This window comes from Sorangium sp. So ce327 (genome assembly GCF_051530205.1).
In the GTDB taxonomy this organism is placed as follows: Bacteria; Myxococcota_A; Polyangia; order Polyangiales; family Polyangiaceae; genus Sorangium; species Sorangium cellulosum_B.
In genome coordinates this window covers 1,556,689-1,614,359 of record NZ_CP150330.1, presented here as the reverse complement: position 1 = coordinate 1,614,359, position 57,671 = coordinate 1,556,689, and the positions used below count along the sequence as shown (strand labels likewise).

At 70.9% G+C, this 57,671-nt stretch carries 38 protein-coding genes and 1 pseudogene (1 of these 39 running past the window's edge); 14 read left to right on the top strand and 25 right to left on the bottom strand.

The features are described 5' to 3' along the window. The 4 genes from WME95_RS05960 to WME95_RS05945 form a co-directional block, all read right to left on the bottom strand. Positions 1-998, bottom strand: partial view of an MMPL family transporter gene (locus WME95_RS05960; RefSeq protein ID WP_437907464.1) — the start only. It extends 1,624 nt beyond the left edge of the window; 998 of the gene's 2,622 nt are visible here — the first part of the coding sequence; its start codon is at positions 996-998; the stop codon falls past the left edge of the window. Positions 999-1,088: 90 nt separating this feature from the next. Then, the gene (locus tag WME95_RS05955; RefSeq protein ID WP_437907463.1) at positions 1,089-2,672 is read right to left on the bottom strand and encodes a glycosyltransferase family 4 protein; all 1,584 of its coding nucleotides are present in this window, start codon (positions 2,670-2,672) and stop codon (positions 1,089-1,091) included. A 265-nt stretch (positions 2,673-2,937) separates the two neighbouring features. Further along, entirely contained in the window at positions 2,938-3,933 is a 996-nt protein-coding gene (locus WME95_RS05950) for a glycosyltransferase family protein (protein ID WP_437907462.1), read from the bottom strand. Between the two features lie 6 nt (positions 3,934-3,939). Next, positions 3,940-4,089, bottom strand: coding sequence for a hypothetical protein (locus WME95_RS05945; protein WP_437907461.1), 150 nt, complete (start codon positions 4,087-4,089; stop codon positions 3,940-3,942). Positions 4,090-4,488: 399 nt separating this feature from the next. Between WME95_RS05945 and WME95_RS05940 the strand changes: the two genes are divergently transcribed. Next, positions 4,489-5,997 (top strand): serine/threonine-protein kinase, encoded by a 1,509-nt coding sequence (locus WME95_RS05940; protein WP_437744516.1) that lies wholly within the window; start codon positions 4,489-4,491, stop codon positions 5,995-5,997. 24 nt (positions 5,998-6,021) lie between these two features. On the opposite strand, the gene WME95_RS05935 is transcribed toward WME95_RS05940, so the two are convergent. The 3 genes from WME95_RS05935 to WME95_RS05925 all read right to left on the bottom strand — a co-directional run bounded on the left by WME95_RS05935 (position 6,022) and on the right by WME95_RS05925 (position 10,573). Further along, on the bottom strand, positions 6,022-7,344 hold the full coding sequence (locus tag WME95_RS05935) for a glycosyltransferase family 4 protein (protein ID WP_437907460.1): 1,323 nt from the start codon (positions 7,342-7,344) through the stop codon (positions 6,022-6,024). Between the two features lie 285 nt (positions 7,345-7,629). Next, positions 7,630-9,621, bottom strand: a complete 1,992-nt coding sequence (locus WME95_RS05930; RefSeq protein ID WP_437907459.1) for an SBBP repeat-containing protein — start codon at positions 9,619-9,621, stop codon at positions 7,630-7,632. Between the two features lie 28 nt (positions 9,622-9,649). Further along, positions 9,650-10,573: a hypothetical protein gene (locus WME95_RS05925; RefSeq protein ID WP_437907458.1), complete on the bottom strand. Its 924-nt coding sequence runs from the start codon at positions 10,571-10,573 to the stop codon at positions 9,650-9,652. Positions 10,574-10,851: 278 nt separating this feature from the next. Here WME95_RS05925 and WME95_RS05920 point away from each other — a divergent pair, with 278 nt between their 5' ends. Both WME95_RS05920 and WME95_RS05915 read left to right on the top strand, forming a co-directional pair. Beyond that, positions 10,852-12,576: a DUF1592 domain-containing protein gene (locus WME95_RS05920; RefSeq protein ID WP_437907457.1), complete on the top strand. Its 1,725-nt coding sequence runs from the start codon at positions 10,852-10,854 to the stop codon at positions 12,574-12,576. After that, positions 12,576-13,958, top strand: coding sequence for a DUF1552 domain-containing protein (locus tag WME95_RS05915; protein ID WP_437907456.1), 1,383 nt, complete (start codon positions 12,576-12,578; stop codon positions 13,956-13,958). The genes WME95_RS05920 and WME95_RS05915 overlap by 1 nt, the downstream gene beginning before the upstream one ends. Before the next feature lie 78 nt (positions 13,959-14,036). Here the strand turns inward: WME95_RS05915 and WME95_RS05910 are convergent, their stop codons facing one another. Continuing rightward, positions 14,037-15,101 (bottom strand): PEGA domain-containing protein, encoded by a 1,065-nt coding sequence (locus WME95_RS05910; protein WP_437907455.1) that lies wholly within the window; start codon positions 15,099-15,101, stop codon positions 14,037-14,039. Between the two features lie 65 nt (positions 15,102-15,166). After that, positions 15,167-16,621, bottom strand: a complete 1,455-nt coding sequence (locus WME95_RS05905) for a protein kinase domain-containing protein (protein WP_437907454.1) — start codon at positions 16,619-16,621, stop codon at positions 15,167-15,169. Positions 16,622-16,797: 176 nt separating this feature from the next. Between WME95_RS05905 and WME95_RS05900 the strand changes: the two genes are divergently transcribed. Both WME95_RS05900 and WME95_RS05895 read left to right on the top strand, forming a co-directional pair. Next, entirely contained in the window at positions 16,798-17,415 is a 618-nt protein-coding gene (locus WME95_RS05900; protein WP_437907453.1) for a hypothetical protein, read from the top strand. A 354-nt stretch (positions 17,416-17,769) separates the two neighbouring features. Further along, positions 17,770-21,678 carry an MYXO-CTERM sorting domain-containing protein gene (locus WME95_RS05895; RefSeq protein ID WP_437907452.1) on the top strand — a complete coding sequence of 1,303 codons (3,909 nt, stop codon included), beginning with the start codon at positions 17,770-17,772 and terminating at the stop codon, positions 21,676-21,678. Between the two features lie 239 nt (positions 21,679-21,917). On the opposite strand, the gene WME95_RS05890 is transcribed toward WME95_RS05895, so the two are convergent. Then, a complete protein-coding gene (locus WME95_RS05890; protein ID WP_437907451.1) occupies positions 21,918-22,451 on the bottom strand; it encodes a hypothetical protein in 534 nt (177 codons plus the stop codon). Between the two features lie 244 nt (positions 22,452-22,695). Between WME95_RS05890 and WME95_RS05885 the strand changes: the two genes are divergently transcribed. Further along, positions 22,696-24,459, top strand: coding sequence for a hypothetical protein (locus tag WME95_RS05885; protein ID WP_437907450.1), 1,764 nt, complete (start codon positions 22,696-22,698; stop codon positions 24,457-24,459). A gap of 11 nt (positions 24,460-24,470) precedes the next feature. Continuing rightward, a complete protein-coding gene (locus WME95_RS05880) occupies positions 24,471-26,042 on the top strand; it encodes a hypothetical protein (RefSeq protein ID WP_437907449.1) in 1,572 nt (523 codons plus the stop codon). A gap of 54 nt (positions 26,043-26,096) precedes the next feature. Here the strand turns inward: WME95_RS05880 and WME95_RS05875 are convergent, their stop codons facing one another. After that, positions 26,097-26,855, bottom strand: coding sequence for a type IV pili methyl-accepting chemotaxis transducer N-terminal domain-containing protein (locus tag WME95_RS05875; RefSeq protein WP_437907448.1), 759 nt, complete (start codon positions 26,853-26,855; stop codon positions 26,097-26,099). A 240-nt stretch (positions 26,856-27,095) separates the two neighbouring features. Between WME95_RS05875 and WME95_RS05870 the strand changes: the two genes are divergently transcribed. Next, complete coding sequence (locus WME95_RS05870) at positions 27,096-28,895, top strand: serine/threonine protein kinase (protein ID WP_437907447.1); 1,800 nt, start codon at positions 27,096-27,098, stop codon at positions 28,893-28,895. Positions 28,896-28,920: 25 nt separating this feature from the next. Here the strand turns inward: WME95_RS05870 and WME95_RS05865 are convergent, their stop codons facing one another. Continuing rightward, positions 28,921-29,715 (bottom strand): alpha/beta fold hydrolase, encoded by a 795-nt coding sequence (locus WME95_RS05865; RefSeq protein ID WP_437907446.1) that lies wholly within the window; start codon positions 29,713-29,715, stop codon positions 28,921-28,923. 227 nt (positions 29,716-29,942) lie between these two features. Continuing rightward, the gene (locus WME95_RS05860) at positions 29,943-30,629 is read right to left on the bottom strand and encodes a YqiA/YcfP family alpha/beta fold hydrolase (protein WP_437907445.1); all 687 of its coding nucleotides are present in this window, start codon (positions 30,627-30,629) and stop codon (positions 29,943-29,945) included. A gap of 66 nt (positions 30,630-30,695) precedes the next feature. On the opposite strand from WME95_RS05860, the gene WME95_RS05855 reads away from it, so the two are divergent. Together WME95_RS05855 and WME95_RS05850 are read left to right on the top strand one after the other, a co-directional pair. Then, complete coding sequence (locus tag WME95_RS05855) at positions 30,696-31,166, top strand: N-acetyltransferase family protein (protein ID WP_437907444.1); 471 nt, start codon at positions 30,696-30,698, stop codon at positions 31,164-31,166. 316 nt (positions 31,167-31,482) lie between these two features. Beyond that, entirely contained in the window at positions 31,483-32,769 is a 1,287-nt protein-coding gene (locus WME95_RS05850) for an MFS transporter (protein ID WP_437907443.1), read from the top strand. 173 nt (positions 32,770-32,942) lie between these two features. On the opposite strand, the gene WME95_RS05845 is transcribed toward WME95_RS05850, so the two are convergent. Both WME95_RS05845 and WME95_RS05840 read right to left on the bottom strand, forming a co-directional pair. Continuing rightward, on the bottom strand, positions 32,943-34,562 hold the full coding sequence (locus WME95_RS05845) for an aspartate:alanine exchanger family transporter (RefSeq protein WP_437907442.1): 1,620 nt from the start codon (positions 34,560-34,562) through the stop codon (positions 32,943-32,945). A gap of 87 nt (positions 34,563-34,649) precedes the next feature. Continuing rightward, a complete protein-coding gene (locus WME95_RS05840) occupies positions 34,650-36,482 on the bottom strand; it encodes a phosphoenolpyruvate carboxykinase (GTP) (RefSeq protein WP_437907441.1) in 1,833 nt (610 codons plus the stop codon). A 401-nt stretch (positions 36,483-36,883) separates the two neighbouring features. Here WME95_RS05840 and WME95_RS05835 point away from each other — a divergent pair, with 401 nt between their 5' ends. Together WME95_RS05835 and WME95_RS05830 are read left to right on the top strand one after the other, a co-directional pair. Next, positions 36,884-37,282, top strand: a complete 399-nt coding sequence (locus tag WME95_RS05835) for a PAS domain-containing protein (RefSeq protein ID WP_437907440.1) — start codon at positions 36,884-36,886, stop codon at positions 37,280-37,282. Positions 37,283-38,141: 859 nt separating this feature from the next. Continuing rightward, complete coding sequence (locus WME95_RS05830) at positions 38,142-39,704, top strand: RICIN domain-containing protein (protein WP_437907439.1); 1,563 nt, start codon at positions 38,142-38,144, stop codon at positions 39,702-39,704. Positions 39,705-39,740: 36 nt separating this feature from the next. Here WME95_RS05830 and WME95_RS05825 read toward each other — a convergent pair whose 3' ends face one another. The 6 genes from WME95_RS05825 to WME95_RS05800 all read right to left on the bottom strand — a co-directional run bounded on the left by WME95_RS05825 (position 39,741) and on the right by WME95_RS05800 (position 47,837). After that, a complete protein-coding gene (locus WME95_RS05825) occupies positions 39,741-40,988 on the bottom strand; it encodes an ABC transporter permease (RefSeq protein WP_437907438.1) in 1,248 nt (415 codons plus the stop codon). Continuing rightward, on the bottom strand, positions 40,985-42,211 hold the full coding sequence (locus WME95_RS05820; RefSeq protein WP_437907437.1) for an ABC transporter permease: 1,227 nt from the start codon (positions 42,209-42,211) through the stop codon (positions 40,985-40,987). The genes WME95_RS05825 and WME95_RS05820 overlap by 4 nt, the downstream gene beginning before the upstream one ends. Continuing rightward, positions 42,208-43,329: an efflux RND transporter periplasmic adaptor subunit gene (locus tag WME95_RS05815; protein WP_437907436.1), complete on the bottom strand. Its 1,122-nt coding sequence runs from the start codon at positions 43,327-43,329 to the stop codon at positions 42,208-42,210. The genes WME95_RS05820 and WME95_RS05815 overlap by 4 nt, the downstream gene beginning before the upstream one ends. Continuing rightward, positions 43,326-44,120, bottom strand: a complete 795-nt coding sequence (locus tag WME95_RS05810) for an ABC transporter ATP-binding protein (RefSeq protein WP_437907435.1) — start codon at positions 44,118-44,120, stop codon at positions 43,326-43,328. The genes WME95_RS05815 and WME95_RS05810 overlap by 4 nt, the downstream gene beginning before the upstream one ends. A 236-nt stretch (positions 44,121-44,356) precedes the next feature. Beyond that, positions 44,357-45,583: a glycoside hydrolase family 88/105 protein gene (locus WME95_RS05805; RefSeq protein ID WP_437907434.1), complete on the bottom strand. Its 1,227-nt coding sequence runs from the start codon at positions 45,581-45,583 to the stop codon at positions 44,357-44,359. A 1-nt stretch (position 45,584) separates the two neighbouring features. Then, positions 45,585-47,837, bottom strand: coding sequence for a heparinase II/III domain-containing protein (locus tag WME95_RS05800; protein WP_437907433.1), 2,253 nt, complete (start codon positions 47,835-47,837; stop codon positions 45,585-45,587). A 535-nt stretch (positions 47,838-48,372) separates the two neighbouring features. On the opposite strand from WME95_RS05800, the gene WME95_RS05795 reads away from it, so the two are divergent. Beyond that, complete coding sequence (locus WME95_RS05795; RefSeq protein ID WP_437907432.1) at positions 48,373-48,690, top strand: hypothetical protein; 318 nt, start codon at positions 48,373-48,375, stop codon at positions 48,688-48,690. 33 nt (positions 48,691-48,723) lie between these two features. Here the strand turns inward: WME95_RS05795 and WME95_RS05790 are convergent, their stop codons facing one another. The 4 genes and pseudogenes from WME95_RS05790 to WME95_RS05775 form a co-directional block, all read right to left on the bottom strand. Then, a complete protein-coding gene (locus WME95_RS05790) occupies positions 48,724-51,381 on the bottom strand; it encodes a hypothetical protein (RefSeq protein WP_437907431.1) in 2,658 nt (885 codons plus the stop codon). An 82-nt stretch (positions 51,382-51,463) separates the two neighbouring features. Further along, positions 51,464-52,522 carry a glucuronyl esterase domain-containing protein gene (locus tag WME95_RS05785; RefSeq protein WP_437910956.1) on the bottom strand — a complete coding sequence of 353 codons (1,059 nt, stop codon included), beginning with the start codon at positions 52,520-52,522 and terminating at the stop codon, positions 51,464-51,466. Between the two features lie 399 nt (positions 52,523-52,921). Next, a pseudogene (locus WME95_RS05780) lies at positions 52,922-53,146 on the bottom strand (cellulose binding domain-containing protein); the annotation flags it as partial. A 391-nt stretch (positions 53,147-53,537) separates the two neighbouring features. Further along, positions 53,538-54,503, bottom strand: coding sequence for a class I SAM-dependent methyltransferase (locus WME95_RS05775; protein ID WP_437907430.1), 966 nt, complete (start codon positions 54,501-54,503; stop codon positions 53,538-53,540). Positions 54,504-54,982: 479 nt separating this feature from the next. Between WME95_RS05775 and WME95_RS05770 the strand changes: the two genes are divergently transcribed. Beyond that, complete coding sequence (locus tag WME95_RS05770; protein ID WP_437907429.1) at positions 54,983-57,427, top strand: alpha-glucuronidase family glycosyl hydrolase; 2,445 nt, start codon at positions 54,983-54,985, stop codon at positions 57,425-57,427. Positions 57,428-57,671 lie beyond the last annotated feature (244 nt).

Here is a 57,671-nt window from a genome sequence, read left to right as displayed (position 1 = left end):
CCGTAGGTCAGGGTCGCGAACGCGTACCCCGCGCTGGCGCCGAAGGCCGTGGGGAGCAGGATCACCAGGAGCGACCAGGGCGAGCGGTAGTAGATCATCACGCCGCCGACGATCAGCACGAGCGCGATGACCGTGGCCCACACCGCCTCGCTCACGAGCGACTTCTGCTCGGCGATGGCGTTCGGGATGTCGCCCGCGTACCCGACCTGCATGGCCGGGTGGAACGCCGCAGGGTCGAGGCGCGAGACGAGCGCGGTCACCTGGTCGAGGAGCTCCGCCGCGCGGCGATCGCCCATCCCGGCGCTGCGTGAGACGATGCGGAGCGCGACCATGCGCCCGTCGGGCGTGGCGAAGTAGCCGCTCGGGAACTCGTCGATCTTCTTCAGGCGCCGCTGGAGCTCCTGCCAGGTCTCGTCGAGCGACAGCCCCTTCTGGGCCGGCGCCGGCGCCGGCGTCGCCGCCGCGCCCGCGTCACCTCCGGGCGCCCCGGGAGCCTCCAGATCCTCGATAAGGCCGCTCCGCAGCGCGAGCTCCAGCTCGATCGCCTCGTCCGCCGCCTCGAGCTCGCGGACGCTCGCGTAGAGCCACTTGTTCGCGTCGAAGAAGCTGCGGACCTCCTTCGTGCCGGACTCCAGGTAGCGGATGAGCGCCGGCGGCCCGCACGCCGCTCGGCAGGCGTCGTCGCCGCACGCCGCGGCGCAGGCCGCGCGCTTCCGGAGCGGCTCGTTCAGCTGCTCCGCGAGCGCGTCGATGAACCGCTCGTTCGCGCCCCGATCCGGCGACTCGGCGATGACGATGAGCTGCGCTCCGCCGTCCACGCGCTGGGCCTGACGCTCGTAGGCCTGGAACGCCGGGCTGTCGCGCGGCAAGAGCTCCCGGAGCTCCGTGCGCAGCTCGAGCCGCGACGCGTACCCCCATAGCCCTGCCATGGAGAGGAGCGCGAGCGCGATGACGAGCCAGGGACGGCGCCCGCTGAAATCAGCGAGCGCACCGATCATCCTGAGGAGCATTCGAAGGACACCTCGAAACCGGGAACACCTCGAAGCGGCCGCGTGCGGGCCGGCTTCGGGCCGGTCTTACCATGCGCCCTAGGCGCAGAACGACGGCTGGATACCCTTGGGCCGCGGCGCCGCCGCGGGGCGCAGGTGGCCGAACGCGAAGAGGCCGCCGGTGAAGCCCATCCAGGTGCGGAAGTGCCGGAAAGTCTCCAGCCACTGGAGCGCCTTCGGCCCGTCGACGAGCGGGCGCAGGTTGGATTGCCTCGCGTGCTCGCGCGCGTGCGCGAACGCGTTCGCGAGCATGCGCTGCACGACGAGGGGCGAGGACCGCTCGCGCGCCCGCTGCGCGGCCGCGCTGCCGAGCCGCGCGGCGGCGAGCGGGTCGCGCGTGAGCGCGAGCACGGCCTTGCCGAACGCGGCGTTCGCGCTCTCCTCGGCGATCGACCCGCGGCCCGGGTCGATCAGCAGGCCGTTGTGGCCGCTCTGGATCTGCGAGCTCACGCCCATGCCGTCGGCGAACGCGACCGTCGGGGAGCCGCACCAGAGCGCCTCGCTGAGTACGTTTCCGAACGTCTCGCTCAGCGAGGCGTGCAGGAAGAGGTTCGCGTGCCGGTAGTAGTCCGAGATCTGGCTGTACGGCACCTCGCCCGTGAAGATGACCCGGCGCGCGACGCCCAGCTCGCGCGCGAGCGCCGCGTACGCCGCGCTGTCCGGCCCGTCTCCGACGAGCGTGAGCGTCGCCTGCGGCTCGTGCGGGACGATGTGCTCGGCGAAGATGCGGATCAGCCGGTGCTGCGACTTCTCCCGGGTGTGGCGGCCCGCGCAGACGAGGCGGGGGCCGCGCGGGTCGAGCCCGCGCTCCTCGAGCAGCTGCACGTAGGGGTCGGGGCCGAGCGGGCGCTCGAACACGTCCTCGGGGACCATCCGCGGGATGACGTGGATGGGCACCGTCACGCCCCGTTCGCGCCAGTAATCGCGCAGGCCCTCGCTCAGCACGACGAGGCCGTCTCCCTGGTTGTACAGGTCCACGAAGAGCCGCTCCATCGGCGCGCGGAGCGTCTTGTGGAGCACCGTGTGGACCGCGCCGATCCGGGAGACCCGCTCCGGCAGGAGCACGTCGTACGCGGCCGCGAGGTGCGTCGTGTTCACGCAGAGCAGCGGGACGCCGCGCATCTTGCGCAGCCAGATGCCGAACTCGACGAGCAGGGTCGTGGTCTGCGCAAAGCAGATGTCAAAATCCCACCGCATCGGATCGAGCACCGAGGATCCCACGGGGATCGGCAGGTGCACCCCCGGGTAGGTGCGCAGCGGCAGGCTGGGCAAGGCGACGGTGCCGGGAGGGATCTCGTCGGCCGAGGCATCCGGATCCCGAGGTCCGATCAGTGTTGCCTGGTGACCACAGGTGTTGAGCGCGCGATACAGGGCCCGCGTCTGGAAGACGGCGCCATTCGCGTAAGGAATGCGCGTGAAATCGCTGAGGATGGCGACCTTGAGCGGCCGCCCGTTGGCGCCGGAGAGGGCAGCGAAGGGATTCTCTGGAATGGCCGCTTGCGCCCTGACGGAGGAGAGCCCTCCCCGCGCGGGTCCCGTCGACGGCGTGTGGCGCGCCGGCGCGATCGCCTCGTGCGGCGCGCGATCGCTGCGGTGGTCGCTGAGCGGCAGAATTGCATCCATCGTCATCTTCGTTGCTCCTGGAGAAGCGGCGCGAACCGTGGTCGATGACCGACCGAGGCGCGCAGCGTGACGGGCGGTAGGGCGTCGGTGTCGCGCCCGCGACAGCCGTGTCGCGCTGCGGCCGCGAGCGCTGCCTGCTGCTCGGCACAGCAGCCATTCCTCGTCGGCCGATCGGCCTGTCGGCAGTGGGCGTAATTAGCAAAGCTCATGCCGCTTGTGTCGACTTCGGCCACGGTGCGAGGTGCGAACGTCGCGATGCACCTCGTCACGAGGCGCCCGCGCACGCCTCCTCCAGCAGGGTGAGCATGGCGGAAGGCGCGCTCGGCAGCGCGCGCTCCAGGTCGATGCGAGCGAAGTCGGCGGCGCGGCAGCGATCGAAGAAGCGCGCCACGACGACCGGCGAGAGCGCCGCGAGCGAGCTCGCGACCGCGACGCCGGCCCGCTCGGCGAGGAGCGCGTTGAGCGTCTGCTCGTTGTGGCGGTCGTCGTAGAGCGCGAGCACGGGCTTGCCGGCGAGCACGCACTCGGCGAGGACGTTGCTGCCGGCGGTGGTCACGACCGCCGACGCGCCCTCGAGGTGACCGAGGAACGCGCCCGGATCGAAGGGGCGCGCCTCGACGCCGGGCACGTCGAGGCCCGGGTCGCCGAACGCGATGACGCGCCGGCCGTCGCGCGCGACGAGATCGAGCACGCGGCGCGCGTCGCACTCGCTGAAGTAACAGACGATGGCCCCGGGCTCGCCGGCGCGCGCGGGGGCGAGCCGGCGCTCGGGCCGCGCGACGAGGGTGCCCGGCGTCTCCGGCTCGATCGGCAGGAAGTGGACGGCGACCGCGCGGCGCGCCCGGCTGGAGGCCCAGGTCGTGCGCCGGCACGCGAGCACCCGCAGCCTCGGCAGCCCCTCGGGCAGGCGGCAGCGCGAGAAGACGAGATCGTGGCCGAGCGCGACGGCGGGGATCCCGAGCGCGCGCGCGGCGAGCAGCGACGGGACGTCGCCGTCGCTCACGATGGCGTCGGGCCGGAAGCCCGCCTGCTCGACGATCTCCTTCGCCAGGCGGCGCGGGAGCTCGATCACGCCCGCGAGCCCGCGGCGGATCGGCCGCACGAGGCGGTGCTCCGGGAGCGCGCCGAGCAGGTCCGCCGCCTGGCCGCCGCCGTAGATCCGGAGCTCGTGGCCGCGCTCGCGGAGGGCTCCCAGGATCGGGAGCGCGCGGCTCGCGTGCCCGCGCCCGCGCCCGTGGACGTAGTAGCCGATCTTCGCCACGGGCCGTCAGCGCACCGGCGCGCCGCAGCCGCCGCGCGCGCGAGAGAGGGCCCGTCCCAGGATCACGCGCGGGCCCATGGCCGCCCGCGCGGGGGCCGCGCCGGCGAGCTCGCCATTGCGGACCGCGATGATCACGAGCGCACGTCTCTGCTTCATCCCATTTCCCCGCGGATCGCCGCCGAGATCGCCGCCATGGCGGGGGTCTCGGCGCGAGCGCGGAGCGCCTCTACAACGGACGCCTCGCCGGCGGAACCCCGGAGGCGCGCTCGCCGCGCCGCGCCCGGGCGGCGCTCGCGTGGCGCGTACGACGTGGGCGACGCCTGCGACGTGTGTGACGCGTGCGATGCGCGCCACACGTACGTTGCGTGCGACACGTGCGATGCGTCATTTCTCGCTCCTCCAGACGGGCGACGTGCGCTTTGACTCCGCGCCAGCGCAGGGCTCCAATGACGCCCGCGACACGGCCCGCGCCGCACCATGACCGCCTCGAGCAGCCTTCATTCGACGGGATCCCAGGGACCTCGAAGCATCAGCTCGGCGGACGAGCGCCGCGCGATGGCGCGGGGCCTCCCCACGGCGCTCGTGACCTGGCCCACGTTCGCGGCGCTCGACGTGTTCGTGGTGCTCGCGGTGTTTCCGAGCGCCTCGGTCACCCGGCTGCTGCTCTACCGGCTGCTCGGCGAGGTCATCCTGCTCTGGCTGTACCTCCTCGCCCGGCGCGAGCAGACCTCGGCCGAGCTCCTCGATGCGGCGCACGTCTTCGCGGTCTGGAGCACGGGGGGGCTCATCTCCGTGATGGCGCTGGAGTTCGGGGATCTGACCTGGAACTACATGCACGGGCTGTCGATCGTGATGCTCGTCGACGCGACGATCCTGCCAACGCACTTCTCGCGATCGCTCCGGATGACGATCCCGGTGGCGCTCAGCTTCCCCATCATCATGGGCGCGGGGGCGTCCCTCGACCCGGCGCTCGCGGCGCAGTGGACGTCGCCGCGGTCGCTCGTGATCTTCGCCTGCAACTACATCTTCGTGCTCGCCACCGCGATCCTGGTGTCGGCGGCGAGCCACGGCCTCTGGTCGGCGCGCCAGCAGGTCTACGAGGCCCGCAAGCTCGGCCGCTACCGGCTCGTGGCGCCGGTCGGCCGGGGCGGGCAGAACGAGGTGTGGCTCGCCTGGGACGAGTCGCTGCGCCGCGACGTGGCGCTGAAGCTGCTCCGCAGCGAGAGCAAGTCCGAGGGCGACGTGCGCAGCTTCGAGCGCGAGGCGCGCGCGACGAGCCGGCTCACGTCGCCGCACACGATCCGGATCTTCGATTTCGGCGCGAGCAGCGACGGCATCTTCTACATCGCGATGGAGCACCTGGCCGGCGCCGACCTGGCCACCCTGGTGCGCGATCACGGCCCGATGCCGCCCTCCCGGGTCGTCCACTTCGCGCGGCAGGCCTGCCTCTCGCTGGCGGAGGCGCACGACGCGGGCGTCATCCACCGCGACATCAAGCCCCACAACCTCTACATCACGCGCGTGGGCGACGAGCAGGACGTGCTCAAGGTGCTCGACTTCGGGATCGCGAAGCAGGTGAGCCTGGAGGGAGACGCGAGCATGACGGACGTCGGCGTGATCAAGGGAACGCCGACGTACATGTCCCCGGAGATGATCTCGGCCGGCGCCGTGGACGCCCGGAGCGACATCTACTCGCTCGGGGTCACGCTCTATTACCTGCTGACGGGCGTGGCCCCCTTCGACGGCCGGAGCTTCGGCAAGCTCGTCTACTCGCACCTGACGATGCCGCCGATCCCGCCGTCGCTGCGCGCGCCCTGGCCGCTGTCGTCGGAGCTGGAAGAGGTGGTGATGCGGTGCCTCGCCAAGCGGCCGGGCGACCGTTACCAGAGCGCGCGCGAGCTGCTCGCCGCGCTCGACGCATGCGAGCCGGCGCCAGCGTGGACGCCGGACGACGCAAGGAGCTTCTGGACGGCGCGCGCCGCGATGCCGCGCGCCGAGCCGCCGCCCCCGGATCCCGGCCCCACCGTGCGCCTGCGGCCCGAAAAAGCCGTGCCCGTGGCCTGAGGCGGCCAGGGCGAGCGGGGGCCTTCAGGCCTGGCCCGCCCCGAGCTGCGCGCCGTCGGGGAACCGCCTCGAGGGGGGCGGCGCTCGTCGAACGGACGCAGGAGGCTGCGCGTCCGCCTGGAGCGCAGGGCCCTTGTCGACCATGGGCATACGCAGCGGCGCGGGCGCGGGCGCTGGCGAGCGCCGCTCGCTCTGCGCCAGGACGAGCGTGTCGTGGAGCGCGCGAGCGCTCTCGTCCCACCCCTTGCACCCTGCGAGCGCCGAGATCCGCTCGGGATCGTAGGGCGCGTGCGCCGCGCGCGCCATGGCGCCGGCCAGGGCGGGGAGATCGCCGGGCGCGACGAGCTCGCCGAGCTCGGGGCGGCTGATCACGTCGGGGATGCCCCCGACCCGCGTCGCGACGACGCGTCGGCCCGACGCGAGCGACTCGATCACGACGTTGGGCGTGCCCTCGTGGTGGCTCGGCAGGACGAGCGCATCACAGGCGGCGACCCAGCGCGCCACCTCGTGGTGCGGCAGGCGTCCGGTCATCAGGACGCGCTCGCCGAGCCGCGCCGCCGCCGACCTGCAGGCCTGCTCGTCCGCGCCGCTCCCGACCAGCGCGAGGTCGACGTCGGGGTGCGCGGCGGCGACGCGCTCGAACGCGGCGATCGCGTCGAGCGCGCCCTTGTCGCGGAGCAGGTGGCCGACGTAGAGCAGCAGCCGGCGCTCCGCAGGGCGGCCCAGGGCGGCGCGGGCCTCGCGCCGGTCGCGCGGGTAGAACATGCCGCGATCGACGCCGTTCATGACGACATCGATGCGGTCGCGCGGGACGCCGAGCGCGTGCACCCCCTCGGCCAGCTGCTTGCTCACGGCGACGACGCGGGTCGCGCGCTGGAGACCCCACTCGAGCGAGGGCCTGACCGCCGGTTGCTGCGAGAGCACGTCGACGTCCGAGCCATGCACCTTGACGACCGCCGGGACGCCGAGCAGCTCCGCGAGGCACACAGCGGCGAATCCATCCGGATAAGCGAACGAGCCGACGATGACGTCCGGCGCCGGACGGCGGCGCGCCAGCTCGAAGAGCATGGACGCCGCATAGAGCGGCCCATTGAGATAGGGCGCCACCTTGGGCACATAGAGGAATCGCGGGTGGCGCACCGGCAATCCATCGATCACGTCCTCGCGAGGCGCGTCGCTCGACATGGACCATCGGGAGAACCTGGATGCCCCCGGAAACCAGGGGATCGTCGCGAAGACGTCGATGTCGCAATACCTCGAGAGCGCGGCGAACTGCCGCCGGTTGAACGGCGCCTGTCCCGGGTTCGTCGCGTTCGGGAAGATCTTGGTGATAAGCAGGATGCGCATACCTCTGCTCCTTCGGACTCTCCCGCTCGGCTCGACGAAAACCCTGCGTTCAGGGGAGCATCTCGCCGCGCGGTCGAGCGGTGTCGAGCAGAGAACATGCCACTCCGAGAAAGCTGGAAACGAGGCAACGAATGGGAGGAGCGTGCCCAGACGACCGATGAACGAACATCCATGCCGCCCCAGCGAGGCAAATTGCCACGCGCCGCAGATGGCCTTGGCAGATGAGGTGGGCAAACAGCGCGCAGCGATAGCGAGCGAGCGCGACAATTGCAATGAGAACGGTATTTATAAAGAGAGCTTCGCGACGAACGCGTCGCCCTGGCCTGCGCTCGCGAGCGCCCCTTGACCGAAGTTGATGGCGCCGTAGAAGCGGCCGGCGATCAGCACGCTCGCGCCTGAGCCCGCCGCCACGTCGAGGCCGACCTGCGTCTGGACGTCGCCGAACAGCTTGCTGAAGACGTGATCGCCGGAGGCGCCGAGCTTGACCAGGTAGACATCGGTCTTTCCTCGGCTCGTCAGCGGCCCTCCGCCGAAGTCCGCCGAGCCGAACAGCGGACCCGCGAGCAGGAGATTGCCGGCGGTGTCCACCGCGACGCTCGCGCGCGCCCCGGTCTCGAAATCGGTGAGCAGCTGGTCCTCGGCGTCGCCGAAGCGCCGGCTCACGAGGTGCGCTCCGGCGCCGGAGAGCCTGGCGACGAACAGATCCCGCCCGCCGGCGCTCACCAGCGGATCGCCGCCGAGGTCGATGGTCGACGCGAACGTGCCCGTGAGCGCCACGTCGCCCGTCGCCGGGTGGACCGCGACGTCGTGGGCCTCGTCCGCCTCGGCGCCGCCGAACCGGGCGCTCCAGACGTGGTCGCCGGAAGGACGGAGCTTGGCGAGGAAGATGTCGGAGAGGCCGGCGCTCTCGAGCGGCCCGCCGCCGAGATCGATGGATCCCTCGAAATACCCCGCGACGAGCAGGTTGCCGTCGGCGTCGACCGCGATCCCGTGGGCATAGTCGTCGCCTTCGCCGCCGGCGCGCGCGGCGAGGAGCGTCCGGCCGTCGTCCGAGGCGAGGCGCAGCACGAAGGCGTCGCGCATGCCCGCGCTCGTGAGCTCGCCGGCGCCGAAGTCGACGGCGCCGTGGTAGCCGCCCGCCACGAGGACGTTGCCCGCCGCGTCGACGGCGATGCGGTCGCAGCGATCCGCGCCGGATCCGCCGAAGATCCTGCTCCAGATGTGCTCGCCGCCGCCGCCCAGCTTGACGACGAAGACATCGTCGCTCCCGTGCGACGCGAGCTCGCCGCCGCCGAGATCGACGCGGCCGAAGGCGCGGCCCGCCACGAGGACGCTGCCCGCCGCGTCGACCGCGAGCGCCATCGCGAACTGGTTGCCGTCGCCCGGGAACAGCTTGCTCCAGACGTGCGCGCCGAACCTGTCGAACTTCGCCACGAAGGCGTCCGTGCCGGTGGCCGTGAGCGGGCCGCCGCCGAGATCGACGGTCCCCTCCAGCTGGCCGACCACGATCACGTTGCCGTCCGCGTCGAACGCGACGGAGCGGGCGTACTGGCCGTTCGCGTCGCCGAAGCCGCGGCTCCACACGTCCTCGCAGGCGGGCGTCGCGCCGTCGCAGTCCTCGTCGTCGGGCGTGTCGCACGCGTCGAACGCGGGCAGGACCTCGCCCATGCACGGGCCCCACGACGTGCCCTCCGCGTTGCAGACGCGCGTGCCGGCCGCGCAGCGCCCGACGCCGTCCGTCCCCCCCGGGCCCGTGTAACACGCCTCCTGCGCGCCGGGCGTACACACGCAGCCGGGACAGCCGCAGTCGAGGCCGCTGCACGCGGCCGGCGCGAGCTCCGCGATCCAGGCGGCGACACACGCGATCTCCTCGGACGAGTACGGGGCCCCGCCGAGCGGCATGCGCGCGCCGCACGAGGGCGCGTCGGTGAGCCGCACGTAGAGCGCGCTCTCCTCCGGCCGATCGGGGTCGGCGAGCACGCTGGCGCAGTTCGTGGCCGGGCGGCCGGCGACACGATCGCCGACGCCGAGCGTGACGAGGTCGAGGCCGGCCGCGGGCTCGCCAGGCCCGTGGCAGCCCCCGCCGCCGCACCGCTCGGCGAACACCGCGGGCACGTCGGCGCACGCGGCCTGCGGGTCGCGATCCCGCCGGTCGAACCGCTCCTGGTCGTCGATCGTCCCAGGACACCCCGCGAGCAGCGGCAAGGCCGGCGCGACGAGCGCCGCCGCCGTCGCCGCCGTCGCCGCCGTGAAGCGCCCGCCGCGACGGGCAGACACGGCGCGCGCCGCGCGCGCTGAGCGCACCTCACTGCCCATGATAAGCCACCCCCAGGTGAACGCTGAAGAGCTGGTCGAGCGCCCCGCCAGCGATGTACGTGTCCTCTGGCTCGGAGTCGAAGTCGTAGAAGAACCGCGCGTACGACGCGCCGGCGCGCGCCTCGAGCCCCGGCGCGAACGGGGCGGCGACCGCGACGCGGAGATCGACGCCTCCGGCGCTCGGCGCGCGGAAATGAGAGGCGAGGGCTCCCATCGAGAGGGGCGCCTGAACCCCTCCCCCGGCCTCCAGCGCGACCGGGCCGACCGGCAATCGCCCGTCCACCCCCACGCGCAAGGCGACGTAAGACACCGACGCGGCGTCGCGCGACGGGTCGCCCGTCGACTCGATATCGAAGTCGGTCCAGCGGAGTCCGCCGCCCGCGAACAGGACCGGCCCGTCCTGCCCGGCGAGGCGGTAACGGCCCCGGAGGCCCGCGTGGAGCCGGCTCCACGAGGTCGATACGCTCGCTCCGCCGGCGCCCTCCGAGTCGAGGCCGAGCGCGCGAGCGTACGAGAGCTCGACGCCGAGGTCGCGGAGCACCGGGACAGCGCTTCGCGCGAACGGGTACAGCTCGCCCCGGAGGGACGGCATGGGCACGCCCAGCACCTCGTAGGTGCGGAGGTTGTCGGAGAGCAGATCGCTATAGGACAGCGTACGACCCGCGATCTCGAGATCGACACCCGCGCTGAAGAGCGCCGTCCCCGCGGCGGGGGGGCGGGCGCCTTCATCGCGCTCGGCGCGATCGGCGCCGGGATCGGCGAGCGCCGAGCCTGGCGCCAGGAGCGCCAGGAGCATCGACAGCGCCGAGAGCGCCGCGCCGAGCAGCGCGGCCGCAGAAGAGCGGCGCGCGCTGCGCCGCGGCGCCCGAGGAGAGAGAGGAGCGACAGGACAGGCGAGCGTTCGCCTTTGCATTGGGCGCGAGCATAGTCGCTCCGTACACCGCAGGTCGAGCCGCCTTCGAAGGCCGGAGTCCGCGGCAACGCCGTAAGACACGCGCGCACGGGATGATCACATCGGCCCCGTGCTCCCACTTGATTCGGCGGCTCCGAGCGCAGCTCCTATCCGGGAGCGACGGTTTGCCATACGCTCCTTGAAGATGGCGAGATGGCGCGCCACGCACACGGCCGCGCCCCGCACGCTGCACGGAGGGGAACGCGCCGTGCCCTGCTCGCGCTCGCCGACGAGGCACCATGGCTGAACCAAGAGCTCTCCGCTGGCCCATCGGCCTGCTCCTCCTCGCCTCCTGCTCAGGGCAGTTCGGCGATCTCCCCGCGAGCGACGACGGCGAGGCGACGGCGCCGCTCTGCGACTCCATCGAGCCAGGCGAGTCGCCGCTCCGCCGCATGACACGGGTGGAGTACGACAATACGATACTCGATCTCCTCGGCGACGACAGCCGCCCTGCGAGGGGCTTCGTGCCCGAGGAGGAGTCGCTCGGCTTCAACAACCAGGCGGCGGCGCTCGTCGTGAGCCCGCTGCTCGCGGAGCAGTACATGACCGCCGCCGAGGGCATCGCGGCGCGCGCGGCGGGCAAGCTGCTCGGCGAGGCGCCCTCGTGCCGCGGGGCCGCGGCGGGCGCCGCGTGCCGCGGCGAGATCGCGGCGCTCATCGCGTCGCTCGGCAAGCGGGCGTTCCGCCGGCCCCTCGCCGAGGACGAGGTCGCCGAGCTCGCGGCGCTCTTCGACCGCGGGCTCGGCCTCGGGGAGACGCCCGACGACGCGTCGACCGGCCTCTCGCTCGTCGTCCAGGCGATGCTCCAGTCGCCGCACTTCCTCTACCGCGTCGAGCTCGGCATGCCGGATCCGGTGGAGGGCGACGTCGTGCCGCTCACCTCGTACGAGCTCGCCTCGCGGCTCTCGTACCTGCTCTGGGGCACGATGCCCGACGACGCGCTCTTCGCGGCCGCCGAGGCGGGGGCGCTCGGCACCGCCGCGGAGATCGCGGCGCAGGCGCGGCGCATGCTGGACGATCCGCGGGCGCGCGAGGCCGTGAAGAACTTCCACCGCCAGTGGCTCGGGCTCTCGAAGATCGACGAGATCGCCGCGGGCGGGAGGGACCCGGAGCTCTACCCCGAGTACCGGGACGAGCTCCTGCCGCTGTTCCAGGCCGAGACCGAGGCGTTCCTGGATCACGCGATCTTCGAGGAGGACGCGAGCGTGAGCGCGCTGTTCACGGCGTCCTATTCGATGATGAACCGGGAGCTCGCCGAGCTCTACGGCGTCGAGGGAGGCCCGAAGGGCGAGGCGTTCGAGCGGGTGGAGCTCGATCCGTCGCAGCGCGCCGGCTTCCTGACGCACGCCGGGCTGCTCTCGCTCTACGCGAAGCCGAACCGGTCCTCGCCGGTGCACCGCGGCCGGTTCGTGCGCCAGAGCCTGCTCTGCCAGATCCCGCCGCCGCCGCCGGACGTGGTCCCGGAGCCGCCGATGGTCGACCGGACGAAGACGACGCGCGAGCAGTTCTCGCAGCACGTGTCCGACCCGGGCTGCAGGAGCTGCCACACGCTGCTCGACCCGATCGGGTTCGGCTTCGAGCACTACGACGCGCTCGGCCGCTGGCGGGACGCCGAGAACGGCATCCCTGTCGACGCCAGCGGCGAGCTCACGCAGACCGACATCGACGGGCCGTTCGACGGGGCGGTCGAGCTCGCGCACCGGCTCGCGGAGAGCGAGCAGGTGCGCGCGTGCGTCGTGAAGCAGTGGTTCCGCTTCGGCTACGGCCGCGCCGAGCAGCGCGAGGACGCCTGCAGCCTCTCGCAGGCGACGGAGGCGTTCGAGGCGTCCCGGTACAACGTCAGGGCGCTGCTCGTGGCGCTCACCCAGACCGACGCGTTCCGCTACCGGCGCGAGATCAACGTGGGCGACGTGGGAGACGACGCAGGGGGCGCCTCGGAGAGCGCCCCGGGAGGAGAGCCGTGATGAAGCCTTTCCGACTCAGCCGCCGCGCCGTGCTCAAAGGCCTCGGCGGCGCGGCGCTCGCGCTGCCGTTCCTCGAGGCGATGGGCTGCTCGAAGCGGCTCGCGCCGGCGTCGGAGCAGACGGGGCGGGCCGCGTTCGGGCTCGAGTTCCCGAAGCGGTTCATCGTGCTCTACACGCCGAACGGGACCGTCCCGCCGGACTTCTGGCCGTCGTCCTCGACGTTCCGGGACGGCGAGGAGCTGTCGCCCATCCTGGCGCCGCTCAAGGACCACAACAGGGATCTGCTGGTCCTCGGCAACGTGAGCGCGCTGTCGGCGCTGACGGGGCCGGGCGACGCGCACCAGAAGGGCACGGGGCAGTGCCTGACCGCGCGCGCGATGCAGGAGGGCGACTTCCCCGGCGACGCCGGGCTGTCGTGCGGCTGGGCCGACGGCATCTCGCTCGACCAGGAGATCGCGAACCACATCGGCACGAAGACCAAGTTCCTCTCGCTCGAGCTCGGCGTGCTCGTGTACGGGGCGACCGTGGGCGCGCGCCTCGCGTACCGCGGGCCGGCGCAGCCGCTGCCGCCCGAGAACAGCCCGTACGCCGCGTTCGACAGGCTCTTCTCCGACCTGTCGGTCGCGCCCGCCGACGCGACGCGGAAGACCGAGCAGCGCAGGGCGGTGCTCGGCAAGGTGGCCTCGGACTACGACCGGCTGCGCAAGCGGCTGGGCGCCGCGGATCGGCAGAAGCTCGACGGGCACCTCGCGTCGGTGGAGGACATCGCGTCGCGCCTCGATCGCAGCTCGGCGCCGACCTCGCCGGCGTGCGCCGCGCCGGCGCTGACGCCGGATCTCGACGTCGACAAGGTCGCCAGCATGCCGGAGCTCTGCCGGCTCCAGCTGGATCTCATCGCGATGTCCCTCGCCTGCGATCTGACGCGGGTCGCGAGCCTGCACTTCACGAACTCCGCGACGACCAAGGTGCTGAGCTTCCTCGGGCCGGACATCACCGAGGGCCACCACCCGATGGCGCACAACGGCTACGCCGATCAGGTGAACCGCGAGCGGCTCACCAGGATCAGCCGCTTCTACGCCGAGCAGCTCGCGTACCTGATCGCCAAGCTGAAGAGCATGCCGGAGGGCGACGGCACGGTCTTCGACAACACGGTGATCTTCTGGACCAACGAGCACGCGGACGGCAACCACCTGCGCAAGAACATCCCTTATGTCGTCGCCGGGAGCGCAGGAGGTTATTTCAAGACGGGCCGATACCTCGTCCAGCAGAAGGAGGTCGCGCACAACAACCTGCTCCTGTCGCTGCTCCACGCGATGGGCATCGAGGCCGACACGTTCGGCGACCCGGACTTCTGCACAGGACCGCTGACAGGGATGATCTGACGGCGGCCTGCCGGCCGCGCTCGCCGGCGCGAGGCGCAGGTTCGTGTGCGAGCGCCGCCGTGGACCGCGGCGGCCCCCTCAAAACCGGCCACCGAATCCGGTCGGGCGGCCCTCGCCGGCGTCTCCCTGGCCCGCCCCCACCTGCGCGGGATTGGGGTCGTGCAAGAGGAGGAGGCCGGCCGACAAGGCCGCCGCGACGACCGCCCCGGCGCCGGCGATCCATACCCACGACGGCGTCCCGCCGCGCTTCTCGGCCGGCACCAGGCCGACGCGGACGCTGCTCAGCGCCTCGTCCTGAATCCGTATCTGGGCCTGGTAGGGCACCTTTCCCGGCGCCGTCACCCTCACCACGTGACGGCCGCTCGGCACGATGCCCTCCCACTGCCCTTCGCCAAGGAACTCGCCGTCGAGCGCAAGGCGATCGCCGGGAGAGGCAACGATGGAGAGCCTGCCGCCGTTCATCGGCCGCGCCAGCCGGACGTCGAGCGCCAGCTGCGCGCCAGGGGCCACGCTCTCCACGCGGAGGTGCTCCTTGAACCCCGGCTTGAAGACACGGATTCGCCTCGTGCCGGCGTCGACGATCACCTTGCCCGGGAGCGGCGTCTTCCCGATCGGCTCGCCGTCGATCGTCACCTCCGCGTCCCGCTCGCTCGCGGCGATGTCCAGGTGACCGACGAGGGCGCTGGCGTCCCGCTCGACCTCGGCGATCGTCGCCCAGTCCTCCGGGAGCAGGACGCCGCGGTCCTCCTGCTTCAACCTCTCCACCAGCGCAAGGAGCTGGCTGTACCGGTGCATCTTGGAGGTGCAGGCGATCATGTTCCAGAGGAGGCGCGCGTCCTTCGAGCTCTCGTAGGCGCTCTGGAACTTGAGGAAGGCGCTGGCAAAGTCGCCGTTGCGAAAGAGCGCCTTGCCGGACTCGTAATCGGCCCTGGCCTCACCGCTCAGCCGCTCGCGGGCGGGCGCAGAAGGAGCCTCGCCCGGCGCGGGCGCGGCCGGCGCAGGAGCCGCTGGCGCGGGCGCGGCCGGCGCGGGAGCCGCCGCAGGGGCGGGCTGGGGTCGCTGCGCGGCCGCGCCGCCGGCCGTGGTCAACACCACGATGGCGACCGCTGGCGCGAGCCCCGCCGCCGGGCGGCGCGAACGCACCGGCGCCTCGCGTGCATCCGGATGGAATGCGGGGTGCAACGGGTCGGAGGCCGGTGGTTCCTGTCTCATCTGAGCGGTGGTTCCAAGGGATTCTTCCCTCCGGGCGCCGACGGCGCCTTCGGCGTCGCCGACGCGCTCGTGGCCGGGGGCGCGCGCCGGCCCTCGAGCGCCGCCCCGGAGGGCGCCGCGTCGTTGGCCGGCGCGACGACCGGGGAGACCGGCGGCTGCTGCGGCGGCAAGGCGTCACGGACCGCGGGCGGCGGCTCGGGCGCGATCAGCGGGTCCGCGCCGCGCGCCGCGGTGTCCTGCCGTGCGCGCCGCGGCGCCGTGTCGTCCCGCGAGGCCGCCGCGGCCTGCAGCGCCGCCGCCTCCGGCGCTCTGCCGGGCAACGCGACCGCGCCCCACAGGGCGAGCGCGAGCACGGCGATCACGACCGCCCCGAGCGCCGCCCCGAGGATCCTGCGCGACCCGGGCCGCGCGAACGTTCGCGTGAGCCCCTGCGTCGTGGGAAGGAGGCTCGCCATCGCGCCGGACGGGGCGCTCGGAGGGCCGCTGGCCGTCACGAGCCGCGGCGGCGGCACCGAACCGGTCGGCGGCGCGGTCGCCTGCGCCGCCGCCCCGAGGATCCGCGCGGCGCGCTCCGCCCGCTCCTGCCCGCCCGCCGCCGCGAAGGGCACCAGCGCGCGCGCCAGGTCGGCGACGGTCTGCGGCCGCCGGGCCGGATCCTTCTGGAGGCAATGGAGGATCGCGGCCTCGAGCCCCGGTGGGATGTCGCTCCTGAGCGCGGAAGGCGGGATCGGCTCGGCGCTCGCGACCTGCAGCACGAGCTCGGCGAGCGCCGGGGCATCGAACGGCGGCTGCCCTACCAGGAGGCGGTAGAGCAGCGCGCCGAGCGCCCACACGTCGGAGCGGGCGTCGACCGAGCGCGACGACCGCATCTGCTCCGGGGACATGTAATTGGGCGAGCCGAGCATCTCCCGCGTCTGCGTCAACGACACGCCGACGCCCTCGGTGCTGCCCGGCACCTCCTTCGAGATCCCGAAGTCGAGGACCTTGATCAGCGTCGCCCCGCCGGGCGTCGTCGAGAGGAAGAGGTTCGCCGGCTTTAGATCGCGGTGCACGATGCCCGCGGCGTGCGCCTCGGCCATCGCCAGGCAGGCCTGCAGGACGTAGTCGGCCGCGTCAACGACGCTGAGCGTGCCGCGGGCGCGGAGCACATCGGAGAGATCTTCGCCCTCCAGGTACTCCATCACGATGTACGGGATGCCCGAGCCGAGCTCGCCGACGTCGAACACCCGCACGACGTGCTCGCCCTTGAGGCGGACCACCGCGCGCGCCTCGCGAAGAAACCGCTGCACGAGCGCCGGGCTCTCCGTGCTGAGAAGGAGCTTGATCGCGACGCGCTGCGGGAGGAACAGGTGGCTCGCCGCGACAACGATGCCCATGCCGCCTCGGCCCACGACGCGATCGACCCGGTACTTGCCGGCGATGACGTCTCCTTCGACGACAGGTGGCTTCATGGGAGCTCCGTGCTTCACGCCCGGCCACGGGGCGCGCCGCCATCCGAGCCTGCTGTGGTCGACGGTAGCACAGGTGCCCCCCGACCGGTCCATCGACGGAGGCGTGCCCTCGTCTGCGATCGCCGGTCGGAGGGCGATACGATGCGACGATGAAGCGCTCACCTCGATGTATCTCAATGGCGGTAGGCTCGCTCGCGCTGCTCGTCCAGAGCGCGTGCGGCGGCGCGGTGATCATGGACGGCGGAGGAGACGGGGCCGGCGGCGCGGGCAGCACGACCGGCCAGGGCAGCACGAGCGGCCAGGGCAGCACGAGCGGCCAGGGCAGCCCGGATGGCCCGGATGGCCCGATCTCGACGACGAGCTCGGTCGCGCCGTCGCCGACGACCTCGGGCGGCGCGGGCCGCCAGGTGAGCGCGATCGTCTTCGGCGACTCGTCGAGCGTGACGTTCCGTATTGCCACCCTGGCCCTGTCCTGCAGCGATCCCGACGCAAACCCCACGTACTCGCCCTGCAGCGACTGGTGGGACCTGGAGCTCAGCATGCCCGAGTCGATGCTCGCCGTGGGCGAGGTGGACACGGCGAGCGGAGATCTCACGATCTTCGGGACGTCCTCTCGCGCGGACTGCAGCAGCACAGGGGCCGTCAGCGGCGGCGGCAACGCGGGATTCGGCAGGCTCACCATCACGGCGATCGACCCGAGATCGGTCGCCTTCGAGCTCTCCGACGTGGGCAGCGTGTTCGTCGACGAGGACCCGAACGGCCGCTACGTCGCGCCCCGGTGCGCCCCGCGGTAGCGCCGCGCTGCCCAACGACGGCTCGGCTGGCGAGACACCGATGGATCCCCCGAGGTCCCGCCGCCGGCCAGTCGCACCGGATCACCGGCCGCACAGGCTCGATGATGGGGGCGCGGCTCCTGCGCAACGCCGGTCCACGCGTAGCACGGTTCGACCGCCATCGTCTCTTGCGCGCCAGACAGCATCACTCGTACGGTTCGCAGGTCGCACCACGCCCGCGCCCCTCTCTCTGGACATCGCATCTGTTCCTCGTTCCCCGAGGGGCCTGACATCCCCTGTCGATCCGCCGCGAGGCGCTCGCCCGGGAGGCCGCGCGTTGCGCGCCGGACCGACCGCGTTTCGCTGGAGATGCCCATGCCGCTCGCCCGAACGCTCGACGACGCCCCCCTCCGCCCCTCGGCGCGGCGCACGGCCGCCGCCCCCCTCCTCGTCGCGCTCGCCTTCGCCGCCTGTGCCGGGCACGATCCCGCCGGGACCGAGGCGGGCCGAGCGCCGTCGGAGGGCGCGCCGGGCGCCTCCTCCGCGCCTGCCGCGGCGCCGGTGCCGGCGCCGCACGCGCCGCCGTCGTTCGATCTCGGTCAGGTCATCGAGCGGATCCACTTCGCGTTCCGGCCCGACACGGAGCGCGCCGCGACATGGACCGGCGGCCACGCGACGTACGCCGTGCGCGCCGACGCCGACGGGTTCCGCGTCGCCCCGGTGGCGCGCGACGCGGACGCGCCCCGCATGGGCGCCGCGGCGGTGTTCTCGACCGTCGCGATCGGCCGCGCTCTCGCCGCCGGCCCCGGCACGCGCGCGCCGCACGGCGGGCCCCGCGCGGCGCGCGAGCCGGGCGAGCCGGCGCGCGCCACACGCGTCGCGCGCGTCGCTGACGACGGCCACCTCGTCGTCGCCCGCGCCGGGGTCGCCGAGCACCTGCGCAACGGGCCCGCCGGCGTCGAGCAGAGCTTCGAGTTTTCCGCCGCGCCGGCAGGGGACGGGGATCTCGTGGTGCGCGTGCGGGTCGACGGCCTCCGCCACGCCGGAGCCACCGAGGGCGGCCATCACTTCATCGATCCGGCGAGCGGCCTCGGGCTGCGCTACGGCGTCGCCACCTGGATCGACGCGCGCGGGACCGCGACGCGGGTGCCGGTGGCGTGGGATGCGGCGGGGGAGCTCGCGCTCCGGGTGCCGGAGGCGCTCGTCGAGACATCGGCGTATCCGGCGGTGCTCGACCCGATCGTCTCGCCGGAGCTCGCCATGGATGAGCCGATCGCGGGGCCGTCGCTGGGCGCCCAGAGCGACGCCGCGGTGGCGTCCGACGGGACGAACTTCCTCGTGGTGTGGTCCGACTGGCGGGGCGATCTCACGACCTCCTCCGACGGCGCCGACCTCTACGCGGCGCGGATCGCCCCCGACGGCACGGTGCTCGATCCGCGCGGCATCCCCATCAGCACCGGGCCCGGCGCGCAAGAACAGCCGGCGATCTCGTGGGACGGGGCGAACTACCTCGTCGCCTGGAGCGACCACCAGACCGGGACCAATTCGCAGGTCTACGCCACGCGGGTGAGCCCCCTCGGGTCGGTCCTCAACCCCGGGGGCATGCTGCTGAACCCGGGCTACAGAGGCGGCGGCTCGCCGAGCATCGCCTTCGACGGCACGCGCCACCTCGTGGTGTGGATCGGAGTGCCGCCGGACAGCGCGACGAGCTCGCTCGTCGGCACCTTCGTCACCCCCGAGGGGGTCGCCACGATCGCGCCCGCGTTCACCGGCATCAGCGGCAGCAGCCCGGTCGTCGCGTCGGCGAGGGGCTCGTTCGTCGTGGCGTGGTCCAGGTACAACAGCGGCACGCTGGACTACGAGGTGCGGATGTCGCGCGTCTCCGCCGCCGGCGGGATCCTCGACCCGGCGGGGATCCTGGTGGGCACGGGAACCTGCCCTCGCCTGGCGACCGATGGATCCCAGTACGCCCTCGCATGGGTGAGCAAGTGGGGCTCCGTCGGGCTGACGCGCCTCGACGCCGAGGCGACCCGCCTCGACACGACCTTCGTCGACTCCGAGACGCTGGCGGACTTCACCTGTGCCGCCGTCGCCTTCGACGGATCGAACTACCTCGTCGGCTGGCCGACGGACTCGCAGCAGATGACGATCCAGCGCTTCCCCACCGCCGGGCCGCCGCTCCCGGGGACGATCGTCGCCGGGCAGGCGAGCCAGCAGACGAGCCCCGCGATCGCGTCGGGCGGCGGACGATCGCTGGTCGTCTGGCGGCGCCCGAGCCCGTTCGGCCGCCCCCAGCCGCGGGAGCTCACCCTGTCGCGGATCGCCGCGGACGGGGCGCTGCTCGCGCCGAGCGACGTGCCGCTGACGCCGGGGTCGAACCGCCAGCTCGCGCCGGACGCCGCGTTTGACGGGGCGAACTACCTCGTCGTCTGGGACGACACGGGCGCCGACGGCGATCGCGATATCTACGGCACGCGCGTCTCGCCGGCGGGGGAGATCCTCGATCCGAGCGGCATCGCCATCGCCGACGCGCCCGGGGAGCAGGCCGCGCCCCGCGTCGCGTTCGACGGGGAGAACCACCTCGTCGTCTGGCAGGACGACCGCAACGCCGCGGCCTCGCTGACCGACATCTACGCCGCGCGCGTGACCCCGCGCGGGGAGGTGCTCGCCGCGAGCCCGCTGAGCGCCGCCTCCGCAGCGCAGACCTCGCCCGACGTGGCGGCGGGGGGCGGCGCCGCCCTGGTCGCGTGGACCGACGGGCGCAACGGCGGAACGAGCATCTACGCGACCCGCGTGGAGGGCGGCCGCTCGATGGACGGGAGCGGCTTCGGCGTCACGGCGCGGGGGGGCTCCAAGCCGGCGGTCGGCTTCGGCGGGGGCCAGTTCCTCGTCGCCTGGCGGAGCGGCGGCGTGATCGTCGCGAGCCGCGTCGGCGTCGATGGTCTCGTGCTGGACCCCACGGTCATGCAGCTCTCGGACAGCGCCGCGTCGGCCCCGGACGACACCAGCCCCGGGCTCGCGTTCGACGGGGTGAACCACCTGGTCGTGTGGCTCCATCCGAACTCGTACAGGGTCCAGGGCCGCACCGTCCCGACGTCCGGTCGACCCGGGGAAAGCTTCCAGATCCACTACGCGCAGAGCCAGCAGTTCAGGAGCGTGACCGCCACCTTCGACGGCGTGACCCCCGTCATCGCCTGGGAGCAGGTGACGGGGCCCCAGTCCGTGATCGTCGCAGCCCGGCTCCTTTCAGGCGGCGCGCTGGCTCCCCCCGGCGTCTTCGCGATCGAGAGCGCGTACGGCCCCGCACGCGGCCCCTCCCTCGCCACGAACGGCGCCGGGCAGTCGCTTGTCGCGTACGCCCACTTCGACCCCGCCGCGGGCGTCGGATCGTACCGAGCGCGCGGCCGCATCATCTCTCTCTCCGAGCGCGGCGCCGCGTGCTCGAGCGCGCACGACTGCGTGACCGGCTTCTGCGTGGACGGCGTCTGCTGCGACAGCGCGTGCGGCGGCGACGTCCGCGGCGACTGCCAGGTCTGCAGCGTCGCTGCGGGGGCGGCCGTCGACGGCGAGTGCACGCCGCTGACCGGCGTGGCGTGCGACGACGGCGCCATCTGCACGACCAACGACACCTGCCAGGCCGGCGTCTGCGTCCCGGGAACCCCGGTCACCTGCGCGCCCCCCGATGCCTGCCACCAGCCGGGGACCTGCAACACCGCGAGCGGCCGGTGCCGCTACGCGGAAGCGCCGAACGGCACCGCGTGCGACGACGGGGACGCGTGCACCCAGACCGACACATGCCAGAGGGGCGCCTGCGTCCCGGGAAGCCCGGTCACCTGCGCGCCCCCCGACGCCTGCCACGAGGCTGGGACGTGTGATCCCGCGACAGGCGCGTGCTCGAACCCGGAGCGGCCCGACGGTGCGCCCTGCCCCGGCGGCACCTGCGTCGACGGCCTCTGCAACGACTCGGTGGGCGGAAGCGGCGGGGGGACCACGAGCGGCGCATCGGCGGCCTCGGGCGGCGCATCGGCAGGCTCGGGCGGCGTAACCGCGGGCTCAGGCGGCGGCGCAGGCGCTGGCGGCGCGACCGCGGGCTCAGGCGGCGGCGCAGGCGCTGGCGTCGCGACCGCGGGCTCAGGCGGCGATGCGCCGGGGGCAGGTGACCCGGACGACAGCGACGGCGGCGGATGCGGGTGCCGCACGACGCCGGCCGCACCGGCCGCCCACGGGGCGCCGCTCGCGCTCCTGGCGCTCGCGTTCCTCACGCGGCGGCAGCGGCGTTCCTGAAGCACCGATCGCGTTGTTCGAGCGAGAGATGAACCGCCATGACGCCAAGGACTCCAAGTGCCTCTCTCTCCCTGGCGTTCTTGAGTTCCGGTAGCGCACGTCATCGGAGCGACAGAGCATCTGCTCGCAGGCGAGCGGAAGATCGCAATCGAACAGATTGATGTGCTGCTGGACGACATCGCCCACCGTCTTGGCCTTGGCCAGCGCTGTCGGGGATGGCGGCCGAGGTGGGGGGTTCTTCACTCCAGCACGATGCTCACGCTCTTCGTGCCCTCGTATCCGTCGCCGCGCACGGTCACCGTGAGCCCGAGCTTCTGACCTTCGAGGGTCTCGCGGTCCCACGCGAAGGGGTGGTAGAGCGCGCCGTCCGAGACCAGGAAAGAGCCGGTCTTGATGAACTGGACGTTGAACTGCGCGGCGGCGATCCCCTCGGGATCGCTGGCGAGCGGGCCCTCGAGCTCGTTCGCGAGGCGCACCACATGGCACGTCTCCTCCGCGTCGCCGGGCAGAGCCTCCACCTGGACCCAGGGCGTGATCATCATCGAGCCTTGATTGCCGAGGATCAGTCGCACGCCGGCGCCGTCGTCGTAGGGCACGAACGTCCCGGACGACGCGTCGCCGATGTCGACGGCGCGGGTCTCGGTGAAGGCCTCGCCGAACAGCGTGGGACAATCGCTGGCTTCCTCGGGGATCGACGGCTCAGGGTCGACTGGGCCACACCCGGAGAGGGACGCGAGAAAAGAGAAGGCGGACGGTAAAAGGCAGGATCGCATTGCGCGCGCAGAGCTCCGAAAGAAGCCGGGACGAGACGGACAGGAGAGACGCCGGCTCGCAGAGGCGCGAGGGCGAGGGCGAGGGCGAGCTGTAGCACGCCGGGTGCGGAGCAACCTCGGCGAGCAAAGCGCGTACGACTGGCACGCGCGCTGCTATCGGCTCGCGGCGATGCTGAACTCATCACGGCGAAACGCCGGTCGCCCCGCAGAGGCTCTGACGTTGGTGTCGCGGTCACGACAATCTGTGTCGCCTCGATTCGCGGTCCTCCGCCAGCCCCTCTTCCTCGGCGCTCTGGCGCTCCTGGTGGTCAACGACCACCTCCTGAAAGGCGCCGGGCTCTTGCCAGGCGCCCTCACCGGCAAGCTCAGCGACCTCGCCGGCCTCGTGGTCGCCCCCGTCCTCGCAGCGGCGCTCGTGGACGCACGCACGTCGCGCGGGCGAGCGCTGGCGTTCGCGGCCGTGGTCGCGCCGTTCGCGGCGATCAAGCTCTCGGCCGCTGCCGCGCAGCTCCTCGTGGGGCTCGTGGGGCTCGCGGGGATCACGTGGCGTATCTGGCAAGATCCGACGGACCTGGCCGCGCTCGTGGTCCTCGTCCCGGCATGGCGCCTCTCGGCGCGCGCGGCGTCCCGCCGGGAGCTCTCGGCCCGGAGCGCCGAGGAAGGCTCGCGCACCGCCTGGGTGCTCGAGCGCGCGATCCTGGGGGCGTCCGCGGTCGCCTGTGTCGCGACCGGCACCCCCGCACCCGAGGGTTATTTCACGGACGCCTATCTCATCAATGCCACGCCCGGGACCGTGGACGTTCGCGTGCGCTGGGTGGACGCGTCGCTCGATTGCTCCGCCGTCACCTCCGGCGATCCGACACGCATGTTCGGGCCGAGCGCGTTCAACCTCGGGATCACGTACCGGCTGGACCCGCAGGACACGCTCCCGCTCAACAGGACCGAGGCCCACCGCGCCGCAGGCAACTTCGAGGAGACGGCGCCGACCTCGGAAGGGCGTTGCGAGGTGGTGCTTCTCGAGACGGATGGACTGCGGCCTGTGATGGCATGGTGGTCCGATCTGCAAACCGTCATGATTCCGCAGAAGGTGAACGACGACAGCGATTTCTGGAAGGACGCGGAGACGGTGGCGGGGCGCGTCGCGCTGAAGCCGGACACGATGGTGGCGCCCGGACAGGTGAAGACGGGCGCGCTGCAGACGAGCGTCGCCCCCTCGGCGTGCGCTGGCGCGCCTCAATCGTCCTTCCAGTGGGCCGGCTCCTGGTCGAAGCAAGTGGTCGGCGAGATCGCGAACATCGATGCACTGTCGGACGGCTGCATCGAATTGACCATGAACTACCGGCGGCTCGGCCCCGGCGATGGCTCGGGCGGCGCTGGCGGCGCGGGTGCTGGCGGCGCCGGTGCTGGCGGAGCCGGCGGCAGTGGCGCTGGCGGCGCGGGTGCGGGTGGAGCCGGCGGCAGTGGCGCTGGCGGCGCGGGTGCTGGCGGAGCCGACGTTGGTGGCGCTGGCGGCGCGGGTGCCGGCGGCGCCGGCGGCGAAGGTGGAATGGGCACCGGCGGCGAGGGCGGCGGCGAGCCGGACCCGAGCTTCACCCCTCTGACTCACTACCTGTGCATTCCGATCGAAGACTTCCCGTTCTCGGCGGGCGAAACGGTGCAATGGTCCGACGAGGGCGACCACCTCGAGATCTCGGCCACCGACTCGGCGAAGCGGCTCGAGGTCTATCCCAACGTCGTCGAGCTCCAGCTCGAGGGCCTCGCTGCCTCGATCGAGGCGACCGCCTGCGAGGGCGACCGGCTGGGCTGCGGAGCCTACGTCACCGACGCGGTGGTGGCGGTGCAGAGCGGCGGCGCGAAGACCCTGCTGAGCCCTGGAGACGCCCTCGAAGGGCCCAACTTCCGCGTGCGGGTCGGCCGCGCCGAACGCGTGCTCGCCGGGCGTGACGAGTGCGACGCGGGCTACCAGACGCCCAACGCGTCCGCGGATCTGTTGATCGCTTACGAATAAGGAGAAGCCCTATGTCGTCGAAGATGAAGCTGGTCTCACTCGGTCTCTGCGCCGCCGCCGTCGGTTGCGGCACCGACAACGTCGGCGAGGGCAGCGGCGTCCCCGCAGGCTCGGTCAACGTGGCCCAGGGCGGGGCGCAGGACATTTCCCAGTTCCGCGCGATCGTGAAGGCGGGGAAGGTGCCCACGCTCGACACGCTGGATCCGGTCGGGTTCTTCGCCGAGCACGCGATCGACCTGCCCGACGCCGACTGCGGCAAGGACGTCTGTGTTCACCCGTTCCTCGCGGTGGCGCCGCGCTTCAACGGGGGGAACTGGACAATGGCCTTCGTCGCGATGAACACCGGGGTCGCCCCTTCGACGCTGGACAGGCCGCCGGTTCACCTGGCGATCGCCGTCGAGAACAGCCGCTTCGCCGGGATCGATGAGGACGCGCTGGACGCGGGGATGCGAGGGCTGCTCGCGAGCCTCCGTCCCGAGGACCGCGTCAGCGTCATCCGCTATGGCGAGCGGGTCGAGCGCCGCGCCTTCCTCGCAGCGCCGGAGTCGGCGGAGCTCGCGCGCCTCATCGCCGACGAGCGCCTCGGCGCCGGCGCCGGCGAGCTCGTCGGCCTCTACCAGGGGATCGCCGCCGCCGAGAACGCGTTCGAGGAGGGCGACGCGGCGGGCTTCGAGGGCGCGCGCCGCGTGCTCCTGCTCACGAGCGGGCACGCGACCAGCGGTATCACCGATCCCGACCGCATCCTCGGTCTGGGCGAGGCGCTTGTGGAGAAGGGCACGGCGTTCGGCGTGATCGGCGTGGGCGAGAGCTTCCTTGTGAAGATCCCGTCGGCGCTGGGCTCGATGGGCGCGGGCACGTACGCCTACGCGCTGAGCCCGGGCGACCTCGGCGGTTTGCTCTCGGAGGAGGGGAAGACCACGCTCTTCCCGCTGGCAACGGACTTCAGCCTGGAGGTGACCCCATCCGCCGGCTACACGGTGGGGCGCATCTACGGGACGAAGCGGGCGACCGCCAGCGCCGCGGGGGCGGCCCTGGAGATGCCGGCGCTGTTCATCGGCCAGCGCGACGGCGCGACCGACGTGGGCGGCAGCCGCCGCGGCGGCGGTGGTGGTCTGTTCGTGGAGCTCCTGGCCGACGCGTCCGTCGCCGACGACATCGGGCCGGACAAGGCGGCCTTCGAGGTGACGGCAGGCTGGACCTCGGCGAAGGACGGAGCCGCGCAGGACGTCGACACCACCCTGCTCAACGCGCTGCCTCCCGGGCAGAACCCCGACTCGAGGTGGTGGAACATCTCCGACGGCGGCTCGGGAAAGCCGTACATGATGCTGAACATGTACCTGGCGCTGCGCGGCGCGCTCGACTTCTACCAGGCGGGCGACTGCCGGCGCTCGCTCGGGGTCATCGAGATGATGAAGCCGCCGATCGGGGCGTGGCTCGGGAAGTACCCGGACACGGACATCCAGGACGACAACAACCTGATGCTGATGTTGCGACAGAACATCGAGGACGCCTGTCGTGCATCGCAGTCGTCCACGGAGCCCACGCCCCCCCTCGACTTCGACGGCGGCTGCGGCTGGCTGTGACCGCCCCCTTCGCCCTCTGAACGCCGCTCGGCGGTCATGGAGAGCCGATGTGCGTCACGGCTGTCCGATACCAGCGATCGCCCGGAGCGCCTGGACCGTGTTGTCGAGGTGCCCCCTGGCCTGCACGAGGTGGCTGATCGTCCTCCGGATCTCGCGCACCGCCGGGCGGAAGATATAGAGCCCTTCGAGGAAGAGGACCCCCAGGGTCACACACAGCAGGATCAGCTCGACGAGGCGGAGCCGCTCGATCCGCGCGGTCGCCTCGTGAGCGTACTGAGAGACGACCCGGTCCATCCCGCTCAGGAAGCCCGGCTCCGCCGCGAGGATCGCGCCGACGATCGGCTGGATGGCGGCCGCCTCCACCGGCTTTTCGCCGCCGGCGCCCACCGCGGCGAGCAGATCCTTCCCGTCCCGGAGCATGCTCTGGTGCAGCGGCTCGATCGCCTGGAACATGCGGGTCACCTCCGGCGTGTTCTTCCCCGGCAATCCCATCCCCGGATCGCCGTGCTGGAGCGCGCGATGAGACCGCTCCCAGAGCGCCATGGCCTGCGCCAGCTCGTCGGCGCGGCCCTTGCGCTCGGCGGGGTCGGTGGTCACCTGGAACGTGAGCGCGGCCTTGCTGAGCCGCTGGCTGAGCATTCGCTGGCGCCCGGCCACGTTGACGACGTGCGCGTCGCTCGTCTGCTGGTTCAACGCGTGCTGCACGAGGAGCTGCGCCACGACCGACAAGAGCGCCACCGCGCCGAGGGCGCTGACGTACAGGCGCGTCAACCGGCGGGTGGGTGCCAGGAGCTCAGAGGAAACCTGCGCCATTGTTCTCTCTCCATGAGCGAGGAGGGAGACACTACCCGAGCATCGGAACGAACGTGTATCGCTCATGTTTCCGCAGAGTGCTTTGCGCGCTGCCCAGCGCTCCGCGGTTTCAGACGGACGCGCTCAAATAAGCTGACATCCCATGACCGCTCCATGGTAAGACTCGCCTGAGAGCGCTCCTCGCGAGGCCCCTTTGCGCTGGCCTTGCAGCAGCGTCCACTGGAACCAGGAGAATGTCTCATGCAAGAGCGTACCGCGTTGGCCGCGGGCGGCGCGCCGCCGAGCGCGGCCGGAAACGCACCTGAGCTCTTGCCGAAACAGTTCGGCAAATACACGCTCCTGTCGAAGCTCTCGGCAGGGGGCATGGCGGAGATCTTCCTCGCGCTGCATCGCTCGTCCTTCGGCTTCGAGAAGCTCGTGGTCATCAAGCGCATCCTGCCCTCGATGAACCAGGATCCGTCGCTCATCGACATGCTGCTCCACGAGGCGCGCATCGCGGCGACGCTCTCGCATCCCAACATCGTCCAGACGTTCGACGCCGGGCAGGTGGACAGGACGTATTTCATCGCGATGGAGCACATCCACGGCGAGGACGTCGGCTCGATCGTGCGCGAGGCGGCGGAGCGCGACCCGGGAGGGATCCCGCTTGAGCACGCGCTCAGCATCATCCTCGGCGTCTGCGCGGGGCTCGCGTACGTCCACGACAAGCGCGGCCTCGACGGTACGCCGCTCGGCATCGTCCACAGGGACATCTCGCCGCGCAATGTGGTCGTGAGCTACACGGGCGACGTGAAGATCGTCGACTTCGGCATCGCCCGGAGCGAGCTCGGCGACGTCGAAGAGCAGAGAGAGAACGTGCTGATGGGCAAGTTCGCCTACATGGCCCCGGAGCACGTGGCGGGGGATCGCATCGACCATCGCGCGGACATCTTCGCCGCCGGCGTGGTCCTGTTCGAGATGACGACGGGCAGGCGGCTGTTCAAGGGCGGCACCCAGATGCGGACGCTCCTCCAGATCCACGGCTCGGAGTACCCTCTCCCGAGCGCGATCAAGCCCGGTTATCCGAAGGGGCTGGAGAAGATCGTCCTGCGCGCGCTCGAGAAGCGGCGCGAGGATCGTTACCAGTCTGCCCGCGAGATGCACGCGGCGATCGAGGAGCTCATCCGTGACGAGCGCATCCCCGCCTCGCCGATGGGGCTCACGGCATGGATGGAGTCGCTCTTCCGGGACAAGCTCGCTCGCCACAAGGAGGCGCTCCTGGGCGTCAGGCAGCTCATCGACGTGATCGCGGCGCAGCAGCAGCGCTGGTCGCTGGAGATGAGCGGCGGCGCGACCGTCTCCCAGAGCGGCGTCCCGACGAGCACGAGCCCGGCGACCCTGAGCAGCCCGCCGCCGCTCGCGGGCAAGGGAGGTGTTGCGGCGTTCATCCCGGCCGCCAGCGCGCTCGCGCTCGTGCCTGGGTTCCTCTACATGCAGGGGCAGCTCTCGGAGCGGCACGCCGAGTTCATGACGATGGTCCACGACGCCCAGGCGAGCCGTCAGGAGCCGCCCGCGCCGGTCGAGGCGAAGGGCTCGCTGGAGATCACGAGCAAGCCCGAGGGCTGCACGTTATGGGTGAACGGCGAGCGTCACGCCGTCGCCACGCCGGCCAAGCTCCACGGGCTTCCGCTCGGGCGTGAGCTCCACATCAAGCTCACGAGAGACGGATACAAGCCGTACCGCACGGCCGTGAAGCTGAGCGACGAGGCGCGCTTCAAGGAGATCGTGGCCGAGCTGGACAGGCTCACGGCGACGGTGGTGCTCTGGGTCGATCCGCCGGCCAACGTCGTCGTCGACGGGAAGCTCTGGAAGGGCAATCGCACGAGGATCGAGGGGCTCACGGTGGGCGAGGGACACCGCCTCGTGCTGTCCGCCCCTGGGCATGCCTCCAAGACGCTGATGGTCAACGTGGAGCCGGGAGAGATGAAGACGCTGAGCGTCCGGCTTCCGAAGCTCGGCGCGCAAGCGCCGGTGGAGGAGCGCGCCGAGGGCGCGCAGTGACGCCGCGCGCCGCGCGTCTCCCTCGTTATGCCCGGATCATGTGCAGCTCGCCCGGATCATCGCGCAGGAACGCGAGCGCCGCGCGGGCGAACGGCTCCTTCCACTCGCCGAAGATGGGGCCGTGTCCGCCGTTGGGCAGGATCCACAGGCAGGAGCGCGGGATGGCGCGGTACATCTCCAGGGCGAGCTCGGCCGGGTAGAACGGATCGCGGTCGCCGTTGACGATCATCGTGCGCGCCGTGATGGTCGACAGGTGGGGGGGCGTGAAGCTCATGTCGTCGTGGCTGGCCGCGAAGCGGCGCGGCTGATTCCACAGCGCTCGGATCTGCGCGTCGCCGAGCTCGTGGCGGCTCCTCATGTCCCGCCATTCCTCCTCGGAGCGGCCCTCGTCGGAGGCGAGGCGCATGATCGCCCTGGCCTGCTCGGGGAAGTACGGTGCGGGGGCCACGAGGACCATCGACTCGACGCGGTCCGGCTGCTGCGTGGCCAGGTGCAGGAGGCACTTGGCGCCGAAGCTGAGGCCGATGGCCCGGAACGTTTTCACCCCAAGATGGTCGAGGAGGGCGAACACGTCGGAGGCGCACTGACGGATCGTCAGCGAGCCAGCCGGGTTGGTCGAGCGGCCGTGGCCGCGCAGATCGGGGGTGATGACCGTGTGTCCACACCCGAGCTCCGCGAGGTCGAACACGTGAGCCCAGTCCCTGCTCCCTCCGGTGAAGCCGTGGAGCAGCACGAGCGGCGGCCCTTCGCCGCGGAGCTCGTAGTACATCTCGATGTCGTTGACGGGCGCGGTGCGCCCGGTGGCCGTCGCTGTCGCCATTCGCTCCTCCGATCGCTCGACCGCGGCCGATCCGCGGCCGGTCGCCCACGATCTGTAAGCGGCGCGCTCCGCTCTTGATAGCTGTGCTCTTTTCGCATAGAATGCCAATCGGCTGGTGAGGGGACGTCCAGCCGGCGGTTCACGCGGGGCGCGCAGAGCTCGCGGATCGTGCTGAATTCGCTGAACAGACGCTCAGCGTCCGCGGTCCTGCCGAGAACGGGTGTTCGTCAGCCGCCGACGAAATGGCGCAGGAACTCGTCCGCCTCGCGGAGGATGCGCGGTATCGAGGCGACGAGCTCGTGGCCGTCGTCCACCTCGATGAGCCGCACATGCCGCTTGCCTGCGGCGAACGTCCGCGAGAGCTCGATGTCCACCACCTCGTCGCTCCGGCCGTGGACGATCAGCGTGGGTACGCGCACGTCCGGCCAGCCCCCCGAGCGCTCATCCACCTCGGCCGCGTCGGCGGCGAAGCCGAAGTCCACCCGGGCTCGCTTCTTCTCCGCGTAGTCGTCGACCTCGAGCCATCCCCGCTCCTCCCACGCCCGGAAGCCCTCCTCGCCCAGCCGCAGCCGCCATCGCTCCATGATCCGGAACGCGGGCGCGAGCAGCACCAGCGCGCACACCCGCGCGTCCTCCTCGGCGACGCGGCACGCGGTGAGGCCGCCGAGGCTCGATCCCATCACCACCGCCCGGTCGCGCTCTCCGCCGATCGCCTGCTTCACGGCGCCGATCATCGCGCTCAGGCGCAAGCGCTCGAACGAGGGCACCCGCAGGTTGAGCCGCTCGAGGGCCACCCCGCGCTGCTCGAAGTGCGCGGCGATCCGCACGCCCTTGGTCGAGCTCGGGCCCGAGGCGAAGCCGTGCAGGTACAGCCAGCGCGGGCCGGCGGCGGAGGGCGGCGTCGTCATGGTCATGCAGGCAGGGAGCCTACTCCCTCCACCGCGGCGCGACGATGCGGTATGAGGCGCCGGAGAGACGCCATGATCCGCCCCGCCACCGCCGCCGACATCCCCACCATCGCCCGCCTCATCCGGATGCTCGCCGAGTACGAGCGGCTCGCGCACGAGGTCACCTTCGACGAGCGAGAGCTGGAAGCGCACCTCTTCGGGCCGAGGCCGGCAGCCGAGGTCGTCCTGGCCGAAGCGGAGGGGATCCCGGTGGGATTCGCCCTCTTCTTCCAGAGCTTCTCCACCTTCCTCGGCAAGCCCGGGATCTACCTCGAAGATCTCTTCGTGCTCCCGGAGCACCGCGGAGGAGGCCACGGCAAGGCCCTGCTCGTGCACCTCGCGAAGCTCGCGGTGGAGCGCGGCTGCGGGCGCTTCGAGTGGTCCGTGCTCGACTGGAACGAGCCGGCGCTCGGCTTTTACCGGAAGCTCGGCGCCAAGCCCATGGACGAGTGGACCGTCCACCGCCTCACCGGCGAGGCGCTCGCCCAGCTCGCGCAGGGCTGACGCGCGCGCCACGGGCATTGCTCGTGGCGGCGCAGCCGAGCACCACCGGCTGCTGCTGGAGCAGCAGCGGCCGCGACCCCTCGGCGCGCTCCCGGCCTGATCGCGGCCGAGGCGCGCCGTCCAGACGACCACCGCGAGCGCGGGGATCGTGGTACGGATGTTGCGGGTCATGGGGAATTGCGAATCGCCCATCCCACACGCCGCGTGTGCTGATACCGGCGGCGCGACTCCTGGACTCGGTCGCGACATGCCCTAGTGCTCATCGTGCATGAGCGAGAGTCCACAACGCCCCACCGGGGCCGCCGCAGGCGCCGAGATGTCTTCCAACAACCTCACCGGGCTCGGCGTGCTGCGCCACCGGAGCTTCGCGTTCTACCTCGCGGCCAGGCTGCTCTCCGCGGTCGCGGTGCAGATGCAGAGCGTCGCGATCGGCTGGCAGGTCTACGCGCTGACCGGCGATGTCTTCGATCTGGGCCTCATCGGCCTCGCCCAGTTCGCGCCCTTCTTCGCGCTGATCCTCTTCGCCGGCCAGGCGGCGGATCGGTTCGACCGGCGCCGCATCATCACGGTCGGCCTCGCGGTGGAGCTGCTCTGCTCCCTCCTGCTGCTCGCGTTCACGGTGTCCGGTCTGACGGTGGTGTGGCCCGTGTTCGCGGTGCTCGTGCTGTTCGGCAGCGCGCGCGCCTTCATGATGCCGGCGCAGCAGGCGATCCTGATGAACCTGGTGCCGCAGGACAGCTTCAGCAAGGCGGTCGCGCTCAGCTCATCGAGCTTCCATGTCGCGGTCATCGTCGGGCCGACGCTCGGCGGGCTCCTCTACCTCGCCGGGTCGACGATCGTGTATTCGATCGTCGGGGCGCTGCTCCTCGTCTCCCTCGTGCTCATGAGCCTCGTGCACGCGACCCGGCAGGCGAGGCGCCCCGAGCCGACGTCGTGGAGCGCGGTGCTGGAGGGGCTGCGCTTCGTCTGGTCGAAGCCGGCGGTGCTCGGCGCCATCTCGCTCGACCTGTTCGCCGTGCTGTTCGGCGGGGCGGTCGCGCTGCTGCCCGCGTATGCGCGCGACGTGCTCCACGCCGGCCCGACCGGCCTCGGCCTGCTCCGCACGGCGCCGGCCGCGGGCGCCGCGATCACCGCCGGGGTCCTCGCCTTCCGGCCGATCACGCGCCAGGTGGGCCGCTGGATGTTCGGCGGCGTCGCCGTGTTCGGGCTCGCCACCATCGCCCTCGGGCAGACCCGGAGCTTCACCGTCGCGCTCATCGCCCTGTTCCTCGTCGGCGCAGGCGACATGGTGAGCGTCTATATCCGTCACATCCTCGTGCAGTTCGAGACGCCGGACTCCATCCGAGGGCGGGTGAGCGCGGTCAACGCGGTGTTCATCGGCGCCTCCAACGAGCTCGGCGAGTTCGAGTCCGGCCTCACCGCCAGCTGGTTCGGCCTGCTCCCCGCCATCCTCCTCGGCGGCAGCGCCACCCTCGTGGTCGCCGCGCTGTGGGCCCTCGGCTTCCCCGTGCTCAGCCGCATGGACCGCTTCCCCCACGCGAAGCGAGATCCCGAGGAGAGCGCGGACGGCGGCGGAACGACCGAGGCCACCGCGACGACGTGAGGCGGACAGATCCCCTCGATTGTTGGCGTTCTTAGAGAGAAAGAATTGAACAGGGAGGCGGGGAGGCGGGAGATGAATGGGATTCAACTCCTGGTCTTCCCGCATGCCTGTGAATCTCCCTACGTCGCGCCCCGGCGCGCCGTGCGCTGACGACGCGTCGTCGAGGGGCGACCTCAGGCCAGCACGGCGAGCAGCTGCGCGATGAGGATCTTGCCGATCATCGCCAGCGGATACACAAGCGCGTACGCGACGTACGTCTCCTCGGAGCGCTGGGACAGCTCGAAGGCCGCCGCCAGCGTGGCCGGCTGGGTCTGCATGCCGCTCGCGCCTCCGAGCGCCGCCACGACGCCCGCCCCGCCCCAGCGCCGCATCAGGACCAACGCCAGCGCGCTGGTCGTCACGGTGACGCAGGCGCCTATCGCGATGATGGCCAGGCCCTCCCGGTTCATCAACCCCGCGAGCTTGCCCCCCGCGTTCACGCCGACCCCCGCCAGAAACAGGAGCAGCCCGATCTCTCGCAGGCTCAGGTTCGCCTCGTACGGCAGCGCCCACATCAGCTTGCCTGTCCGCCCCAGGCGACCGAAGATCAACGCGGCCACGAGCGGCCCTCCGGCGGTCCCCAGCGTGACGGACGTACCGAAAATAGGGATGGGCACCCGCGCCAGCAGCAGGCCGACGCAGAGGCCCACCGCCAGCGCGACGTAATCGACATCGATCTCGCGCTCCGAGTCGCCGAGGAATCGGCTGAGCTCGCCCAGGCGCTCGACGGGCGCCACGACGCGAAGGCGGTCCCCCAGCTCCAGGCGCAGCTCGTCGGAGGGGATCAAGTCGAGGTCGGCCCGGCGCAGGCGCGTCACCTGGGCGTTGAAGCGACGCGCGAGGTCGAGCTCCCCCAGCGTGAGCCCGACGAACTCGCGCTTCGAGACCAGGACCCGGCGCATGTCGACCCTGTCGCGGCGCAGCTCCAGACGCTCGCTCGCGACCCTCCCGAAGAACTCGATGGCGGATTGAATCGACGAAAGGGTGCCGACCACCGTGATCACGTCCCCCGCGTGAAGCACCGTGTACTTGTTCGGGACCGAGTCGACCTCACCACGCCGAAGGCGGGAGACCACGACCCCGAACTCGTCGCGCACGCGCAGCTCCCCGATCGAATGTCCCAGCGCGCGGGGGTTCGTGACCTCGACGCTCCTCGACTCGATCGCGGCGCGCGACGCGGCTTGCCGCGCGACCTCGCCGGCGAGCTCGTCGCGGCGCCACTTCGCGAAGCCACGTCCGAGCAGGAGCGCCCCCAGCACACCCACCGGGTAGGTCAGCGAGTAGGCGAGCGCGGGGATCGCCTCGAGCGCAGTGCCGGAGAGCCGGCCGCTGACGGCGCCGAGCGCCGGTGTATTGGTCAGGGCCCCGCAGAACAGGCCGGCGATCTGCGCGCGGTTCAACCCGAAGAGCCAGCCCGCGACACACGCGAGCAGCGCCCCCCAGACGAGCGCCGCGGCGCACGCCAGGTTCATCCCCAGACCGCGGCTGCGCCACGCGGCGAAGAAGCCGGGACCGCTGGTGAGGCCGACGCAGTACACGAACAGCAGCAGGCCGAGCTCCTTGATCTGCGGCGCCAGCTCCAGCTCTCCCAGAGGGTGCAGCCAGGCGCTGAGCCCCAAGCCCGCGAACAGGACGCCGGCCATCCCGAGCCGCAAGCCGCGGTACTCCAGCCGGCCGAGCGCCAGCCCGAGCAGGATGACGGTGAAGAGCAGGAGCAGCTCTTCTCTCGCCAGGAGCTCATGCAGGCCGGTCATCGCGTTCCTCTAGAGCGAGCCCTCCCGGAGCGGTGCTCCAGCCGGAGCGCCGCTCCTCCGCGAGGCGCCTCCCGCAAATCCGCGGCTTCACGTCGGATCGTGCGCGAGCTCCCACCGCGCCGGGCTCCGCCACAGCCGCGACTTGAGCAGCTCTCGCTCGAACACGAACTCCTTCGGCAGTCGATCCAGGAACATGTCGAACAGCTCCTCATGCAGACGGACCTCCGCCGCCGCCGCGTCGCGCGAGATGCTCATCAGATCGTAGAACGTATCCTCCGAGAAGCTCAAGCCCTCCCACGGCAGATCGTCGTGGCGAGGCATCCAGCCCAAGGGGCTCTCCACGCCGTATCCTTGCCCGTGCACCCGCGCCAGGATCCACGACAGCACGCGCGTGTTCTCGCCGAACCCGGGCCAGACGAAGCGGCCCTGCTCGTCCTTACGGAACCAGTTCACGCGGAAGATGCGCGGCGGGTTCGGCAGCTTGCGGCCGAAGTTGAGCCAGTGCGAGAAGTAGTCCGCCATGTTGTAACCACAGAAGGGCAGCATCGCCATCGGATCGCGGCGCATCGCCGCCTGGCCCACGGAGGCGGCGGTCGCCTCGGAGCCCATCGTGGCCGCGAGGTACACGCCGTGGCTCCAGTTGAACGCCTGGAACACGAGCGGCATCTCTTTGCTCATGCGACCGCCGAAGATGAACGCGCTCACCGGCACCCCCTTGGGGTCGTCCCAGCGCGGGTCCACCGACGGGCACTGCACGAGCGGCGCGGTGAAGCGGGCGTTCGGGTGGGCAGCGGGGCGCCCCGCGTCGGGTGTCCAGTCCTGCCCGCGCCAGTCGATCAGGTGGGCCGGCGGGGTCTTGGTCATGCCCTCCCACCACACGTCGCCGTCGTCCGTCAACGCCACGTTGGTGAAGATCGTGTTACGGCTGATCGCCGCCATCGCGTTGGGGTTCGTCACCTCGTTCGTCCCGGGGGCCACGCCGAAGAAGCCCGCCTCGGGGTTGATGGCGTACACCTTGCCGTCCGGGCCCGGCTTCAGCCACGCGATGTCGTCGCCGACCGTCGAGATCTTGTAACCCGAGAGCGCCTCGGGAGGGACCATCATGGCGAAGTTCGTCTTGCCGCACGCGCTCGGGAACGCCGCGCAAACGTACGTCTTGGCGCCGCTCGGCTCTTGAACTCCCATGATCAACATGTGCTCGGCGAGCCACCCGCCGTCGCGCCCCATGACCGAGGCGATGCGCAGAGCAAAACACTTCTTCCCGAGCAGCGCGTTGCCGCCGTAGCCGCTCCCGAAGGAGATGATGGTGCGCTCCTCAGGGAAGTGCGTGACGTACGTGTTCTCGGGGTTGCACGGCCACGCGACGTCCTGCTGCCCGGGCTGCAGGGGCACGCCGACCGAATGCAAGCACTTGACGAAGCGCCCGCTGTCGCCGAGCACGTCGAGGGCCCCCTTCCCCATGCGCGTCATGATACGCATGCTGACCACGACATAGGGCGAATCGGTGATCTGCACGCCGATGTGGGCGATCTCCGAGCCGAGTGGCCCCATGCTGAACGGCACCACGTACATGGTCCGGCCTCGCATGCAGCCGTCGAACAGCCCGTTCAGCTTGGCCTTCATCTCGGCCGGCGCCATCCAGTTGTTCGTGGGCCCGGCGTCATTCGGGTTCAGCGAGCAGATGAAGGTGCGGGACTCGACGCGCGCGACGTCCCGCGGGTCCGACCGGCTCAGGTAGCTGTTGGGCCGCTTCTCCGGGTTCAGGCGGAGCAGCGTGCCGCTCTTCAGCATGGCCGCGATCAGCTCCGTGTTCTCTGCCTCGCTGCCGTCGCAGTAGCGGACAGACTCCGGCTTGCACAAGGCGACCATCTCGCTGACCCAGGCGAGGAGCTGCGGATGACGGGTCGGAATGCTGGACATGATCGAACTCCCTCTGCGACGTGACTCACGACAGACCAGTTCTCAAGAATTCAACGCCGGCAAGCTCGACATGCGAGGCGTCACGCCTGAGCCAGATGCATGACGCGTACCGTCAGCTAGCAGGGCGGCTCGCAGGGCGGATGGACGTCGCCCTGCCCCGCGCTTCCCCCCGCGCTCGCGCGAGCCGTGCTCCTGCTGCGCCGAGCGCGCAGAATTCGCGCCGGTTCATCCGGGCGCGAGGCGAGATCGCGGCGAGCGCGCGGGGCGAGCCGCTCGACCCCGGGCGGCCCCCCTCCCCTGCCCGACGACCCGATGCGGTCGCGCCGGATTGTCACGCTCCGCGGCGTCCCCTACCCTGGCGAGCGTCCGTCGGGGGGCAGCGCACGCCGGGAGGTTCTTGGATGGATGATTCGGAGGAGCGGTCCACAGCCGGTGAGTTCGAGTTCGATATCGGGGTGTTCAATCTGGATGAGCGCGGCCTGGACGCGCAGCCCTTCGGGATCATCCGGCTGGATCGCGAGGGCACGGTGCTCTCCTACAACCTCTACGAGGAGCGTCAGGCGCGCCGGAATCGCCAGGACGTCATCGGGAAGAACTTCTTCACCGACATCGCCCCCTGCAGCCGGGTGAAGAAGTTCCACGGGCGCTTCCTGGACGGGGTCGAGCGGCGCGAGCTCAAGGCCACCTTCGGCTTCGTGTTCCACTTCCCTCACAAGACACGGCACGTCGACGTCTCCCTGTTCTACAGGGCGGCCGCGCGGCAGCAGGACGATGCGGTCTGGGTGTTCATCCGCGGTTGACCGCCTGATGGCCGGGGTACTGGCAGCGCGCGGAGAGAAAGGGGCGGCCGCAGGCAGTCAACGGGGGGCCGCCCTTGCCATGGAAGCGCACGACCAGGCTCAGGCCTCCGCGGGCATGGAGAACCAGAACGCCGAGCCCACGAGCTGACCGCGCCGCCTCAGCTCCTCACGCTGCGGTCCGTGACTTGTCACGGTACAACCGTGACTTGTCACGGTACAACCCGTGACTTGTCACGGTGCAACCCGTGACAGGTAGCGGCGCATCGGTCTGCATTTCCAGCTCGGCCGCGCCTTTTCCGCACGGAGCGTGATGGCCGGACGACCCAGGCCATTGCTGAACCTGGCACGAGGCGTGCGATAACCTCCGGGCAGCGGCCGAGGAGGACCGTTGTTCACGACGACCGCGAGGCATCGGGCATCGGGCCTCCGGACGACGAGCGCCCCGGCAGACGTGGCAGCCAGCGGGCAGGCGACACGGCTGCCACGAGCCCGAGCCGCGCCGATCGTTTGGCTCACGGGCATCGACAACAGAACCCGTGTGTCGATCTACGTGCCACGAGCACCGGAGCGGAGCCCAAACACATCGATCGAAGCGATATCACCAACGACGAATATTAAGACTCCGAATGGCTTCCGCGAAATGGGAGACCCTGGGATTGCATGGAATCGCACGGGCGCGGTCAGCGCCGTTCAGGTCGAGCTGCTTGATCAGGGCAAGAGACCAGGAAGAGCAAACGCCATCCCGCGCACCGAGGCGTGAGCGGCCGCCGTTGACCGCGCCTCCGGACCCTGCGAGGCTTCCGATCCCGCGGACGCCACCAACACCGCAATAACATAAGGTAAAATCTTTCAAGGAGTCATGTTCATGCTGCATTCTATGACCTCACCCGGGCGCCGCGGGATCCGCGTCGCCCGTTCCGCCCTCTCCGGCTCGTTGCTGGCCGGCGGGCTGCTGACCGGATGCGCGGTTACCGAGGAAGACGGCTCCCCCGCCGGACCCGAGGACACCCTCGTCACCGCGGCCGCCATCACGAACACGGACTTCACCGACGGCAGCGGAAGGATCCGCATCCGGGTGAAGACCTGCGATCCCACGGCGGCTGCTACGACCAATTGCGCCTATTGCACCGCCGACGATGGCTGGGTCCGCATCGGGGGCGGCGCGCAGATCCTGGGGGAGAACAACCCCGGCGCCATGCTGCAGGCATCCTTTCCCAGCCCGAACTTCTTCACGGCAGCCAACGACTTCGGCTGCACGGGCCCGGCGGGCCATTCGCCCCCGCGCCTTGGGATCGATGACAAATCGACCTGGGTGGTGAGGGCCTCCGGCGCGACCCATCAATTGCAGGCCTATGTCATCCAAATGCAGCTCGTCGATGCCGCCGGTAACGCCTTCACGCCCAGCGTCACCGAAGGCTTGGACTACGTGACAAACGCCGTCAATCCCCCGTCCAATTACACCGTCGAGACCCCGGAGTCCTGGCTCCTTGACGGTTACTTCCTGATCGGCGGAGGCGCGCGCGTCCTCAGCACCAACCCGGCCGACAGCGTCACCGCCGCCACCGATGCGTACCTGGTGGAATCGCGGCCGGTGGACGGCCCGAACGGAAGGGTCTGGCGCGCCAGCGCCCGGGCCCGAAGCTCTCCGGCCCATGACAATCCGCTCAAGTCGTACGCGATCGGGGTGAAAGCCTGCCCTCCCCAGTGGGACAGCTGCCTCACCTATCCCATGATCAAGGAAATCACCGCGGCGGCGACCTCCGGCTACGGCACCGCGACCTACACCATCAGCCCCTCCTGGGTGGGCTCGAGCGTGGGCGGCTATGCCCCCACCACGAGCTCGGGCGCGCGCTTCCTCGCCGATCTCATCCCCTTCAACGGAACCGCGAAAGGGTTCACCGTGCGCAGCAGGGATGACGGCACGGGGGGATCGGGGCAAACCTTCGGCTCCACCTTGGTGTTCGGCCATCTCCAGGGCCTGTATACATTCAATGCGGTGTTCTTTTCGCGCGGCGCGAATCCCGCCATCCTGAGACGCCCCACCGGAACGGACCCCCAATTGCAAGCCGCCTATTCCACGGCCGATCAACCGGCGACCCGCTGGCACCTCGAAGCCTTCGGCACGGGCACCTTCCGGCTGCGGAACGGGAACCCCGATGGGGGCACGGAATGCGCCTACCGCGACGGTACGACTTCCAACGTGCGGGTCAAGGCCTGCGGGACCGGCAACGAATTCATGTGGACCGTCATCGGCAACTTCCCCAGCTCGAGCACGTTCCAACTGCAGAACGCGACCAATGGTCAATGCCTCGACACCAACGGGAGCGCTACCCCGACCAATATGGTCCTCAAGCCATGCGTCACCACGGGCGATCCCACCTACCAGTTGTTGTACGTAGACAATTACAATTGGCCTAATTGATCCCCATGGTAGCGCGCCGAGAGCGGGAAGAGAGCGCTACTCCGAGCGGAGCGCCTCGATCGGGTCGAGCCGCGAGGCGCGCCAGGCGGGGTAGAAGCCGAAGACCACGCCGATCGTGACCGAGAGGCCGAGGCCGAGGAAGAGCGACCAGGGCTCGACCTGGAACGCCCAGCGGCCGATCACCTGCGCGAGAAGCGCGCTGGCGAGCCAGGAGAGGGCGAGCCCCGAGAGCACGCCGAGCACGCCGCCGAGCAGCGAGACGGCCGCCGCCTCGCACAGGAACTGCAGCAGGATCGCGCGCGGCGAGGCCCCGACCGCGCGGCGGATGCCGATCTCCCGCGTCCGCTCGGTCACGGTCACCAGCATGATGTTCATGATGTTGATGCCCCCCACGATCAGCGCGACAACGCCGGTGCTGAGCAGCAGCATCTTGATGATGTCGAGGACGAGCCGCTCCTGGCTGTGGCTGTCCTTGTCCTCGATCCTGAAGTTTTTGACCCCGTGATGGCGGCGCAGGAGCGTCGCGTCGATGACGCCGCGGAGCGCGGCGAGCGGCGTCCGGACCGTGACGAGCGGATCCTGCCGGACGTACAGGCGGTCGGTCCTGTGCGACGGCGCGTAGAGCGCGTCGTAGGTGGTCTCCGGGACGAGGACCTTGCGGTTCCAGATGCTCGTGTCGTCCGTGGAGCTGAAGCTCGACCGGTCCTGGAGCACGCCGACGACCGTCCACACGTGGCCGTCGGCCGTCATGTGGAGGGGCTCGGCCTGCCCGACCCGCGCCGGAGGGCCGCCGAAGAGCTCGGCCCAGACCTCGTGGCCGACGACACACACGCGCCGCCGCGCCGCGAGATCCGCCTCGGCGAGGAACCGGCCCGCCGCGAGCTCCAGGTCGTAGAGGGCCGGCGCCGCCGGCACGGCGCTGACGAGGGAGATCCGCTTCTTCTTGGCGCCGGCCCGGGCCTCGGTCGGGCGCACCGACTCGCTCAGGGTCGAGGCGCCGCCGAGGGCGCGCGACGCGGCGAGCGCGCGGGCGTCGTCCCGAGAGAGATCGCGCCGGGTGCGGCGCCGGTCGTTCACGCTCACCTCGGCGGGGTGGACCTGGATGAGGTCGGCCTCCACGGCCTGCTCGCTCGCCCGGAGGAGCGCCTCCTCGCCGCCCGCGAGGAGCGAGGCGAGCAGCACGATCGAGCCGGTGCCGATGATGATGCCGAGCAGCGTGAGCGCGGCGCGCGTCCGGTCGGCGACCACGGCGCGCGTCGAGTGGAGGAGATCGTCGAGCCTCATCGCCGCATCGCCGCCACGGGGTCGAGCCGGCCCGCGCGCTGGGCCGGCAGCCACCCGAAGACAACGCCCACGCCGGAGGAGACGAGCAGCGCCGCGACCACCGCCGGCGTGGAGACCGCGCCGACCCAGCTCGGCGTGAAGCGGCGGATGATCAATGAGGCGAGCTCGGCCGCGGCGGCGCCGCCGGCGACCCCGAGCAGGCCGCCGAAGCCCGAGAGCAGCGCCGCCTCGGCCAGGAACTGCGCGCTGATGTCGCGCGGCGACGCCCCGAGCGCCTTGCGGATGCCGATCTCGCGCACGCGCTCGGACACGCTCACGAGCATCATGTTCATCACGCCCACGCCGCCGATGAGCAGCGCGACGCCCGCGATGAGGCCGACGATCGCCTTCATCGTGGACAACATGGCCTCGAATTTCTCCATGATGCCGCTGAAATCGAGGAGGGTGAAGTCGTCGACGCCGTGGTGGCGATCGACGAGGAGCGCGTTGACGATGCGCTTCACCGGATCGTTGTTGCGGACGTCATCGGTCTTGATGACGAGCAGCGCCGAGGCGCTCACCGCCTTCTCGACGTCCGCCGCCGTGTCGAGCGGGGCGACGAGCAGGTCGACCCAGCTGAAGCCGAAGTTGACGCCCATCCGATCGGCGTCGGCCAGCACGCCGATGACCCGGCAGCGCAGGGCCCCGACCGTCACCCACCGGCCGATCGGATCGCCGCGCCAGAGCCGCGCCGCGAGCTTCGGGCCGGCGACGCAGACCCGGGCCCGGCGGCGGTCCTCCTCGTCGGTGAACGTCCGGCCGCGCGCGACGGGCATCCGGAAGGCGGCGAGGAAGCCGCTGTCGGCCGCGACGAAGTCGGTGCGATCCTCCTTGCCCTCGTCGGAGGTGACGTCGCGCGAGCCGAGCATGGCGTACATCGTGTGCTCGGCGACGTGAGGGACGCCGCGCGCGAGCCGATCGCGATCCCGGCGGGTGAAGCCGGTGACGTACATCGTCTTCTTCCGCTCGGCGCGCTCCGGCGCCTTCGGGACGACGAGGATGAGCCGCGCCCCGCCGAGCTGCTCGATGCCGCGGGCCATCGTGAGCAGGCCGCCCTCCGCGAGCGAGGTCATGAGCACGATGGCGAAGGCCCCGAGCGTGATGCTGAGGACGGTCAGGAGCGACCGCAGCTTGTGCGCCGAGAGGGCCTTCGCGGCGATCGCGAGGTAGGCGGACCACCTCACATCTTCGTCTCGTTCGCGGCCGCCGAGGGCGGGTTGATGAGCACGCGGGCCCCCTCCGGGACGCCGTTCACGATCTCGACGTCGCGATCGTTGCGCGCGCCGAGCGCGACCTCGACCTTCTCGGTCGTCTGCTTGCCGTCGGGGCCGTCGACCACGCGCGTGACGAGCTGCTTGCCGCCCTCGTCGGCGACGGCCTCGATGGGCAGCGAGACCACGCCCGGCCTGCTGTCGAGCCGGATGCGCACGTCGGCGGTCATGCCGGGCTTGATGAGGCCGTCGATCTGGGTGAGCTCGGCCTCGACCGGGAAGACGTCGACCTCGCGGCCCTCGAGCTTCACCGAGGCGGGCGCGATCTTGGTGACCCTGGCGGCGTACGTCTTGCCGGGCAAGGCGTCGAGCGTCAGGGTCGCCGTCTGGCCGAGCGCGACCTTGGCCACGTCGATCTGGTTGAGGTCCACCTTGACCACGAGCGTCGAGAGATCGGCCACGGTGAGCAGCGCCTTGCCGTTGAAGGTCGACTGCACGCCCGGCGTGACGACCTCGCCGGGCTCGATGTTGCGCTGGATGACGGTGCCGTCGAGGGGCGAGGCGATCTTCGTGTACCGGAGCTGGTCCCTGGCGGCGCTGAGCGCGACCTCGGCGAGCCGGATGGCGACGGTCTTCTCGGTGAGGTCGTGCTTGGCCACGTCGAGCTCCTGCGCGGGGACGACGCTGGCCTCGACGCCGGCGGTCCGCTGCGCGACCACGCGCTTGGCGAAGCCCGCGGCGGCCCTGGCCCGGGCGAGCTCGGCCTCGGCGCGGGCGACCTCGCGCTCGTAGTCGGTCGGGTCGAGCACGAGCAGCAGCTCGTCCTTCCGGACCCGGGCGCCCTCGTCCGCGAGCACCTCGGCGACCTGGCCCGCGACCTTGGACTTGAGCTCGACCTGCTCGCGGGCCTCGATGCGCCCGGTCTCGAGGATCTCGACGGCGAGGTCGCCGCGCTTCGCGGTCACGACGAGCGCGGGGTCGATGGGCGCGGGGCCGCCGCCGGCCTTCGCGAGGACGGCGGCGCCGCCCCCGGCGAGCGCCAGCGCGCCGACGAGCCACGGCCAGAGGCGCCGCTTGCGCCGGGCGCTCACGAGAGGCCTCCAGGAGGGGACGACGACGGTCCAGGAACCGACGACGGCGGTCCAGGAACCGGCGACGACGGTCCAGGAACCGGCGACGAGACGTCCACGCGCCGGCCGCGGGGGCCGGTGTCCTCGACGATGGCGCCGTCCCTGAAGGTGACGACGCGGGTGGCGTAGTCGGCGATCGAGCGGTCGTGGGTCACGACGACGACCGTCATCCCCTGCGCGTGCAGCGCGCAGAAGAGCTCCATGACCTGCCCGGTGGTGGCGGAGTCGAGCGCGCCGGTCGGCTCGTCCGCGAGGAGGAGCGGCGGCTCGTTGACGATCGCGCGGGCGATCGCCACGCGCTGCTGCTGGCCGCCGGACAGCTGGTTCGGCAGGTGGTGCGCCCGGTCCTCGAGGCCGACGCGCGCGAGCGCCCGCGCGGCCCGCGCCCGCCGGTCGGACGGCCGGACGCCGGCGTAGACCATGGGCAGCTCGACGTTCGCGAGGGCGGTGTCGCGCGGAAGGAGGTTGAACGACTGGAAGACGAACCCGATCTTGCGGTTGCGGAGCTGCGCCAGCTCGACCTCGTCGAGCTCCTCGACCGGCTCGTCGTCGAGGAGGTAACGGCCGCCGGTGGGGCGGTCGAGCGTGCCGATGACGTTCAGGGTCGTCGATTTGCCCGACCCCGAGGCGCCCATGATGGCGACCATCTCGCCCCGCGAGAGCTCCAGGGAGACGCCGCGGAGCGCCTGCACCTCCACCTCGCCCATCCAGTAGACCTTGGTGATCGCGTCGAGCTTCACGAGTGCAGACATGAGGGTCCTCGGCGGTGGCCTGCGCCATCCACAGGGACGGCCGCGACCCGCGCGAGCCCGGTTCGCCTGACCCGCGCGTGACGCACCAGGGTGCGCCGCTCTCGTCGCTCCGGCCATCGCGTCGCGAAGGCCGGCGGACGCGCTGAGGCGTAGGCGAAGCGCAGCAGCAAGGCAACCGCGGCGCAGGAGCGCGGCGGTCGCGCGCCGAGGCCACGGCGAGCGTGGCGCTGGCGGCGCTACAGCCCGGACGTTTCGACGAGCGCCAGGATCACGGCCCCGACGCCGTACGAGAGATCGTCGCGGAGCTCGACCGCCGCGTAATCCTCGAGCTTTCCCACCGTCGTGGGCCCGGAGATTCCGGTCACCACCGGCCGCCCGGAGCCGTCCTCCTCGATGCGCGAGCGCACGCCCGCCATGGCGCGGTCGATCGCGGGGCGCACCGAGGCGTCGAGGAAGCCGTGGCGCAGCCCGCGCGCGAGCCCGGCGGCGAAGAGGGCCGTCGCGCTCGTCTCCAGGTAGATCTCGCCCGGGCGGTTCATGAGGGTCCACCACAGGCCGCTGTCCTGGTCCTGCGCGCCCAGGACCGCCGCGACCTGCCGCTCGAGCGCCACGGCGACGGCGTCGTCGCGCTCGCCGCGCGCCGCGCGCACGCGGAGGTACTCGTACCCGGCCGCCGTGACCCAGCCGTTGCCGCGCGCCCAGTACACGTCCGGATCCTGCGGCGCCGCCCAGTCGTACGCGTGCCGGAAGAGCCCGGGCTCGTCCTGGAGGAGTGACGCGAAGATCTGGAATTGATTCGAGAATTCGTCGAGCGGACGCGCCTCGCCCGAGCGCTCGCCGGCGCGGACGAGCACATTGCCGAACATGAACAGGGAGTCGATCCAGAGGGTGGGCTCGAACAGCGGCGACACGCCGAGGTGATTGATGCCGCCCTGCTCCGTCCGGCGGGCTTCCTCGTAGAGGTAGCGGAGCACGTCGTCGACGACCTTCGCATAGGGGGCCGCGCACGATTCCTCGTGGAGCGCGAGCGCGGCCATGGCCGGCGGGCAGCGGTCGCTTGTCGTGATCTCGTAGCCGTACTCGATGTGGCGGTCGAGGTAGCGCCGGTAGTAGTCCCGGTACGGGGAGCGCTGCGTGACGCGGTACAGCTCGACGAGCGAGAGCATGACCGTGCCCTCGCCCCAGTCCCACGGCAGCGACTCCGCCGGGTGCTCGGCGATCCAGCGGTCGGCGATGGCGCGCGCCAGCGTGATGCTCTCCGAGTCGGGTGCGCGCTCGCGCGCGAACGCGTCCTCCGCCGACGGTGACGTCGGCGTGCACTCCGCCCCGGAGCTGCCGGGCTGCCCGGCGCCCGGCTCCCCCGCGCACCCGCCGGCCGCAGCGGCGCACGCGGCGGCAGCGACGAGCAGCGCGCGGAGGCGCGACGACCGACGCGACAGGTGAGGGCGCGCTCTCGGGGGCATCTCACTCCTCCACGGCGAGGCTGGTGGCGTCGGGCGCGGTGACGCGGGGGCTCCCGTCGAGGAGCACCCTGGTCCCCCTCGCCATCAGCGCGAACGGCCGGTCGCCCTCGATCCGCAGCACGACGAGCTCCGCGTCGGTCTCGAGGACCTGCCCCCCAGGCAGCGCCAGCGTCTCCGGGGCTCCCTTGCTCCGCAGCACCGCGACGTCGGTCCCTCCTTCGCTCTCGATCTGCCACGCGACGACGCCGGGCTCCGCCGCGATCGGCGCCGCCTGGAGCGGCGCGTCGGGGCCCGCGTCCACGCCGACCTTGTAGGGCAGGAGCACCGCCAGGAACCCCGGCGCCTCGGCCTCCACCGTGGCGTCGATGACCGCGTGGTCGGCGGCCTTGCGGTCCTCCTCGAACTCGTGGACGTGGGGCACCGTGAGCGGCGTGTACGGCGGCTCCACGACGGCGAGCCCCGGCGACGTCGACTGCACGCGCGCCTCGACGCCCGCCCGCGCCCGCTCCCATCGGCCGCCGTCGGGGAGGAGCTCGAAGGTGCCTCCGGACGTGAGCCCCGCGTAGCCGTGCAGCCGCCACGCGTGCGCTCGGGCCGCGGGGTGCGACGTCGAGAGGCGGTCGCCGACCACGAAGTAGCGGCCGTCGATGAAGGCCACCGATCGCTCGACGTGCGTGTCCTGGTAGTCCTGGTGCGCCTCCGCGTAGTCGACGGCGTCGCCGTCGTGGGTGTTCCGGAGAAACGCGTCCGCGTCGCCGAAATCGTTGAAGAGCCCCTTGTCGGGCGCGGATCGGCCGTCGATGAGGATCACGTTGTGCGACGGCGACTGGCTGGTCTTGGCGTTGTCGAGCGAATCGGGCTTGTAGTAGCCGGCGTCGATCAACAGGTACTCTCCGTAGGCCGCGAGGGAGAACGACGTGCCGTCCACGTGGTCGTGGATCGCCTTGCGCGCCGAGCCGTGCTCCGCGAGCAGCAGGAGCCAGCGCGCGTCGTCGCCCCAGTCCGAGCGGAACACCGCGTGGCCGGTGTCAGGGAAGAAGCGCGTGAGGAAGCGCGGCGCCTCGGGAGCCACTGCGTCGTCGACGTAGAGCAGGTGATGGGCGATGAGGTCGGCGCCGAACTCCATGGCCCGGGGGTCGCGGTTCTGCTCCCAGTCCCACAGGTACTCCCCGCTCCCGCCGAAAGAAGTGAGCAGCGGGCTCCCGTTGAACGGGGTGAAGACGCCGTCGTCGACCGGGGGCCGGCTGCCCCAGGGGAGGCGCAGCGAGAGCGACCAGTCGACGGCCTTCGTGAAGAGCCCGCCGCGCAGCGGGACCTCCAGCGCGCCCTGCTCGCCGTCGACGCAGCCGTGTCCGGTCCACGGGTCCTCGTCGGAGCGGGTACGGCAGTCGCGGGTGAAGGCCACCTCGCCCTCGAGCGCGTTGTCGAGGGCGATGAAGAACGCCGCCGTCGGGCCCCAGGCGAAGCCGGAGTAATACGGGCCCTCGGACGCCCCGCCGTCGGGCTGCACGTACTGGCCGTCCGGACTCCAGAGGTAATCGAGCTCCGAGATCGACCAGTTCCACCAGATCGCGGCCGCCGGATGCTCGGGGAACGCGAGCGCCACATAACCGAGCGCGTCGGCGGTCCGGATCGGGTGGTTGTTCTGCGCGGGGCGCAGCAGGAGATCTCGATAGAAATCCTGCTCGAGGTACTTGGCGAAAAACTGACCGGTGATGTCGGTGATCTTTCTCTCGGCCTCGGCGGACTCCTCGTCGGGGAACCACGGCGTGGCGCTCAGGAGGTCCCACGTGTTCGTGTACCCCATGAGGATCCTCGCCATCCGGATGTTCATGTCGAGGACCGTGTTCGTGTCCCAGTCGGTCTCCAGGCGGCGCAGGAACTCGCGCGCCTTGTCGGCCGCCGCCCGGTCCTCGAAGGCCCAGGCGAGGAGGGCATTCGCCTGCGCGGTCGAGGCGTTGTTGCCGTTCGTCTTGTGGTCCCATGAAGCGGGGTCGGGCTCCTCCTCGTAGGCGCGGTCGGCGCGGCGCTTCAGGGTGGCGAGGATCGAGGCGTAGGGCTCGCGATCGACGCGCGAGCGCAGGAGGTCGCGGTGCTCCGGGCGCGCGAGGAGCCGCGGATGGACGCCGGTGTCCCGCGGCTCGCTCGGCCCGGGGGCGTCCGTGCCGCATCCCGCGGCCGCGAGCGCGGCGCACGCGAGCGCCGGAGCGAGAGTGGGAAGGGAGAGAGGAAAGCCGTGAGACCGTGATTTCATGGAAGGGATGGGGCTAGGGCTCAGAGGGACGAGCTGGTGCGTGAGGCGCAGCGTATCAGCTCGTCCCGGCCTGGAGCCGCCCGAGTTCTCGCTGCCGTGGGGCCGATCACCACGTGTCCACGATGGGCAGTCTCGGCAGCCACCGACACGCCGGAAGATCCGACCAGAGCGGAGAGAACAACACTGGCGACATGCGGTCGCGAGCGGAATGCGGGAGAGGAGGAACCTTCTGTGAGCCCGCCAGGATCAGCCCGGCAGGCGCCTCTGAGGGGCGTGTCCTGCGAGCTGAGCCGTGCCTGTTGCGATGGCCTGGCGCGGGCTGCGTCGAGCGCGCTCGCGGCCTTCTCGGCGTGAGGGGGCGCGATCGCGCAGGGTGGTGCGATCCTGCGCGGGCGTCTGCCTGCTCTTGCAGGACGCGACGAGCGGGGTGGAGCGACCGCGCCGCTCGCGCAGACCCCTCGACACAGGGGCTCTCGCTGCGCGGTCTCCCGCTTGCATTGCCCGGCCCCGGTGGGGGGAGTCGAGGAGGTTTGATATGGCGACCGAGCAGAAGCAGGGAATGGGCGCGCAGGGGCAGCAGGGCGCTGGCCTACAGGAGGGCCGCAGCGAGAGCAGCGTGATCCCCGACAAGGACTACAACCTGGTCAGCGTGCTCTACCATACGCTCAAGGGCGCGCAGACCCACTCCCAGTACATCCAGGACGCGAAGCAGCAGGGTGATCAAGAGCTCGCCTCCTTCTTCAGCGAGGTCCGGCAGGAGGAGCTGCAGCGCGCGGAGCGCGCGAAGCAGCTCCTCGGACAGCGGCTGAGCGGAGGGCGCCCGGGCCAGGGAGGGGCCCGAGGGAGCGCGTAGAGCCCACGGGGCTCCGGGCGCCCTGACGGACCATCAATCGGCGATAACCTGATTTCGGCCAACGAAATCGACGTACGGATACAACGCCGAGCGCAGGTTATCCACCTGAACACCGGAGTTGATACCGCTGATTTCCCAGCCGTTCCACTTGGACGGGTTCCGGGTCGTCGCGTTCAGGAACAGCGGCACCTCCAGCAACGACTCCACGACGCCGGTCGTGGACATCTTGTCAAAATCGACGAGGACCGGAGCGGTATTGTCCGTCAGGTTCTTCACCCAGACACGCGCAGCGCCGAAATCACCGCCCGCGACGCCGTCGATGTCGCGGTTCGGGTCGACCTGCACCTGAATTTCGTACCACTTGCCCGAAGCCGGCGCGAAGTTGGTCGCCTTGTACAGCTCGCCGCTGTCCCGCGACCCCCGGAGGCGCAGCTGCCCCTGCTCGAACTGGACAAGGAACCCGACGTAGTTGTTCGGGGTGAGGCCATTGCTCGCGCTGGTGGCCGTGTTGACAGGAGCAAAGTAAACGCCTGTGGTGCCGTACAGCTGGCCGGAATAAACCGTCAGGTCGCTCGCGTCGTGGTCGGTCAGCTCGGTCTCCCACCAGGCGCTGGCCGCGCTCGCTCCCGTCGGACGAACCGCGAGCGTCGAGGTGTTGCCCGTACCGTACGGCGCAGAAGCCGTGAGCTGCCCCGGCCCGCCGGAGGCCGGCCCCTTCCACACCAGCTGCGGAACGACCTGGCTGTCCATGGCGACGCCAGACTGATAATGGTCGAAATTGTCATTCATCTGCGGCACGTAGTACCCCATCGAGAGGTCATCCACGGCGTTGCCGTCGCCGTAGGCCGCCACGATGAACCCGTTGAAATTCGAGGGGTTCCTGTTCACGCCCAGGACGAGCGGCACGTACAGCACCCGCTCGATCACGCCGGTCGTATTGAGATTGTCGAAGACGACGCGCGTGAAACCCTTCTGCCCGTCCGTCACGTTGCGAACGTACAGTGAGCCAAGGCCAGTGCCCACCGTGGGGTTGACGACCATCTTCACCTCGAGCCATTTGCCCATCGTGGCGGGGATGTTGACGGCTTGATAGACATCTCCGCCGTCATAGCCGGAGCGAAGACGGAGCGCCCCCCAGGCCATGGAAACGGTCGGCCCCTGGTAGGCAGGGAGGGCGTAGCCCGTCGGGCTCCCGCCGGCCACGTTGATCGGCTCGAACGCGACCCCTGAGATGGCATTGTAGAGGAGACCCGAGTAGACGACCTTCTCCGTGCTGCTGAAGCTCGGCCCATCGAACGCGGACCAGGCTACCTTGCCGTTGTAGCCGCCCGTGGAGACGATGCTCTGCTCGGAGACGTTCCCGCTTCCCGGCGGCGAGCCGATCGCGAACTTGTCCGGGTTCGCCCCCGTCCAGCTGTTCGCGCCCTGGTTGTTCATCGCGTTGCCAAAGACGTGCTGCTCGTAGTCCTCGCGATCCATGGTGCAGGCCTCATACTGAAGGCGCACGTGGTCGTGGTAAGCGACGTCCGGCGACTGGGAGGGCAACGCCGCCACATGAGACCAGTCGGCGTGCTGCGTGGTGGTGTTCATGTTGCTCACCAGCACATCGACGCGGCCCCCCCTCTGAACGCCGGACCACTCGATGCCGGCGTTCTTGTTGGTCGCCAGGGTGAGGGTGCGCAGCTCGCCGTCCCGCGCGAACACGTCGTCCAGCGCCTGCCACGCGTCGGCCATGTCGGCGGTGAACGCGAGCGTCGCGGTGACGACGTTGCCATACGTCTGATAGTAGTAGGTGGTCGCCCCCGACTGGTTGACGTTGACCTCCCACGTCCTGAACCCGTCCGCCCCGCGGAGCCGGTAGTGCTGGACCTGCGCGACGTTGTCCGTCGGCAGGAGGACCTGCGACTGAGGCACGCCATAGTTCGGCTTGTTGACGAAGTCGGCGATATAGGGAATCAACTGATGACCGTTCGGAAGGTGCCGAGCCGCCACGCTCACCGTCTCGAGCCCCTGCCAGAAGATCGCGGAGATCTGGGTGGGCGCCGGTCCGCCGACATAGGGCACGCCGTTGATCGAGGAGGCGACGTGCAGCGCCGCTTGGCTCGAGCTGTACGCCACCGGCATCGCGACATTGATGCCTGACGTATAGTAGATATTCTCTCGATCAATCTTGTACTGCTCACCGACGTTCCAGGGCCACGCGCCGGACGTATCGACGCTCATCCCAGGGTAGTAGCCGTAGTTGCCCACATACGCGCCCGAGATATCCGCGTCCGGGTCCGTTCGAACGCGGTCGACGTTGTCGAGGAGCAGGTCGTATTGCGTCTGGGTGTCCCCCTCGATGTCCATCAACAGGTAATCGAGCGCATAGCCGTTGCTGCTGATCCAATCGAGCGCAGGGTCGAGCTTCGCCAGGCCCCACCCCCTGGTCTCGAGCCCCGTGGGGACCCCGGCCAGGGTGTTGCTGATGATCACGTCGTCGTAGTCGCCCCGCTCTGCCCACCCCACCGCGGCGATGTCTCCCCCGTTCTGGACAATCTCGGCGTTGGTCGGCTCGAACGCCTGCCAGCTCGTGAAGTAGCCCTCGGCTTGCGCCATCGCGGTCGAGCCGCTCTCGAGCACGCCGAGCAGCGCGCCTCCCACGACGATCACCCAATGCAGCGCTGTTCTGTTCTTACCGTGTGTTCGCATCTGAGACACCTTCTTCATGGCGTTCTGGTAACGGCCCCGAGACGCATCTCGGCCATGGGCAGGCGTGGTCGGGCGCAGGGGGTTACTGGAGGGTCGGCGCCGTCCACTTCATCCACCTGGCCAGATCGGCCGTCGCCCCGTCGCCCTTGAGCAGGTTGGTGTCCGCGGTGCCGCCGCCGACAAGGAACTTCCTTACGTACGCCTCGAGGGCTGCCCTCTGCGAGGACGGGAACGCGCAGTGGGAATGGCCGGTGGTCTGCCAGTAGCCCATCTTGTCCTGCACCCCCAGCCCCTTCCAGATCTGCTGGGCGATGGACCCCGCCGTGAAGGTGCTGTTGATGCCGAGCCAGTCGATCCTGTTGTCGATGACGAGCAGCGCGCGCGGCGCGACGAGGCCCATGACCATGTGATGATCGAAGGGCAAGGACGTCACCCGGTTGCCGAAGGTCGAGCCGAAGTTCGCGCGGAACCACGGCTGCTCGTTGGCCGCGTTCGACAGCGTCTGCACGTTCTCCCCGGCGTTGGCGCCCGCCTGCGAGACGCGCCAGCTCGCCGAGCCCCCGGCGCCCGACTCCTGGGGGATCGTCAGCACGATGCGCTCGTCGAACGCGCCCACCGTGAGCGCGCCCTTGCCGTTGCGCGAGCAACCCGTCACGGCGATGCGCTTCGGGTCGATGTTGGCCCCCGGGGTCTTCTCCAGCGCGTCGATGATCCGGCTCACGCCCCAGGCCCACGCGATCATCGAGCTGGCCGAGTGGTTGCTGCCGTAGAGGTTGTAGAACGTGCCCGTCCCGCGCGAGCCGGCGCCGCTCTGGGCGCCCATCGCGTTGTTGTCGAAGGTCGCCATAGCGACGCCGTTCTGCGTGAACACGCTGGTGTCGAGGTTGTTACCGCCGATGCCGATGACGAGCGGGATCGGACCAGCGGGCGCGCCGGAGGGCCGGCTGATGTTGATGGAGAAGGAGGCGCTCTTCCCTGCATCGTTGACGTTGACCGTCAGCCTGTTCGCCGAGAACTGCCCCGTGACATTGTCCTTGGACACCACGGGCTTCGATCCGGACTCATACGTCTCGACCTGCGACTTGATCTCCGCGCGCCGGCACGCCCACTCCGACTTCTTCGTGATGCGTGAGCCGCTCAAGCTCAGGAACGGATCGTGATGCGTGTCGAACACCGGGAGAGACGAGGCGGCGGGCAACGTCGGCTTGGGGCAGCTCGCGCCGCTGTCCTCGACCGCGCCCGTGCTCCCGCCCGACCCGCCGGAGCCGCCAGAGCCACCGGATCCGCCGGAGCCGCCCGCACCGGAGCCGCCCGCACCGCCAGAGCCGCCTGCCCCACCCGCCCCCGAGCTGCTGCTCGACGACGAGCTCGCGCTGCTCGACGACGCGCTGCTGCTCGACGACGAGCTGCTGCTCGACGACGAGCTCGCGCTGCTGCTCGACGAGGAGGACGCGCCCGTGCCGACGATCGTGCCTCCGCTGCCGGTGACCGACGCGACGGCGGGCCGCCCGCTGCCGTTTGCGCAGAACCCCCACTCCACCCAACCTTTCTCCTTGATGGCTGCGTTGTGGGTCACGCTCGTGGCGGTGAACTGCCCGTTCGAGGACACCGAGGTCACGTTCCACGCGTTGGCCAGCGTCGAGCCGTTGAGCCGGACGACCACGTTCCAGCCGGTGGTGGCCGGGGAGCGGGACTTGTTCGTCACCCTGACGTTCGCGCAGTAGCCGTTCCCCCAGTCCGACTGAATCGCGACATCCGCCGACATCGAGCCGTCAGCGCTGTCCAGGGCGCCGTCCAGCGTGTCGAGATCCTCTTCCTCGATGGGCTCCACGGCGCACGCAAGCAGACCGAACGCGAACGCAGCGGAGATGCAGCCAAGCAAGCGAGTCATACGCATAAGATGCTCCAGGATCGGAACGACTGAGTCGCGGGCGTCTGCTCAAGGTGGATACGTGCACCAGCGAGACGCCTGCGAACCCTCTCGTTCAATTGGTAGAGCTCAGTATTCCCGGCCAGCGTGCATCTGATCATGAGCGAGTGCTCCTGGCAGCGATCTCCCCCCGAGTCGGTCCTCCGGATCGTGCCGCCGTCGCTCAGGCCGCCTGGGCGTGCGCCATCGTCGCCCTCGTCGAGCTACGCCGCTCCGAGGCCGGGCGTCACGCCGGCTTGCGCCCCGACACCAGATAGAACGTCACTCCGCACGCCCCGACGAGCGTGCGCGCGAGCGCGGCCTGCTTCCACGCGCGGGCCTCCTGCATGGCGATCGCCCACAGCCGCTCGAACTGCGCCGGATCGCCGCCGCCGGCCAGATACCAGGCGTGGGCCTGGTCGCGGGTGCCGCCCGTTCCGAGCCAGATGCCGCCGTCGATCCACGCCAGCACCTGGCGCAGCTCCGCGCGCTCCGCGGGCGTCTCGTACGGCGGGATCAGCGCGGCGCACTTGTCCGACTGGCACACGTGGAGATCGCCGAGCCCTGCCTCGCGGAAGAGCCCCGGCAGCCGCTCGCCCACGGAGCTGTCCCCCTGTCCCAGCGCGCGCTTGCCGTCCTGGCAGGTTGCCTCGAGCTCGAGCAGCGCGAGCCGGTCGGCGCGCGACAGGCCGGGCGCGGTGACCAGGGCGGTGGCCTTCTCGGCGAAGTTGTTCGGCTCGACCGCCAGCAGGAGGCCGCCGGGGCGCAGGACACGGCGCATCTCGCGCAGCACCCGCAGCGGGTCGGCGACGTGCATCAGGACCGTCTGGCACGTGGCGAGGTCGACGCTCGCGTCGGGCAGCGGGAGCGCCTCGGCAAGGCCCTCCCGGTACGACGTGCGCGCCGCCACCCCGCACGCCTCGGCCTCGGCGGCGGCGCGCGCGACGAACGACGGTTCACGATCGACGCCCACCAGGGTGGCGTCGCCGTGGAGCACGGGCAGGAGGGTGCGCCCCCAGTGCCCGACGCCGCAGCCGACATCGACCGCCGCGCGCACCTCGCCGAGCCGGAGCCGGCGGGCGATGAGCTCGACGAAATCACGGTTCCACCAGGTGTCGCGCCAGTCGCCCTCGAAGCCGACGAGCCAGCTGTAGTCGCTGGCCTCGAAGGCGGGCGGCGGCGGAGGAGCCGAGGGATCAGCGGCGCTGGACACCGCGATGGCATACCACGGCCGGCCCCCTGTGCCCTGACCTACAGAGGTGGTGACGCCGGCGGAGCTGGAGGTTGCGCATCGGGTCCGCCGCCTCCTCCGCCTGTCGAGTCGTCGCCGCTGCTCACCGCGCACGCAAGGCACCTCGATCACGGTGATTGGCAGCTTCAGTCCGCATTCCTGACGTTTCTGGTCGGACCCCGCCAGAAATGCAGGAACGCTGAATACTTCGCGCACGACCGCACGAGAAGCGACCTCTGACGAGCTGGGCAAGGCATGGCGGAGCCGCGGTGCGTTGCAGTCTTGCACGGCGCGTTTAGCGCTTGACGGGCGTCGAGATCCACCCTCGAGATCCGCGAATCGGTTGGTTCACCCTCTTTCCCAAGCCACCCTCCATGGAAAGGCTGATTCAGATGGCGCCTCCTTCGGAAAACAAGATGCCACGTCGCGCGGGCCGGCCGCCCCCTCGACGGCCTCATTCGATGAAGATCCTGAGGGTACCGCTCCTCGTTGTCGGGCTCTTGAGCGCGGCGCTCGCGGGCGCCTGCTCCTCGAGCGGCACCGATGAGCCGAACGAGGTGACCGGCAGCGGCGGCTCCAGCGCGGCGGGGAGCCCCAGCGGGGCCACCGGCACGGGCGGCGGCGCGAGCAGCGGCGCGAACACCGGCACGGGCGGCGGCGCATCGGTCGGTCAGGGCGGCATGGACACGACAGCATCGACAGGGAGCACGGGCGGGATGTCGGGCTCCGACGAGGAGTACCCCGCGCCGGGCGCCCTGCCGGACGAGACGGGCGCAGACCTCTGGCTCAGGTACCCGAAGGTGCCGATTCCGGGGCGCCTCGCGGAGTATCAGGCGGCCTTCAAGCGCGTGGTCAAGTCGGGGACCGGCGCGAGCCTCGACATCGCCGAGGCCGAGCTCGTCAAAGGGCTGAGCGGGTTGACGGGCGGAACGGTCGGGACCGGCGCGGCCGTCGACGGAGCGGGCGCCGTGGTGATCGGGACGGCCACCGCGGACGTCATCAAGGGCCTGCCGCTCGCGGCGCGCCTCGGCGCCCTGGGCCCCGAGGGCTACCTCGTCGAGGCCGCCGACGTCGGAGGCCAACGGGTGATCGCCGTGGCCGGCAACACCGAGGTGGGCGTGCTCTATGGCGCCTTCGCGCTCCTGCGGCACGTCCAGAGCCACAGCGCCCTCGACAAGCTGTCGCTCACCGGCTCTCCGAAGATCGGCCATCGCATCCTGAACCACTGGGACAACCTCGATCGCACCGTGGAGCGCGGCTACGCGGGCCGCTCCATCTGGGACTGGAGCGCGCTGCCCGGCACGCTCTCTCCCCGTTACAAGGACTACGCGAGGGCCAACGCCTCCATCGGCATCAACGGGACGGTGCTGACCAACGTGAACGCCAACGCGCAGGTCCTGACTCCATCGTACCTTACGAAGGTCAAGGCGCTCGCCGACGTCTTCCGCCCTTATGGCATCAAGGTCTACCTCACGGCGCGATTCAGCGCGCCGGTCGAGATCGGCAACCTGAGCACGGCCGATCCGACCAACGCCAGCGTCAAGCAATGGTGGACGAACAAGGTCAACGAGATCTACCAGCAGATCCCCGACTTCGGTGGTTTCCTCGTGAAGGCGAACTCCGAGGGGCAGCCAGGGCCGCAGGACTACGGGCGGACCCACGCCGACGGCGCCAACATGCTCGCCGACGCCCTCGCGCCGCACGACGGCATCGTGATATGGCGCGCCTTCGTCTACTCCGACACCAGCCCGCCGGACCGCATCAAGCAGGCCTACGAGGAGTTCAAGCCTCTGGACGGCAAATTCAAGAGCAACGTCCTCGTGCAGGCCAAGAACGGCCCGCTCGATTTCCAGCCCCGGGAGCCGTTCCATCCGCTGTTCGGGGCCATGCCGAAGACGCCCCTCGCCCTCGAGCTCCAGATCACGAAGGAGTACCTCGGCGAGGACACGCACCTCGCCTACCTCGGCCCGCTCTACGAGGAGGTCCTCAAGGCGGACACCTACGCGGGCGGCGAGGGCTCGACCGTGGCGCGGGTCATCGACGGCACGCTCCACAAGTACACGACCACCGCGATCTCGGGCGTCGCCAACGTGGGTGACGACACGAACTGGACCGGATCGCAGATGAACCAGGCGAACTGGTACGTGTTCGGACGCCTGGCGTGGAACCCGGACCTCTCCTCGGAGGCCATCGCAGAGGAGTGGGTGCGGCAGACCTTCTCGAACGACCCCGTCGTCGTCGAGCCGGTCGTTCAGATCATGATGGAGTCACGCGAGGCGCTCGTCGATTACATGACGCCCCTCGGCCTTGTCCACATCATGGGCAACGACCATCACTACGGGCCAGGGCCATGGCTGAACAGCCTGAGCCGCGTCGAGTGGAACCCGGTCTACTACCACAAGGCGGACGCGAACGGGATCGGCTTCAACCGCACCTCGGCGGGCAGCAACGCTGTTGGCCAGTACGCCGCGCAGGTGGGACAGAAGTTCGGGAGCCGGGACACGGTGTCGGACGATCTCGTGCTCTTCTTCCACCACGTCGGCTGGCAAGACAAGCTGAAGTCGGGGAGGACGGTCTGGGAGGAGCTCGTCCATCGTTACAGCCAGGGCGTCGATGAAGTGGGCGTGATGCGAGAGACATGGAAGTCCGTCGAGGGCCGTATCGATGCCAAGCGCTTCGGTGACGTGAGCGACTTCCTCGAGATCCAGCACTACGAGGCGCGCTGGTGGCGCGACGCGTGCCTCGCCTACTTCGGCTCGGTGTCGAAGCTCCAGGTCCCGAGCGGCTATGCCCCCCTGGCGAACACGCTGAGCTTCTACCAGGGGCTCCGCTGCCCGTCCGACCCAAAGAAGCCCCGCTGCTCGCAGGTCTATACGGGGAATCCGTCCCCGGCCATTCTCCAGTGAGAGCGCAGTGAGAGCGGCGGGCCAGCTCGGTCTGGCCCGCCGCCTGGCGGCGGTCTTCACGCCCCTCCCCCCGTCAAGCGCGCAGCGTCCTCCGGGTCTTGCTGACTCGGCGATCTGGCCAGGTCACAACACCGGAGTCGTCGCATGACCTCGTCGTGGTGCGCGATCGACGTGAACGCTCACACGCTGTTACCGTCCTGCTGGCTCATCCATCGAAGGACGGCGGGGTGCGCGTCGGCTGCCA

Bases quoted from the DNA above. Each gene is read 5' to 3' on its own strand.
- WME95_RS05935 (WP_437907460.1), bottom strand. From the start codon at position 7,344: ATGCGCATCCTGCTTATCACCAAGATCTTCCCGAACGCGACGAACCCG.
- WME95_RS05905 (WP_437907454.1), bottom strand. From the start codon at position 16,621: ATGAAGCCACCTGTCGTCGAAGGAGACGTCATCGCCGGCAAGTACCGG.
- WME95_RS05840 (WP_437907441.1), bottom strand. From the start codon at position 36,482: ATGTCCAGCATTCCGACCCGTCATCCGCAGCTCCTCGCCTGGGTCAGC.
- WME95_RS05920 (WP_437907457.1), top strand. From the start codon at position 10,852: ATGGCTGAACCAAGAGCTCTCCGCTGGCCCATCGGCCTGCTCCTCCTC.
- WME95_RS05865 (WP_437907446.1), bottom strand. From the start codon at position 29,715: ATGGCGACAGCGACGGCCACCGGGCGCACCGCGCCCGTCAACGACATC.
- WME95_RS05810 (WP_437907435.1), bottom strand. From the start codon at position 44,120: ATGTCTGCACTCGTGAAGCTCGACGCGATCACCAAGGTCTACTGGATG.
- WME95_RS05855 (WP_437907444.1), top strand. From the start codon at position 30,696: ATGATCCGCCCCGCCACCGCCGCCGACATCCCCACCATCGCCCGCCTC.
- WME95_RS05955 (WP_437907463.1), bottom strand. From the start codon at position 2,672: ATGGATGCAATTCTGCCGCTCAGCGACCACCGCAGCGATCGCGCGCCG.
- WME95_RS05800 (WP_437907433.1), bottom strand. From the start codon at position 47,837: ATGAAATCACGGTCTCACGGCTTTCCTCTCTCCCTTCCCACTCTCGCT.
- WME95_RS05795 (WP_437907432.1), top strand. From the start codon at position 48,373: ATGGCGACCGAGCAGAAGCAGGGAATGGGCGCGCAGGGGCAGCAGGGC.
- WME95_RS05895 (WP_437907452.1), top strand. From the start codon at position 17,770: ATGCCGCTCGCCCGAACGCTCGACGACGCCCCCCTCCGCCCCTCGGCG.
- WME95_RS05845 (WP_437907442.1), bottom strand. From the start codon at position 34,562: ATGACCGGCCTGCATGAGCTCCTGGCGAGAGAAGAGCTGCTCCTGCTC.
- WME95_RS05875 (WP_437907448.1), bottom strand. From the start codon at position 26,855: ATGGCGCAGGTTTCCTCTGAGCTCCTGGCACCCACCCGCCGGTTGACG.
- WME95_RS05805 (WP_437907434.1), bottom strand. From the start codon at position 45,583: ATGCCCCCGAGAGCGCGCCCTCACCTGTCGCGTCGGTCGTCGCGCCTC.
- WME95_RS05945 (WP_437907461.1), bottom strand. From the start codon at position 4,089: ATGAAGCAGAGACGTGCGCTCGTGATCATCGCGGTCCGCAATGGCGAG.
- WME95_RS05850 (WP_437907443.1), top strand. From the start codon at position 31,483: ATGTCTTCCAACAACCTCACCGGGCTCGGCGTGCTGCGCCACCGGAGC.
- WME95_RS05915 (WP_437907456.1), top strand. From the start codon at position 12,576: ATGAAGCCTTTCCGACTCAGCCGCCGCGCCGTGCTCAAAGGCCTCGGC.
- WME95_RS05790 (WP_437907431.1), bottom strand. From the start codon at position 51,381: ATGCGAACACACGGTAAGAACAGAACAGCGCTGCATTGGGTGATCGTC.
- WME95_RS05825 (WP_437907438.1), bottom strand. From the start codon at position 40,988: ATGAGGCTCGACGATCTCCTCCACTCGACGCGCGCCGTGGTCGCCGAC.
- WME95_RS05940 (WP_437744516.1), top strand. From the start codon at position 4,489: ATGGCGCGGGGCCTCCCCACGGCGCTCGTGACCTGGCCCACGTTCGCG.
- WME95_RS05900 (WP_437907453.1), top strand. From the start codon at position 16,798: ATGGCGGTAGGCTCGCTCGCGCTGCTCGTCCAGAGCGCGTGCGGCGGC.
- WME95_RS05770 (WP_437907429.1), top strand. From the start codon at position 54,983: ATGAAGATCCTGAGGGTACCGCTCCTCGTTGTCGGGCTCTTGAGCGCG.
- WME95_RS05830 (WP_437907439.1), top strand. From the start codon at position 38,142: ATGTTCATGCTGCATTCTATGACCTCACCCGGGCGCCGCGGGATCCGC.
- WME95_RS05890 (WP_437907451.1), bottom strand. From the start codon at position 22,451: ATGCGATCCTGCCTTTTACCGTCCGCCTTCTCTTTTCTCGCGTCCCTC.
- WME95_RS05835 (WP_437907440.1), top strand. From the start codon at position 36,884: ATGGATGATTCGGAGGAGCGGTCCACAGCCGGTGAGTTCGAGTTCGAT.
- WME95_RS05860 (WP_437907445.1), bottom strand. From the start codon at position 30,629: ATGACCATGACGACGCCGCCCTCCGCCGCCGGCCCGCGCTGGCTGTAC.
- WME95_RS05880 (WP_437907449.1), top strand. From the start codon at position 24,471: ATGTCGTCGAAGATGAAGCTGGTCTCACTCGGTCTCTGCGCCGCCGCC.
- WME95_RS05925 (WP_437907458.1), bottom strand. From the start codon at position 10,573: ATGCAAAGGCGAACGCTCGCCTGTCCTGTCGCTCCTCTCTCTCCTCGG.
- WME95_RS05870 (WP_437907447.1), top strand. From the start codon at position 27,096: ATGCAAGAGCGTACCGCGTTGGCCGCGGGCGGCGCGCCGCCGAGCGCG.